This window comes from Candidatus Kapaibacterium thiocyanatum (assembly GCA_001899175.1).
Classification (GTDB): domain Bacteria; phylum Bacteroidota; class Ignavibacteria; order Kapaibacteriales; family Kapaibacteriaceae; genus Kapaibacterium; species Kapaibacterium thiocyanatum.
On record MKVH01000015.1, the window covers coordinates 1 to 57,671 of the forward strand.

At 59.0% G+C, this 57,671-nt stretch carries 44 protein-coding genes, 1 tRNA gene and 2 pseudogenes (1 of these 47 running past the window's edge); 26 read left to right on the forward strand and 21 right to left on the reverse strand.

Annotated features, from left to right (window positions below):
* The 3 genes and pseudogenes from BGO89_05205 to BGO89_05215 all read right to left on the reverse strand — a co-directional run bounded on the left by BGO89_05205 (position 1) and on the right by BGO89_05215 (position 6,149).
* Positions 1 to 3,845, reverse strand: a pseudogene (locus tag BGO89_05205) (hypothetical protein).
* On the reverse strand, positions 3,842 to 4,822 hold the full coding sequence (locus BGO89_05210; GenBank protein OJX58714.1) for a hypothetical protein: 981 nt from the start codon (positions 4,820 to 4,822) through the stop codon (positions 3,842 to 3,844). Before BGO89_05210 ends, BGO89_05205 begins: the two are co-directional and overlap by 4 nt.
* 538 nt (positions 4,823 to 5,360) lie before the next feature.
* Entirely contained in the window at positions 5,361 to 6,149 is a 789-nt protein-coding gene (locus BGO89_05215; protein ID OJX58715.1) for a hypothetical protein, read from the reverse strand.
* A 95-nt stretch (positions 6,150 to 6,244) separates the two neighbouring features.
* Between BGO89_05215 and BGO89_05220 the strand changes: the two genes are divergently transcribed.
* Positions 6,245 to 6,604, forward strand: a complete 360-nt coding sequence (locus BGO89_05220; protein OJX58716.1) for a hypothetical protein — start codon at positions 6,245 to 6,247, stop codon at positions 6,602 to 6,604.
* Here BGO89_05220 and BGO89_05225 read toward each other — a convergent pair whose 3' ends face one another.
* From BGO89_05225 to BGO89_05240, 4 genes are read right to left on the reverse strand one after another with little or no spacing between them, the layout of a single operon-like run.
* Positions 6,605 to 8,794, reverse strand: coding sequence for a hypothetical protein (locus BGO89_05225; GenBank protein OJX58717.1), 2,190 nt, complete (start codon positions 8,792 to 8,794; stop codon positions 6,605 to 6,607). It abuts the gene before it with no gap.
* Positions 8,787 to 10,079 (reverse strand): HTTM domain-containing protein, encoded by a 1,293-nt coding sequence (locus BGO89_05230; GenBank protein OJX58718.1) that lies wholly within the window; start codon positions 10,077 to 10,079, stop codon positions 8,787 to 8,789. The genes BGO89_05225 and BGO89_05230 overlap by 8 nt, the downstream gene beginning before the upstream one ends.
* Before the next feature lie 58 nt (positions 10,080 to 10,137).
* Positions 10,138 to 11,238: a hypothetical protein gene (locus BGO89_05235; protein OJX58719.1), complete on the reverse strand. Its 1,101-nt coding sequence runs from the start codon at positions 11,236 to 11,238 to the stop codon at positions 10,138 to 10,140.
* Complete coding sequence (locus BGO89_05240; protein OJX58720.1) at positions 11,235 to 12,353, reverse strand: hypothetical protein; 1,119 nt, start codon at positions 12,351 to 12,353, stop codon at positions 11,235 to 11,237. The genes BGO89_05235 and BGO89_05240 overlap by 4 nt, the downstream gene beginning before the upstream one ends.
* A gap of 180 nt (positions 12,354 to 12,533) precedes the next feature.
* Here BGO89_05240 and BGO89_05245 point away from each other — a divergent pair, with 180 nt between their 5' ends.
* Both BGO89_05245 and BGO89_05250 read left to right on the forward strand, forming a co-directional pair.
* A complete protein-coding gene (locus tag BGO89_05245; GenBank protein ID OJX58721.1) occupies positions 12,534 to 12,776 on the forward strand; it encodes a hypothetical protein in 243 nt (80 codons plus the stop codon).
* A gap of 186 nt (positions 12,777 to 12,962) precedes the next feature.
* Positions 12,963 to 13,424, forward strand: coding sequence for a hypothetical protein (locus BGO89_05250; protein OJX58722.1), 462 nt, complete (start codon positions 12,963 to 12,965; stop codon positions 13,422 to 13,424).
* A 264-nt stretch (positions 13,425 to 13,688) separates the two neighbouring features.
* On the opposite strand, the gene BGO89_05255 is transcribed toward BGO89_05250, so the two are convergent.
* Positions 13,689 to 15,470, reverse strand: coding sequence for a hypothetical protein (locus BGO89_05255; protein OJX58723.1), 1,782 nt, complete (start codon positions 15,468 to 15,470; stop codon positions 13,689 to 13,691).
* A gap of 106 nt (positions 15,471 to 15,576) precedes the next feature.
* Between BGO89_05255 and BGO89_05260 the strand changes: the two genes are divergently transcribed.
* Positions 15,577 to 16,035: a hypothetical protein gene (locus BGO89_05260; GenBank protein ID OJX58724.1), complete on the forward strand. Its 459-nt coding sequence runs from the start codon at positions 15,577 to 15,579 to the stop codon at positions 16,033 to 16,035.
* 20 nt (positions 16,036 to 16,055) lie between these two features.
* On the opposite strand, the gene BGO89_05265 is transcribed toward BGO89_05260, so the two are convergent.
* A complete protein-coding gene (locus BGO89_05265) occupies positions 16,056 to 17,354 on the reverse strand; it encodes a hypothetical protein (GenBank protein OJX58761.1) in 1,299 nt (432 codons plus the stop codon).
* Between the two features lie 197 nt (positions 17,355 to 17,551).
* Complete coding sequence (locus BGO89_05270; protein OJX58725.1) at positions 17,552 to 18,049, reverse strand: hypothetical protein; 498 nt, start codon at positions 18,047 to 18,049, stop codon at positions 17,552 to 17,554.
* A 45-nt stretch (positions 18,050 to 18,094) separates the two neighbouring features.
* Between BGO89_05270 and BGO89_05275 the strand changes: the two genes are divergently transcribed.
* Positions 18,095 to 19,183 carry a glycine cleavage system protein T gene (locus BGO89_05275; GenBank protein OJX58726.1) on the forward strand — a complete coding sequence of 363 codons (1,089 nt, stop codon included), beginning with the start codon at positions 18,095 to 18,097 and terminating at the stop codon, positions 19,181 to 19,183.
* A gap of 17 nt (positions 19,184 to 19,200) precedes the next feature.
* Here the strand turns inward: BGO89_05275 and BGO89_05280 are convergent, their stop codons facing one another.
* Complete coding sequence (locus tag BGO89_05280) at positions 19,201 to 19,614, reverse strand: hypothetical protein (GenBank protein OJX58762.1); 414 nt, start codon at positions 19,612 to 19,614, stop codon at positions 19,201 to 19,203.
* A gap of 303 nt (positions 19,615 to 19,917) precedes the next feature.
* A complete protein-coding gene (locus BGO89_05285; GenBank protein OJX58727.1) occupies positions 19,918 to 21,009 on the reverse strand; it encodes a hypothetical protein in 1,092 nt (363 codons plus the stop codon).
* 227 nt (positions 21,010 to 21,236) lie between these two features.
* On the opposite strand from BGO89_05285, the gene BGO89_05290 reads away from it, so the two are divergent.
* From BGO89_05290 to BGO89_05325, 8 genes are all read left to right on the forward strand, one after another.
* Positions 21,237 to 22,025, forward strand: a complete 789-nt coding sequence (locus tag BGO89_05290; protein OJX58728.1) for a hypothetical protein — start codon at positions 21,237 to 21,239, stop codon at positions 22,023 to 22,025.
* A gap of 7 nt (positions 22,026 to 22,032) precedes the next feature.
* Positions 22,033 to 22,105 (forward strand) — tRNA-Met (locus tag BGO89_05295).
* A 344-nt stretch (positions 22,106 to 22,449) separates the two neighbouring features.
* Positions 22,450 to 23,145: a hypothetical protein gene (locus BGO89_05300; protein ID OJX58729.1), complete on the forward strand. Its 696-nt coding sequence runs from the start codon at positions 22,450 to 22,452 to the stop codon at positions 23,143 to 23,145.
* A complete protein-coding gene (locus BGO89_05305) occupies positions 23,093 to 24,664 on the forward strand; it encodes a hypothetical protein (GenBank protein ID OJX58730.1) in 1,572 nt (523 codons plus the stop codon). The genes BGO89_05300 and BGO89_05305 overlap by 53 nt, the downstream gene beginning before the upstream one ends.
* Before the next feature lie 91 nt (positions 24,665 to 24,755).
* Positions 24,756 to 26,993 carry a hypothetical protein gene (locus BGO89_05310; GenBank protein ID OJX58731.1) on the forward strand — a complete coding sequence of 746 codons (2,238 nt, stop codon included), beginning with the start codon at positions 24,756 to 24,758 and terminating at the stop codon, positions 26,991 to 26,993.
* A 63-nt stretch (positions 26,994 to 27,056) separates the two neighbouring features.
* Positions 27,057 to 28,298 (forward strand): hypothetical protein, encoded by a 1,242-nt coding sequence (locus BGO89_05315; protein ID OJX58732.1) that lies wholly within the window; start codon positions 27,057 to 27,059, stop codon positions 28,296 to 28,298.
* Between the two features lie 54 nt (positions 28,299 to 28,352).
* The gene (locus BGO89_05320) at positions 28,353 to 29,168 is read left to right on the forward strand and encodes a hypothetical protein (protein OJX58763.1); all 816 of its coding nucleotides are present in this window, start codon (positions 28,353 to 28,355) and stop codon (positions 29,166 to 29,168) included.
* Between the two features lie 17 nt (positions 29,169 to 29,185).
* Positions 29,186 to 29,770, forward strand: coding sequence for a hypothetical protein (locus tag BGO89_05325; GenBank protein OJX58733.1), 585 nt, complete (start codon positions 29,186 to 29,188; stop codon positions 29,768 to 29,770).
* Between the two features lie 570 nt (positions 29,771 to 30,340).
* Here BGO89_05325 and BGO89_05330 read toward each other — a convergent pair.
* Together BGO89_05330 and BGO89_05335 are read right to left on the reverse strand one after the other, a co-directional pair.
* A complete protein-coding gene (locus tag BGO89_05330) occupies positions 30,341 to 34,441 on the reverse strand; it encodes a hypothetical protein (GenBank protein OJX58734.1) in 4,101 nt (1,366 codons plus the stop codon).
* Between the two features lie 335 nt (positions 34,442 to 34,776).
* Positions 34,777 to 37,206, reverse strand: coding sequence for a hypothetical protein (locus tag BGO89_05335; GenBank protein ID OJX58735.1), 2,430 nt, complete (start codon positions 37,204 to 37,206; stop codon positions 34,777 to 34,779).
* A gap of 87 nt (positions 37,207 to 37,293) precedes the next feature.
* Between BGO89_05335 and BGO89_05340 the strand changes: the two genes are divergently transcribed.
* The 8 genes from BGO89_05340 to BGO89_05375 all read left to right on the forward strand — a co-directional run bounded on the left by BGO89_05340 (position 37,294) and on the right by BGO89_05375 (position 45,411).
* Positions 37,294 to 37,674, forward strand: a complete 381-nt coding sequence (locus BGO89_05340) for a hypothetical protein (GenBank protein ID OJX58764.1) — start codon at positions 37,294 to 37,296, stop codon at positions 37,672 to 37,674.
* 42 nt (positions 37,675 to 37,716) lie between these two features.
* Positions 37,717 to 38,523 carry a mechanosensitive ion channel protein MscS gene (locus BGO89_05345; GenBank protein OJX58766.1) on the forward strand — a complete coding sequence of 269 codons (807 nt, stop codon included), beginning with the start codon at positions 37,717 to 37,719 and terminating at the stop codon, positions 38,521 to 38,523.
* A gap of 128 nt (positions 38,524 to 38,651) precedes the next feature.
* Complete coding sequence (locus BGO89_05350; protein OJX58765.1) at positions 38,652 to 39,197, forward strand: peptide-methionine (S)-S-oxide reductase; 546 nt, start codon at positions 38,652 to 38,654, stop codon at positions 39,195 to 39,197.
* A gap of 101 nt (positions 39,198 to 39,298) precedes the next feature.
* Complete coding sequence (locus BGO89_05355; protein OJX58767.1) at positions 39,299 to 40,138, forward strand: hypothetical protein; 840 nt, start codon at positions 39,299 to 39,301, stop codon at positions 40,136 to 40,138.
* A 225-nt stretch (positions 40,139 to 40,363) separates the two neighbouring features.
* Positions 40,364 to 41,581 carry a chromosome segregation protein SMC gene (locus BGO89_05360; protein OJX58736.1) on the forward strand — a complete coding sequence of 406 codons (1,218 nt, stop codon included), beginning with the start codon at positions 40,364 to 40,366 and terminating at the stop codon, positions 41,579 to 41,581.
* A gap of 776 nt (positions 41,582 to 42,357) precedes the next feature.
* Complete coding sequence (locus BGO89_05365; protein OJX58737.1) at positions 42,358 to 42,927, forward strand: hypothetical protein; 570 nt, start codon at positions 42,358 to 42,360, stop codon at positions 42,925 to 42,927.
* Between the two features lie 8 nt (positions 42,928 to 42,935).
* Positions 42,936 to 44,543, forward strand: coding sequence for an RNA polymerase sigma-54 factor (locus BGO89_05370; protein ID OJX58738.1), 1,608 nt, complete (start codon positions 42,936 to 42,938; stop codon positions 44,541 to 44,543).
* 385 nt (positions 44,544 to 44,928) lie between these two features.
* Positions 44,929 to 45,411: a hypothetical protein gene (locus BGO89_05375; protein OJX58739.1), complete on the forward strand. Its 483-nt coding sequence runs from the start codon at positions 44,929 to 44,931 to the stop codon at positions 45,409 to 45,411.
* 14 nt (positions 45,412 to 45,425) lie between these two features.
* Here the strand turns inward: BGO89_05375 and BGO89_05380 are convergent, their stop codons facing one another.
* The 7 genes from BGO89_05380 to BGO89_05410 all read right to left on the reverse strand — a co-directional run bounded on the left by BGO89_05380 (position 45,426) and on the right by BGO89_05410 (position 52,340).
* Positions 45,426 to 46,295, reverse strand: a complete 870-nt coding sequence (locus tag BGO89_05380) for a nicotinate-nucleotide diphosphorylase (carboxylating) (protein OJX58740.1) — start codon at positions 46,293 to 46,295, stop codon at positions 45,426 to 45,428.
* A 56-nt stretch (positions 46,296 to 46,351) separates the two neighbouring features.
* Positions 46,352 to 47,986: an adenine deaminase gene (locus BGO89_05385; GenBank protein OJX58741.1), complete on the reverse strand. Its 1,635-nt coding sequence runs from the start codon at positions 47,984 to 47,986 to the stop codon at positions 46,352 to 46,354.
* Positions 47,983 to 48,867, reverse strand: a complete 885-nt coding sequence (locus BGO89_05390; protein ID OJX58768.1) for a hypothetical protein — start codon at positions 48,865 to 48,867, stop codon at positions 47,983 to 47,985. The genes BGO89_05385 and BGO89_05390 overlap by 4 nt, the downstream gene beginning before the upstream one ends.
* Positions 48,867 to 50,210, reverse strand: coding sequence for a hypothetical protein (locus BGO89_05395; protein OJX58742.1), 1,344 nt, complete (start codon positions 50,208 to 50,210; stop codon positions 48,867 to 48,869). The genes BGO89_05390 and BGO89_05395 overlap by 1 nt, the downstream gene beginning before the upstream one ends.
* Before the next feature lie 19 nt (positions 50,211 to 50,229).
* Positions 50,230 to 51,006 carry a hypothetical protein gene (locus BGO89_05400; GenBank protein ID OJX58769.1) on the reverse strand — a complete coding sequence of 259 codons (777 nt, stop codon included), beginning with the start codon at positions 51,004 to 51,006 and terminating at the stop codon, positions 50,230 to 50,232.
* An 89-nt stretch (positions 51,007 to 51,095) separates the two neighbouring features.
* On the reverse strand, positions 51,096 to 51,371 hold the full coding sequence (locus tag BGO89_05405) for a hypothetical protein (GenBank protein OJX58743.1): 276 nt from the start codon (positions 51,369 to 51,371) through the stop codon (positions 51,096 to 51,098).
* Positions 51,372 to 51,380: 9 nt separating this feature from the next.
* Positions 51,381 to 52,340, reverse strand: coding sequence for a 6-phosphofructokinase (locus tag BGO89_05410; GenBank protein ID OJX58744.1), 960 nt, complete (start codon positions 52,338 to 52,340; stop codon positions 51,381 to 51,383).
* 84 nt (positions 52,341 to 52,424) lie between these two features.
* On the opposite strand from BGO89_05410, the gene BGO89_05415 reads away from it, so the two are divergent.
* From BGO89_05415 to BGO89_05435, 5 genes and pseudogenes are all read left to right on the forward strand, one after another.
* On the forward strand, positions 52,425 to 53,660 hold the full coding sequence (locus tag BGO89_05415; GenBank protein OJX58745.1) for a hypothetical protein: 1,236 nt from the start codon (positions 52,425 to 52,427) through the stop codon (positions 53,658 to 53,660).
* 191 nt (positions 53,661 to 53,851) lie between these two features.
* Positions 53,852 to 54,694, forward strand: coding sequence for a phosphate-binding protein (locus BGO89_05420; GenBank protein ID OJX58746.1), 843 nt, complete (start codon positions 53,852 to 53,854; stop codon positions 54,692 to 54,694).
* A gap of 497 nt (positions 54,695 to 55,191) precedes the next feature.
* Positions 55,192 to 55,965: pseudogene (locus BGO89_05425) on the forward strand (phosphate ABC transporter permease subunit PstC).
* Between the two features lie 24 nt (positions 55,966 to 55,989).
* Positions 55,990 to 56,880 carry a phosphate ABC transporter, permease protein PstA gene (locus BGO89_05430; GenBank protein OJX58770.1) on the forward strand — a complete coding sequence of 297 codons (891 nt, stop codon included), beginning with the start codon at positions 55,990 to 55,992 and terminating at the stop codon, positions 56,878 to 56,880.
* 31 nt (positions 56,881 to 56,911) lie between these two features.
* Positions 56,912 to 57,671, forward strand: the 5' portion of a protein-coding gene (locus BGO89_05435; GenBank protein ID OJX58747.1) for a phosphate ABC transporter ATP-binding protein. Its footprint extends 8 nt past the window's final position; only the first 760 of its 768 coding nucleotides appear in the window; its start codon is at positions 56,912 to 56,914; its stop codon lies off the right edge, out of view.

The following is a 57,671-nucleotide window of genomic DNA, read 5'->3' on the forward strand; positions in this document are numbered from 1 at the left end:
TCGTCGATGGACTTGCTCTTGTAGCAGATACCGTAGAAGCCGGACGGCGAGGCGACGAGGGCGCTGGCCGCGGCCAGCGTATCCCATCCTTTCCACGTCGTGTTGTCCTGGAAGGTGATGGTATTCAACCCGTACTGGTTCTTCGTCACCGAGACGGTATTCGATGCGACGTTGGTCGAACCGACCATGTCGTCGAAGCCATCCATCTGCGTCGTCACGAGCCGCGTGGCCGACCCGCTGAAGGGATTGCCGTCGATGGTCCAGCTCTTGGCCGAGTGATTCGACGGCAGGTATTCGCCGTAGTTCTTGCCGTAGCGTCCGAACAGACTGGCCGTGGACGCGGTATACGATGCCGTACCGACGTGCTGAGACGACTGGTCGAGTTTGGCGAATGACTCGACCTTGAAGTCCGCCGGCTTCACGATCGTGGCCGCCGTGAAGTCCTTCGATGCCTTGTCGGGACGGTTGCCGACGATGGCGTTGATGGTGGATGACTTCCAGAATTCGAGACGCGGAGCCGCGTCCTCTGCATGACAGGCCAGTTCGAGGAACGGAATCTTGCCCGCAGCCGTCGGCGCCACGGTGATCTCGATCTGCATGACGTCGTTCGTGGCCATGGCCTTCATGGCCGTGAGGACGTCTTCGTCCAGCGGGATCTCCCAGATGGCGAACGTGTCGGCAAGGACGGGATCGAAGACGTGGTCACGCGAGAACTCGTAGTCCAGTTGCACCGGCGTCACGAGTCCACCGCCGCTGAACGTCACCTTGCCGAGGAAGGTCCACTCGAGGGACGACAGCCCCGTGACGACGATACGCAGGTGACCGTCGTCGATGTCGGCCGATTCGCGATGGAGATGGTCGCCGCTGTTCGCTACGTAGTTCAGGTAGATGGTGCCGTTCTGCGTCATCGTACGGCCGTCGCCGAGGTTGGCACACAGACGCTGGACGATTGCCGCTTCCTCCATCGTCCGCAACCTGAAGTTGTCGTAGGTCGTCTCGGCTGCCGGGAGTGGATCGGTCACACAGACGTTCTGGGTATAGGTCTTGTCTTCCTTCGTGTGCCCCTTCCAGAGCTTGATGTAGGGCTGGCGGTCCGTCCATCCCGTCGACGGGATGTCGCCCGGTACCCAGGACATCGTGCTCTTCCCTGCGATGTCGACCCTGCCGTAGGACAGGTGACGGTTCGCATCGTACGACGTGGTGAGACGTCCGTCGGCCGTACTGCCGCTGTGCATGGGAAGGCCGACTTCGTCGACCGACAGACCCGATGGATTCATGCGGCGCACGGCAGGCACGACGGCGATGGCGTCGTCGTGCAGATAGTCGAAGTCGTTGACGGCGACGCCCGTCGTCGTCGTACCCGCATTGTCCGTACGGATGCCATTGGGAGCCGAACCGGACGTGTACGAGAGCGTCACCTTCGCCCCTTGGGGGTCGGTGGCGAGACGTGGCAGACGTGCCCTGCTACCGTTGGTGTACGATAGCGACTGCGTTCTGAGCGGCGCCGATGCCTTCAGCCCGGTGACGTCCGACATGCCGTACGTCGTCACGTACAATGGCGAACCACGGAAGGCTTCGACGAGGACGCTGCATGCGCTGCCGGACTGATATGAGACGTCCGTGCCGCCGATGAAGTTGCCGAGCCAGTCCTTGACCGACACGGACGACTCCATACCCCAGATGGGACACAGTCGGTACGTATGGTTGGTGGCCGACGGTGCGATGACCATCGACGGCTGGAAGTTGGAGATGGCCGACGAACCGTTACGCACGCTGTCGAGCGCGCGGCGCGTCATCGCCTCCATGAAGGTCGTATCGGTATAGGAGCACGTCGCCGTGCCGTAGAGCATGTTCGTGGCCAGCGACGTCTCGATGGTGCGGAAGACGTTCGTCGTCGACGTCGGCTCGTAGATGGTGTTCGTCGTCGTGGCGACACCCTTGCCGTAGGCGCTCTTCATGGCCGTGGAAGGATTGCCGTACGTCCCGTGCGTCATGTTGTGATAGTCGGTGAACGTATAGGCGTACGTGTTGTGTTCGGTCTGCAGGTCCGCATTGGAGAGACCGTCCCGCACCCACGTCGTACTCTCCGTCGGATAGAAGAACATGTTGGATCCGCCGACCAGTTGTTCCTCGACCCGCTTCAAAGACGTCTGGACGTCACCCGATACGCTGATGGAATTCCTCAGATAGCGATGCACCTGATCGTCGAGAGCGGGATCGATGGACGCGGGAATGGTCCGCCATGACCAGTAGTTGACGGTCGTGTTCCGCACGGAGTCGGCCGTCGCCATCGTCTTGTCCACGATACGGATCGTCGTCCTGCTGTATCCCGTATCCTGATTCGCGAGCGGATTGTACCACTCGAACGTCGTGCGGCGGAGCTGCTTCGGCGTTCCATGATTCGTGGACAGCGTGATGGCCCATACGACGTTGTTGGCACTGGCCTGCACACCGTGCTTCGACTCCTCGATATGCCAGGTGTCGTATTCCTTCGGCAGGTAGGTTTCTTCCGCGTAAACGATGTCCGAGATGTTCTCCCGCGTCGTGATCTTGTTCGGCCGGAAGCCGTTCCAGTTCGCCCAGGGTGCGATGCGCTCGTACTTCTCGTAGGCGATCTTCGTGACCTCGCCGTTGGGCTGGACGATGGCACGGATCATCATCCGGGCGCCGTTGACCCAATCGGCGACGAGGTTGCTGTAGTAACTGCGGGTACGCGAGCCGTAGTCCGCCCAACGCGTCGTGTTCGCCTCGTCGTCCAGATAGCTCGTCGCTCCGTTGATGTCGTTCGACGGTACCGTGAACTGGTCCGTCATGAGCAGACGATGCGTGTGGCCTTCGGCCTCGATCGTCACGAAGTTGTTCTCGTAGGAGATGCGGTGTCCGTGGAACTCTTCCACGAGAGCACGGCCCGGCGTCAGATCGTGGTCCGTATCCGACGGATAGTGTTTCGAGCGTTTGAAGGTGAGAATGTTGACGTTGTCGCGATTGATCTCTTCGAGATAGAAGACCGTCGGCGTCACACCGACGAGGGACAGGCTCTGCTGACCGTACGGGAGGATGATTTCGCGGAAGACGTATTCGAGCCCATCGCCCGGATAGTAGCGTACGACGCGGGGCCGCACGGCCCATTCGCTCACGTAGTCCGTGTTGCGATCGGCGGTGATGTCCTGTATCCATGTGGGATAGTACGTGTCGTCGTAGTCGACGACGGCGAAGGCATTCGTGTTAACGCCGTTGACGTAGTACCAGCCGACGTAGCGGTCTTCCTCGTCGGCCACGGCATCGTGGGGAATGGCGTTACGCAGTTCGAGCACGGAGCCGTCGGCCTGCAGAAGCTTGATGACGTCCGGCTCACCCAGCTCGGTCAGGGTCTGCATGCGATTGCAGACATCGTAGCCCACCGTCAGCCAGTTACGCGTGGCATCCTCCGGCTCAGGTGTAGAACCCTTCGACTCGGAAGCGAACCTCTGGACGTAGTTGAAGACCTGGACGGCGAAGCCGTTGACGCAGATGGCCCAGCCGCCGTGACGGCGCGATCCCGATGTCCATTGATTGTGCCCCGTCACGAGAGGCGGGTTGTTGATGCCGAAGGTATAGGAGCCGTTCACATAGTAGACCTGCTCGAGATTCGGAAGCCAGGAGAGGCGGACATCGACGGGCGCCGTGTTGACGGTCGTGCTCGTGATGGGATAGCTGTAGGAGAGCGCCCCGGTCATCGAGTTGATGGACGTCTGTGCGGGTGCCGGCGGTACCATACAGATACCGAAGACGACGAGCGACGCGAGGGCGAGAACGATGTGGCGCACGCTGCGACCACAGGCGAGGGTTGTCGGTAGCGGTTTCATCGCTGCACCACGAGAATGGATTCGACAATCGTGCGTCCACCGTCGACGATCTTCACCACATAGCTTCCGGAGGAAAGACTCCGGATATCGATCACGGACATTCCCGTCATCGCTTCATCGCTCAAGCGCCGATGCATCACGAGGCGTCCGGTGTTGTCCATGATCCTCAGCATCGGCGACGACAGATTCTCCGCCTTCAGATGCATCCGGACTTCGTTCGTCGCAGGGTTCGGTGCCAGCGTGAGCGTGGTTTCCGGCGGCTTCGCGAGCGCCGTGTCCATCGTACGGGGCGTGCGCTTCTCGTTGCGCGGGCGGTGGTTGAGCGGCGTCACCGTATAGCCCGTCCCTCTGATCTTCCGCGACTCCGTCGTATCGGCGGCATCCATGTCCGCAAGCCATGCAGCGGCCTGACTGCGCATGTTCGCGCCACGGAAGGCCAACGTGTTCTGCGTCTTCATCTCCGCATCCGGACGGATGACCCAGCGGCGGCGGGCCGTGCCGGCGTCGCCCTGCTTCTTCGACGCATAGACGACGATGTCGCGGATGCCATCCTTGTCCGTGTCGTAGAGGTAGGCATCCATGGACTCCCCGCCATCCAGCGTCACGTCCAGGACGGTCGTATCGGCCACGGCGTCCTTGTTCTCCGCGTCGTAGCCCCAGAGAATGGCCGCGAGGTTCACACCGCGATAGCGCTTTCCATGCTCCGCATCGTAGCGGACGGTCACCGTGACGGTATCAAGGAAACCATCGGCATCGAAGTCTTCGCTGCCGAGGACGGCAGTACGGCGCACGACGTCGTCGTCCTGCGCATATGAAGGCATGACGGCCGAGCACATCGTCAGCGTCATGATGAGAGCGATCCACCCCTGTATGCGAATCATGGAAAGACTCCGGAAGTATCGAGAGTTACGGATCATACCACTACGATTCAGACCATGCCCCGGCAGCATGTATGGCGGCTGCCATCCTTGCGGCATCGGAATTCCGGCACTCCGTTGCCTATTCGACGATCATTCGTCGATCGTACATGGCCGCTGACGGCCAGACTGCACCAGCCCGTAGATGATGGTCCGGAAGCATCCGGCCATCGTTCATGTCCGGCATCCGGCCGGACGACCACATATGCACCGATCGAGTGCGATGTTATCATTGGAGACTATGACAACGCAAACGATACTTCTCCACACTATGACATTCGTCGATCAACGGCGTGTACCGAGCCGGCGATCCGGGGCACGATACTACGGCCTCTGCCTTGCTATACCCGTATCTGATTTCCACGACGACACGGGCGGAAACATCCCGGTGTCGTTCAGCCATTACCCATTTCATGGCCATGCATATACAAGGAGCGTGATGGGGCGAAAACGTCACGGAAGAGTTGACGAATATTCCGCATGCTCCGGGAATCCGTCGTTCCGATGATGCCAACGGGATATATCGTATATGCCCCACGCGCAAGGGATCGTCGCCGTTCCATGGACACACGGCCACTGCGCAACACTCGCCCGTCTTCTACCCCTCGTGCCTGTACACCACCAGCGACGTCCCCTCGATCAGCTTCAACTTCCTGGTGGCGGCGAGTTCGTTCAGATAGATGTAGACGTCCTTCGTGTCGCCGTACGCTCCCCGGTAATCGTGCCAGGCGATGATGCCGCCCGGACGGATCATCCGCATCGCCTTTTCGGTGTCGCTCCTGACGTAGGAATAGGCATGGGAACCGTCGACGAAGATCAAGTCGTACTGCCTGTCGTGTTCGGCGACGTCGAGCTGCTTGCTGTCCATGAAGAGCTGGCGGACCTTGTGCTCCACGTCCGAGCCACTGTAGAGGAAGCTGGTGAACGCCGACTCGGCCAGGGCATTGTCCGATGCCCGCATACTGTCCTTTTCACCGGTCCGATACGTATCCCGGTCGGCCGGAGGCAGTGTGAGCGTCGTTACCGTCGAGTCGTCCGCAGCGTTGGCGGCCATGAGATAGGTGGTACGGCCGGTGCACGTGCCGAATTCGAAGATGCGCGAGGCGCGTTTCGCGAGGACGGCAAGGATCCATGCTTCATAATCGGACGTAGCACCTATCACGCTCATCGAGCCACGGCCGATATAGAGGACGGCGGTGGAACGCGCGAAGCCGTGTTCCGTGAACTCGAAGACGGGGTCGAGCTCCGGCGGTGTGATCGTTCCGATCGAGCCGCCGACCACCTTGTGGGCCAGACGATAGGCTTTACGGCGGTAGTAGATGACATTGCGAACGGCGTAGGCGCACATGATCGCCAGGACGGCGGAGATGATGATCCAGATTGTCATCCGGCAAGAATACGCAATGGACGCCCAGCTCCGTCCGGGATATGCCGGCCCTGTGTATTTTCCGGAATCATCGAACTCACACACGAGGTTCATTCATGCGCATGTCCATCCAGCGCCTGTTCGCCGTCACGGCCATCGTCCTGTGCTCCGCCGCAATGCTGGTGGCGCAGGAACTCGAGAAGTCCTGCAAGGTCGCCGTATCGTTCTCGCGCCGAGGCAACGATGCCGTCACCACGGTTACCGTAACGAATACGACGAAGAAGAAATGCGTCGATCCCGTCGTACGTGTCCGCTTCTACGACAAGGACGGCAAGGAAGTAGCCACGGATGCCAAGGCCTACTTCGCCACCATTCCACCGAAGGGCACGAAGCGGATGGAAGCACGCATCTTCTCCGACATTCCGCCGGAAGCGACGACGGCCAAGGGAGCGCTCGACGCAGCCCTGTTCGAGTGATCAGATCACGACCTGAAGCGTCAGGAACAGGCTTCGCGCCTCGGCGGGGATGATGCCCGGACCGGGATAGGAATCGGCCCTGCGCGTGAAGTACCGTTCGTCGAAGAGATTGTTGCAACTGCCTTCGATCGTGAACCGGTCGAAGGCATACTGCACGGAGAGATCGGCCACACGATATGCCGGAATGGCACCGTTCACCGCCGTCGCCGAATACTCCGCATTGGTAGCATCGGTATAGTGCTTGCCGATGGCCGAATAGAGGAAGGAAGCGCGGAAGCCCTTCCATGACGCCGAGATTCCGCCACGCACCGTATACGGCGGTACCAGTTCCACCTGCTTGTCACGGATCGAGGGATCCTGCGTATCGATGTAGCGTCCGTCGAGTACCGAAGCGTTCACCATGAGGCGCACGTTGGGCACGGCTTCATCGTGCGTGAACGTCGACGTGACGTCCCATTCCAGAACCGTTTCGAGGCCGGCCGTATAGGCATCGGCGATGTTCGTCCTGAAGCGGTATGGGAGGTAGAGCGGTGGCTCGTCGGCCTTGAGGATCTGACCGATCCTGCGATCGTACCGGAGATAGAAGAGCGATGCGTCGAACGTGACGACATCGGCGATCCGCCCGCGTATGCCGATGTCGGCGGTATATCCGCGCTCGTCGACGATGTTGGAATCGACGCGCAGATTGGGATTGCTGATGCGCAGATCGCTGAACGTGATGGAGCGATAGTTCTGCGCCAGATTGCCGTAGAGCTCGAGTCCGACCGGAAGCTGATACGTCGCACCGAGACCGAAGAGCACGAAGGATCGCGAGCGCGTACGCGATTCGTCGATGTTGGTATCGACGATGACGTTGCCGGCGAAGTCCGTCACGCGTTGCTTGTAGTATCCTTCGGCACGTGTCGTGATATGCTCGAACCGTATGCCGGGCACGATGGCGAAGCCGCCACCGAGTCGTATGACGCTTTCGGCGAACAGCGCCGCATTGTCGTTGGGGAATCGATAGTCCGATCCTTCGAGATCGTCCGGACGAAGGAAGCGGAAGTCGGGATCGCTTCCCGCACTGCCGTTGCCCTGACGCTGCCTGGTCGTGCCGTGGAACAGACGCCAGCCAATGACGACGGTCGACTGTTCGTCGAACAGATCGACATCACAGGTAAGCGATGTCTCGTTACCGATGTTGCGGAAGGTTCCGTCGATCATCGTCCTCTCACCACCGAGGTCCACGACATTGATCCGCTCCAGGTTGCCCAGGGCCGTACGACCACTGGCATTGCCGAAGAACTGCGAGCGCAACGCGAGATCATCGTCGATGACGTAGTCGAGCGTGATGGATGCGAGATTCCAGTCCACCCTGAACCAGTTCCTGCTCCGCATCGATTCCTGTGCGTCGAGAAGGAACTGCCTGTCCGTGAGTCCGCCCGGCTGATGCGCCGTATAGGTCATGAAGGTATAGTCGGCCTTGACCCGCAGATTACCGAAGGCATGGCTCGCGGCGGCATAGGCCGTATGCACGTCGTATTCGCTGTTCTGTCTCCAGCCGTCGGCACGCCTGTACTGATACATGCCCACGTAGCGCGTTCCGTCGATCGTTCCACCCACCTGACCGAAGAGATTGGCGAAGCCATAGGAACCACCGGTCATGCGCAGACGCGACTCGATGGGACGATCCAGGGCTCCATCCTTCATGATGAAGTTCACCATGCCGCCGAACTGGGTCCCGTATCGAAGCGACGCCGCTCCACGTACGAGTTCGATGCGCTGCAGCGCTTCCATCGGCGGTGTGTAGTAGCTCTCCGGATAGCCGAGCGGATCGGCCGATATCTCGTATCCGTTCTGACGCGTGGTGAAGTTGGACGTACGGTTGGGCGAAAGACCACGACCGCCGATGCCGAGCTGCAGTCCGCTGCCGTCACTCTCCCAGATGTTGAGCCCCGCCACGCCAGCGAAGACCTGTCGCGGATTGTTGGTCGCCGTATTGGCCATGATGCGGTCCAGCCTGATGACTTCCGTCTTCTTGCCCGCGTAGATGGCCCCGGCCTCGACGTCGGGTGCATGCGAGATGGTGGCGCCCTTCGAGCGGTCGCTGTTGACGTCTACACCCGGAAGATTGACGGTGTCCCGGCGTTGCGCATGCATGGACACGGCCGCAACGATCAGGGTCATGACGATGAGGATGCGATCAGTCATTCGGCAGGACCCATGCATAGTGATGGAAGCCCTCCTGCTCGCGGGACAGATCGACGGTGGAATCGACGAGCAGCCTGCTCGGACGCCCGTTCATCGTCACCCATACTTCGGCTCGGACGACCGGATCGGTGATGCCTCGTGCCGCATAGTGGTCGTGCAGGAAGTGAGCGAACTGCAGAACCATGTCCGGCTGCATCGACATCTGCTTCTCCTGATGCGTATTCAGGAACTCTCCGTTGACGACCTGCCCTTCCCTGCCGGTGACTCTGTCCTTGACGTAGAACGTCGCCGTACCGGCCTTCTCCATCAGCATCACGCGCCATGAGAAACGGTAGCCTTCTTCGGACCAGAACAGATTTCCCGGATACAGGAGATATCGCCACGGCACCAGCAACTGCACGACGAGATGGATCGACAGAAGGACGAGCAGCCATCGGTACGATGTCGGAGCGGGACGACGTGGAGAACCGGATACGGCATCCGCTCCCTTGCGACCGGCCAGCGCTTTCAGAACGTCGATGATCCGTTGATGCGTCGACGGTTCGAAGAAGACGAGCGTCATGCCGATCATGACGACAGGAAAGACGCCGATCTGGAACATCATCCCCGTCACGACATGGAAGACGATGACGGTGAGATAGGCGAACGGACGGGTTCGCCTCCAGTAGAGGAAGAAGGCGATGGTGACGTCGTAGATCATCCCGAACCACGAGAATACCCACGGCATCCACTTCACCGTCATGAGCGGTCCTACGACGGGCAGGGTGTCGTTGGCCGGCATCCATATCCGCAGCGGCAGTGCTTCGATCAGCCAGTCGTGATTGATCTTCGCCACTCCCGCGTGGAAATAGACGATGGCCAGTTGCAGCTTCAGGACGTCGACCATCCACGCCGGGATCTCGTCGAGTCGGATATCGGGCTTCCTGACGACGTCGAGGCTGAAGGAACGATGCGCAGGGAGCAACATCATCAGGAAGGCCGAGATACTTACGAAGTAATAATGATTCAGATAATAGGTTTTGTCTATCAATTCGACATACGTGAACGTCAGGAACAACAGGACGGAAGCGATCCGGTATCGATATCCGAGCATGACGCATATCGCACTGGTCAACATGAGGCCGAAGACGACGTACATGCCCGGTTCACCGAGGGTCGTAACCCACGTGAATCCGGGATACGGGAAGTGCATCACGGGTGCCACGTACTGGTCGTGGATCCATCCGAGCATCATGAACCGGATGCAACTGATCGTCAACAAAAAACCAAAAAGCACTCTCAGCATGACCAAGGGTGCAATTGGTACCGTCCTGTCGAGGTACGTATCGGTATGTATACGGCTTCTAATCGCCGTCTCCACTACTGTAGGTGATGGCGACGCCGAGAACGGACGCCATCTCGCTCTTGAGGAAGCGGGTGAGTTTCTGAAGTTCGGTATGCAGCGTTTCGATGCGCGGGTCGCTCGACGCGCACAACGATGCCAGTGTCGCATCCTGCGGAAGTGCAGTGAGCAGTTCTTCGACCCGGGCGATCTGTGCACGGGTATCCGTCACGAGACGCTCGCCGCCGGTAACGGTCATGAGATAGTCGTCGAAGGCCTTGAACGTAGTACCGCCATTGTCGGAGATACCTCCCCACGTGGCCGTGATGGCGGCGAAATGACGACGCATCAGTGCCACACTGCGGCCGCTGTAGTAGGCTTCCACACGACGGGGATCGGGTCCGCTCTGGCCTACGCGTTTTCCTGCCGGCGTGCCGACCTTGTCGTTCTTCAGCACTTCGAAGCTCATGGCCATCGAGTTCACGAGTTCGCTCACGGAGCTGCCTGCATCCGTACCATTATGCTGTACGAAGGTCGTCACGTAGCTCGTGTTCCATGCATTCGATACCGTGGCGATCTGTTCGTCGATGGTGCGTGCGACGGTACGCAGATATGCCCTGCGGTTGGCGTTCTCCGGTCCGGAGAACCGGGCCACGATGTCGGCGTCGCTGCCGTCGTACAACAGATAGTCGATGGCGAGATAACCGCGGGAGTCACGATCGAAGTTCTGCATCGACGTATCGCCGGCGGTCACGAAGCGTTCGATCTTCGTCGGGCTGGCGGGGAACGTCCCTGCATTCATCGTGAGATCGCCGTAGAGTCCTTCGGCAGGACCGAAGTCGAACAGGACGATACGCTCCCACGCGTCCGTCGCCGTTACCCACGCCTGCCGTGCGTCGTTCAACGTCTGCGGTCGTGGATCGGCCGTGAATCCGTCGATGGCAAGGAACATGGCATGGGCAGTTGCGGATGCTTCGGCGTAGGATGGTACGATCCAGTGTTCGGCCATATCGCGAAGCATGGCCGAGCGATCGAAGGTATCGTCAGGCGCCGTTCCCCCGGACGTTCCGCAGGACCACAGCGCCATCGAGGCGAATACGATGAGTGCGAGACGTTTCATCATTGACGGTTCTGTACGGCGACCCAGTTCTGCTTGAAGTCCTGGAGATCGGCATCGGTGAAACCATAGATGACCTTGATCTCGCTGATCACGCGCGCGAGATCGGGCAGCGCCGTTACGGGTTGCGTGACGAGTTCGTAGGAGCGTGCCGGACCGTCGACGGGTGCGCGCATGAGGATCAGCAGCTCGTCGATCTTGGTATCGGAGATGATCTTCATCGAAGGGGAAACGCCGCGCCATCCATGCATGAAGCCTACGCATTCGCCATAGGCATGCAGTGCGGAGGCACGTCCCTTGTCGTCGAGGTTCGTCGCGGACAGCGTGGAGATCGTGCTGTAGAGGTAGTTGACGATCGTAGCCATCTGCGTGCGTTCCCACGTGTCGCGGATCGTACCGAGCGCTTCGTTGAGTTCCGCGTTGTAGTTGCTTCCTGCGGCCGCGGCGGCACGTGCCTTGAGGAAGTTCTTCTTCATGGTGCTGTAGAAGCCATTGCCGTCGTTCTTGTCGCGGCGTGCGGCATACGCTGCGCAGAAGACGTCGGGATTGCTGGCAGCCTTGTCCGTGTTCGGGAAGGATGGATGTGCACCGAAGGCGGCGATCATGCGATCGATCTTCGCCGGCGTGACGTCACCGCTCATCTGTGCGACGGCCTGATTGTAGAGCAACGCGGCGAACAGCCCCTTCTCGACCTGCTGCTCGCATTCGAGACCGTACTTGTCGAACAGGTAGCCGTTGAAGACGCCACCCTCGCCGTTCTCGGCGACGGGACGCGAAGGATCGTACGTGCCACCGCTAGCAGACGCGAGCGTAGCCAGCGATTGACCGACACGACCGGCATAGTAGGACGTCGTCAGCGACGCCAGTGGAGCGTACTTCGCTTCCAGCTCCGATTGGCTGACCCTCGTGCCCGACGTACGACCCGTCTTCATGAGAGAAACGAGGCTCGCGAGCTGGGTACGAATCTGATATTCGGCGGCGGCATTCGTACGATATGACGTGCTGTCGTACACGGCAGGAATGGAAAGCGGATCCTTCGGATTCGAGGAGGAATCGGAGCATCCTGCAAGGACGGCGGCCGAGACGGCGACGAGGGCCATGGTACGGAACATGTTCATCATGTTGCTCTGTCTGTCGGGGAAGTAGGACTGATTTGGTCCGAAATTACTGCTTATCTGGACTTGATCCAAATAAAGAGTGGATCATCACGAGGAATGATGTATCGGGAGCCGATCATCGATGGCTCGACCAATGTGATGAATCGGAACGGAGGTTTGGTGAACATGTGATACGGACGACGCATGAATAGCACCATGTTTGCCATACACGAATCTGGGAGACATCACATGAATCCGAACACCGGAAATCTGCACCCGATAGAGGTGATGAGAATACTCGAGGACGTCGTTAACGTCCAGAGGATCACCGGACCCGACTGGGATGAGAATCTCGACTATGTCGACGGCGAGGAGCGGGTACCGGTCAAACCGTCGTATGTCTCCAACGCTGCTACAATGCCGGTCGTTGCCACCTATAGGCTATGACGCATCCCTGCATTGAATGAAATCCTCGACGAGATACGCATCGTTGCTCCGACACCATTCGACATCATCCGGCAGAACTACATCGGAAGGTTGTATCGGCAGACGGGGCGCAATGTACTCGTCTACTACTCGGGTTGGTTGCAGTAGGAAAGACTTCCGGACTTGCACAGCATCAACGACAACGATATGGTCGGAATCATGAATGCTGTCCACGGCATGGATCGCGGCGCTGGCCTGGACATTATCCTTCATACACCTGGCGGCAGGATAGCAGCAGCGGAAACGATCGTCAACGATCTGAAACTGCTGTTCGGGAACGATATCAGGACTATCGTCCCACAACTGGCCATGTCGGCGGGCACACTCATTGCCCTCAGTTGCAGGAGCATCGTGATGGGAAAGCAAAGCAGCATCGGTCCCATAGATCCGCAGTTGTATCATATTCCGGCGCAACTGATCAAGAAAGAATTCGATGAGGCTGCTGCGGAAATACTGCAAACCCCGAACAAGGCGGCATACTGGCAAGTACGGCTAGGCAAGTTTCCACCGACCGCATACTATCAGGCAACTCTGGCTATGGATCGTGCCAGAACAATGGCCCGGGACTGGCTACTCGGCAACATGCTCAAGTCTGGATATCGATGCTGACCATAAGGCTGCACGCATTGTCAACGAGCTTTCCGATCACGAAAATCATAAAGCGCATGACTGTCATATTACATCACGGCGGGCCAGCGATCTTGGCATCGTGATCGAGACGCTCGAAGATGACCAGTACCTGCAGGATACCATCCTGAGTATACACCATGCAATCAGCATCATGTTTCCAATACGAACGCATATCGGCTGATCGACACACAGCATGCCAGAACGAACATCCTCTATATGTGAACCAGCGATCGGATCTAATCCCTAGAATCCTATCACATCCCCCAGTCCGTCCCTCAGCGGAAACCATAGCGTCTGCATGATGGCGGCATCGCGCGGAAGCGTGTAGTCGATGACACCCGTCTTGTATCTGTCGCCGGGAACGTTGTCGTTCCTGATGACGAGCCAGTTGGCCAGCCACGAGGCAACCTTGTCGAACAGGCCGGTCGACTTCTTCGTTTTCTTGTCCACCATCTGCAGCTTGAGGTCGTGGTACTCGACGTCGACGGTGCCACGGCTGGCACGGCCACGCACGGAGAATCTGAATCTGGCTTCGCCCGTACGGCCCGATTGCAGACCGATGTTCTCGGCGATGGTCAGGAAACCCGCGAGTACCGTCGCATCCATGCCATGCATGCCACCCACGGCATCGAGCTCGTGCCTGTCCACGTTCATGGGCATGGTACACGTGAGCCACATCCGCGCACGGTTCATGAACTGACCCGATGCGTCGACGACGACGGGTTGCCGGCGTTGCCTCGCCGGATCGTTGCTGATACCCGATATCGTGGCGCGTGTGCCCGACCAGAACAGCGTGGCATACCTGAATGAATTCGGATGCTTCTCCGAATACGTGATGGAAGCATGTTTGAGCTGGATGGTATCGATGTTCATGCTGAACGGAACCGAGCGCATGAGCTGGTAGGGCATGAGCGGGGGCTTCGCCCGACGAGACGGTGGCGGAACCTTGTTGCTCAGGATGTCGAGATCGAGTCGCCCGACGGCGATCTTCCGCACGTGCAACTGTTCACCACGGGACAATGCGGGGATGTCGATCTCGGTGAATTTCAGGTGCGATCCCGCGACCTCGAACCGGTCCGTACGAACATTGCGGGCGGCGAAGAAGTCCGCATCGCTCTTGCCCGGACGCAACCGGAAGGAGTCGATGGCGATGCTCCGCCCGGGATAGGAGAACCGCACGCCATCCGCATAGTACCTGTTGCCGACGGGTGAGTCGTAACTGACGGTATCGACGACGAAGGACGTATCCTGTTCGCCGATATCGAAGCGCATGCCCTGGGCCCTGATGAAGCGCCCGTCCGCATAGACGCGCTGGATGGAATCCACTTCCAGCATGAAGTGTCCGATGGGTCTGCCCCCCACCGTCCCCATACTGATGTCCTCCACGTCGAGCGATATCCCCATGAACGATCCGTCGTAGGACGCAAGCGAATCGCGTCCCCTGTTGTAGAACGTCGCATCGGAGATGCGGATACCTGCGATGTTGAGCGGACGCACCTTCAGCGGCAGGTGACGTATCATCAGGACCTGAAGAACGGAGTCTACGTTGGGAAGGGACGGCAGACGGAACCGGGTCGTGTCGTCGTCATGCGTGCTGGTCCGCTTCCCGATTTCGAGAGTCCTGTTGATGTACGTCACGACCGGACTGTCGATCGTGATCGTACCGAGCGAAAGACCATCGCCGAACAGCACGTCCCACCAGGCCACACCCGTGCATGTGACGCTCGGAATGACGATATGCATCATCCGTCCCGTGACCGTATCACCATCGAGATCGAGGATGGTGATGCTGTCGATCTCCAGATGCTGGGTGAAGAATCCGTACCTGAGTGCACCGATCCCGACGCTGATAGTGGAATCGAGGTCCTGCATGTCGTGCTCGACCCTGTCCTTGAGATAGGCGGCCACGGATCGTTCGATGGTATCCTGGACCTTGTCGTTGAGCAGGAGATAGGCAATGCCGAATCCCATCGCAACGAGGATTGCGATGACGGCGACGACGTTGCCGATACGACGCAGATTCATGGCACAATTTGGGAAAACGACGACGGGAATCCATATCCTGACAAAACCAGGTCACATTACCGATCGGCAACGGCACGAACGTCCATCACCAACGTTCGGAGACACGATGCTCTCGCAGCAGACCTACGGTATTCATCTGATCTTCATTCCGACGGCCCAGAGCGGCCCGTTGTCGGCCACAATGCAGGAATCACTGGAACGCCTCGCACGCGAAACGGCTGTGGCCAACGACTGCACCATCAAGGCCCTGCACGTCTGCCGGGATCACATGCACGTCCTCATCCTCAGCACCGAGCCATCCACGATGGAAGATTTCTTCCCGGTGTTCTTCGAAGTATCGCAGAATACGATCCGCAATCATGCACGATCGTACAAGCGCTTCGCATGGTCGGAAGGCGTTCACGTCACACTCATGCCCGCATGGCACATCGAGATGATGGCCTCCTTCGTACGGGATCAGGATCGGTATCACGAACACAGGACGCTGGAACAGGAACTGGTGGAGATCTTCCAGCCGACGCAGATTCCATCGAAAGGAACGGCGGAGGATGAAGCCGCCGGATGAGACGGACTCCACGCCTGTCGCTATGCCTTCACCTCGCTCACCTTGCCCTGGACCACTTCCTCCATGGCATCGGCGAAACGTTCGATTTCGTCCGGTGTCGTATACACGTTCGGCGCCACGCGCAGACCCTTGAATTCGTCGTGAACGATGGCCACCGTGAAGATGCGCCGCTTGTCGAGAAGCCATCCGGACAGCTTGACCGGATCGGTGCCTTCGATATGAACCAGGCGAAGGCCGCATTGATTCCTGTCGTCGTCGATATCCGTAAGGAACCGAGCGGCCTCGTGACGCTTCAGGCGATCCGTCCACAGGCGATGCAGATATCGGAACCGCGTAGCCTTGCGCTCCAGTCCAAGCGCACGATTGAAGGCCAGGGCCTCACCGAGAGCGTTATGGACTGCCGCCGAATGTGTACCGATCTCCTCGAACTTCCTGATGTTCCCGTCCGATTCCTTCGGCGCGGCCATGAGTGGCCATACGTCCGGGATACGTTCCTTCTTCACGTAGAGCATCCCCGTACCGATCGGTCCCGTCAACCATTTGTGAAGGGACGTACCGAAGAAGTCACATTCGAGGTCCTGTTGCCGGAACGGGAAATGCGCGAACGAATGGGCACCGTCGACGATGCACCAGATTCCGCGCTCGCGTGCAAGACGGCATATCTCACGGACGGGCATGATCTGGCCAGTGAGAAAGACGACGTGCGAAACGTGAATGACCTTCGTCTTCGGCGTCAATGCGGCTTCGATGGCAGCGACGATCGTCCGCACATCACGGACGGGAACGTCGAAGCGGACCTTACGAACGACGATGCCGTCACGCCGTGCCCGCTGATCCCATGTCGTCAGCATCCGGGGATAGTCCTGCGTCGTCGTCACCACCTCGTCGCCGCTCCTCAGGGGAAGGCCGAGTTGCAACGTCTCCAGCGACTCGCTCGCATTGCGCGTGATGGCGATCTCTTCCGTATCGACACCGAACATGGACGCCAGGCCTTCGCGCACCGTCTCGACCTGCGGCTCCTGGCGGCGCCACAGCTCATAGGCAGGCATCTGATTGGCCTGCTCGGTGAGTCTGCGCAACGTGTCCTGTACCGTCCGTGGCGACGGAGACACGCCGCCGTTGTTGAGATTGACGATCGTCCGATCCACGGCGAAGGCCTGCTGGACCGTCGTCCAGAAGTCCTCGTCGGACGCAGCCGCGCCAGGCGGTATGGGCGAAGCGGCCAGGGTCGACGCCACGGAGCGCATGGCCGGTGTGGCCATGACGGCCATAGGACCGAGAGCGATCAATGTCTGGAGCAGGTCACGACGTGATGGCATGCGGAGTCCTTTCTGCATTCTTCCCTCGTACCGACGGCGAGTCGATGACAAACGTATGCAGTCCTTCGCACGGATGGACACGGCTCACCGGTAGCATATCCGGTATGCCGGAGGCGATCCTTCACCGGGTGAACCGGGACATGTCGTCCCGCGGATTCACGTGCCGGCGATGCTCTCGTCGGCGACATGTATGTCCATCATGCAACGACACGACGCCGCAGTCCCGCACTGGCGATCAATGCTGCGAGAGACCCGGAAATCATGGGCAGGACGGCACTCACGATGAAGAAGTTCGGAATGGAATAGATCAGCAGCGACGCCGTCAACTGGGCGGCCAGGTACTGCTTCGTGACGTTGGGTGCGGCCTTGGCGACCATCATCGCATAGTCGATCATGATCGAGAAGTACATGGGTTCGATGACCAGGACGAAGAGTGCCCACACGGCCACCGCACCTATGGTGCCGAGCAGGGTCGCCAGCACACCGGTGCGGACCGCCCGCCAATAACCGAACGGCCCCTCGGCAAGCTTCCTCGCATGGGCCATGGCCCCCACGGCACCGATAGGAGGAACGACCAACCACAGGACCGTCGTCGAGTACGAATATCCTCCATCCAGCATTCCGAGCCCCAGTTCGGCAAGAAGCCAAAGTAGATCCGCCACCGCCACGATCAGGCCCCACAGCACAGGTATCATGCTATCTCCGCATATTTGCACGCTATTCTAACACTTGGACACGACATGAAAACAACCGTTTTTCATCCAATCCACGTCGCGGCCGGCGCAAAGATGGTTTCCTTCGCCGGATTCGAAATGCCCATCCAGTATCCGAAGGGCATCCTGCACGAGCATAACGTCGTTCGTACTGGTGTGGGTGTCTTCGACGTATCCCATATGGGCGAGTTCGAAGTTCGCGGCGCCGATGCGCTGGCCATGATCCAGAAGATCACCGTCAACGACGCATCCAAGCTCGCACCCGGCAAGGCCCAGTATTCGGCCATGTGCTATGGCGACGGTGGCATCGTCGACGATCTCCTCGTCTATCATCGCGGCGATCATTACATGCTCGTCGTCAACGGTGCGAACGTCGAGAAGGACTGGAACTGGATCGTGGAGAACGCAGCGGAGTTTTCCGATGTCAAGCTCACCAACGAGAGTGACAACGTCCATCTTCTCGCCGTGCAAGGACCGAAGGCGATTGCCACCCTGAAGAAACTGACGGACGCCGATCTCGAGAACGTGGCCTATTATTCGTTCATCGACGGCACCCTGGCTGGCGTACCGATGATCATCTCCCGCACGGGCTATACTGGCGAACCGGGCTTCGAGCTCTACTTCCGTGGCGACTTCACGGCAGCCAGGAGCGTCGTCGATGCACTGTTCACGGCCGGTGAGGAATACGGTATCGAGTGGATCGGTCTCGGCGCGCGCGATACACTGCGCCTCGAGAAGGGCTACTGTCTCTACGGTAACGACATCGACAATACGACGAATCCCATCGAAGCAGGTCTCGGATGGATCACGAAGCTCGCGAAGGGGTCGTTCAACGGCAGCGGCGTCATCACGGCCACGAAGGAAGCCGGTCCTGCCCGCAAGCTCGTCGGCTTCGTCATGAAGTCCGAGAAGCTCATCCCCCGTCAGAACTATGAAATCGTATCCAATGGCGACGTGGTCGGAAAGGTCACGAGCGGGAACGTATCACCCGGCCTGAACACGGGCATCGGCCTCGGCTATGTCCGCGTCGATCTCGCAGCTCCCGGAACCGCCATCGAGATCAAGGCGCGCGGAACGACGTTCCCCGCAGAAGTCGCCAAGATTCCCTTCCTCTAAGCCAGAACGCAACCGCACTACGGTTCATCGATCGTTCCCGTCTCGGCGTCGTCTTCGACGACGTCGAGACGAACCGTCGTGGTACCGTGACGGATCATATCGAGATCCTTCGCGGCCTGTTTCGAAACGTCGATCAGACGCTCGTGCTTCCACGGCCCTCGATCGTTCACACGCACGACGACACGCTTTCCGTTACGAAGATTCGTGACGCGGACCTTCGTCCCGAACGGCAACCACCTGTGGGCACAGGTATAGTCGTCCATGTCGTAGTCCTCTCCACTCGACGTACGACGTCCGTGGAATTTCTCCGCATAGTACGAGGCCTGCCCTGTCTCGGCGTCACGCGTCATGCCGATCTTCGACAGGGTATCCGAAACCGTCTGCCCTGCCGCGATCTTTCCCGAACCGAGTTTCAATTGCGCCGTACGCAACGCGGCCTGCCGGCGAAGGTCGTCGACGATGGCGCTGTCGGGCGTGGCATCTCCGCCATTCATCCTGGCCGAAGCCTTGCGAAGACTGTCGCTCTTCATCCGTGCGATCATCGCCTCGACGCGAAGGCTGTCACTGCGCCTCCACAGGACGTCCCACACCTGCTTGAGACTGTCGGCCTGCCGCGTACGCTGCGATGGATCCTGGGCCGCGGCATACGTAGTAGCCACGACGATGGCCACAGCGTAGAGGGGTATACATCTGCATCCGGTCATGATGGAAGACATGCGGTTCCGTTCATAGGATCATAGGTGACGGGTGATCTGCCTGCGGCGCATCAGGTCGACGAGATCCCGCACCTGTTCGGCTTCGCCCCGTGGACATATCATGATGGAGCCTTCGGTTTCGACGACGATCAGATTGTCGACACCGACCAATCCGATCATGCGTCCCGTCGATCCGCTCACGAGGCAATTGGCCGTATTCACCGTCACCACGTTGCCTTCGATGACGTTGTTCTTGCCGTCCTTCATGAGCAGACGGTATAGCTCGTCCCACGAACCGACGTCACTCCATCCAAAGCTGCCTTCGACGACGACGACATTGTCGGCCTTCTCCATCACGCCGATGTCGAAGGAGATGGATCGTATCTGGCGATAGGTATTCTCGAGGACGTCAGGGTAGGTATCCTTGCCGATATGTCGTTCCAGTTGATGGAAGAGGGGGGCATGGTCGGGCATGTAGCGATCCACGGATTGCCGGAGAGCATGGATCGTACTCACGAAGATGCCGCTGTTCCATACGAAGTCCCCCGCATCGATGAAACGCTGTGCCGTAGCGGCATCGGGCTTCTCGGCGAAGGTATAGGCATGCTTGATATGACCCTGCAGCATCGGGTCCTCGGTCGCGACGTCCTCGCCCAGCTGGATATAGCCGAATCCCGTTTCCGGTCGTGTCGGCATCACGCCGATGGTCACGATGGAGGGATTCGACGCGGCGGCCACGTAGGCCCGATCCAGCGTCGCCTGGAAGTCCCGTACGTTGTAGATCATATGATCCGACGGGAAGGCGAACAGCACGACGTCGTCTCCGAAGCGTTCACGGAGCACCGTGGCCGAGAGGGCCAGAGCAGGCGCCGTATTCCGTCCGAACGGCTCGCGGATCACGTTGTCCGGCGGTATCACCGGCAACTGTTCCAGCACGTGCGGGGCCAGGTCGTCCGTCGTCACGACGAAGATGCGCTCCGGAGGCAGGAAGGGCATCAGCCGCATCACCGTATTCTGGATCATCGTACCGTCTCCGATGACGTGCACGAACTGCTTCGGTTTCTTCTCCGTACTCCGGGGCCACAGGCGTGCCCCAAGACCACCGGCCATGACGACAGCGATTGCATTCATTGAAGCTCTTCACGTGATGGACCAAGCACCGTCGAAGGCCGACCCGCAGGTCCGGCCACCCATTGCTGTCCCGAAAATTAGGACTTATGACATAAAGCAGACGATGAAGCCCCCGCAATCCTGTTTCCCGGGCACCTGTGTAACGGTGAAACAAACTCGCCGAACGACGTCTAAAAGCCATCCTTCAATCCGTATCTTTGCACCCTCATCAACTCGGAGTCCATCACATGAAGCGTCTTCTGCTTATTCTCCTTGCCGGAATCGTGGTAGGAACACCAGTATTGGCACAGGACGACAAGCTCGACGATCTGTCGTTCGAGGAAATGCCGCTCAAGGACGAGGCCATCCCCTATTTCGCAGTCGGTGTTGGCCCTGTCGTCACCTTCGGCTTTCCCGATCTCGCGGACGTCAACCGTGTGGGAGCGCAACTGGCGACGGGTTCGCAGACGGGCACCAGCGGCCTGTCCGACCTCAAGTCTCCGATGGTACTGGCCGGTGCGGAAATCTTCACGGCGATCGGCATCGTTCCGAATCTCCGCGTAGGATTCTCGTGGATCACAGGTAGCTCACAGGCAACGACCGACGTCACCGTCGGCGGCACGCCGGCGACCCGCACGCTCGAATACGGTCTTGGCCTGCGCACCATCCATATCGACTATGCATGGGTGCCGTTCAAGTCGTTCTCCGTCCTTCCCGGCGTAGGTCTGGGCTGGGGCACGCAGTCGATCAACTACTTCCAGGGCTTCAAGGGCTCGCGCGACCTCGGCAACTTCAACACGCCTCCGGACGTCTTCGCCCAGCTCGAACGCAGCATTCTCTACGTGGCTCCGCGTCTCAACGTGGAATACGCCCTCGCCCCCTTCCTCCTCGTACGTGCACAGGCCGGATATTCCATCCAGGCTTCGGGCAGTGACTGGAAGGGCAACCGCACGACGGTCATCACCGGCGTACCGGATGGCATCAAGGCACAGAACTTCTCGGCACAGATCGGACTCTTCGTGGGTCTGTTCAACTAGGACGCCCGGGCTCGTAGCTCAATGGTTAGAGCAGCGGACTCATAATCCGTTGGTTGCTGGTTCAAGTCCGGCCGGGCCCACATCACCGGATACATCGGGAAGCCGACCCATGCGGAACGGCTTCCCGTTCTTTCTTTCATGTACAGGTTTCGCAATCCGGGCTGGACGACCGGGTGCAATCCGTACCTACACCGGGTTGCACAGACGCTTGACGGCATGCCTGCGGGCACTTCGTTCGATTCGAACACGACCAGCGGCGTTGTTCTCCGGAGTCATTGACAGGCATCGCGTATGCTTTCATCGATAAGGTTTTGCTAAGGTAGTCCCTAGCTGCTCCTTCGCGAGATTGCTCGTGACAATACTACCATGATACCCCTCTTGCATAGCCGGCGTAGACGAGCCGGACGATAGATCATATCGGAGTATGGAGATCATCATGAAGCGAATTCACGTCCTGCTCATCGTCCTCATTCTGATGTCGGTATTCGGAATTCAGCGAATAAAGGCCCAGCCACTTCTACTGAGCCGGAATAGCGCCTATTCGGATTTCTATCGTGGACGGGATCAGACCATTACCTATACGCAAACACAGCTTGCGGTACGATATCATGGCAACGATGAGTGGCAGGTTCGCGACATGCCATATGATACCGCAAAGCCGATCTATGATGGAACTTATGTCTGCCATGCAGCAGCGGATACCATCCTGGTCGCACAGTATATACAGTACAATCCTCCAGGTGCATCGCTACGTATCGCCGTATTCAGATCGACGGACGGCGGCAGGACATGGACGGAGTTCTTCCGCCATCCAGCCGCAGGTGACAGCAACAATTGCGTACGATACATATCCGGATTTGTCGTCGTCTTCTATGAGGACGAACAGAATGTACTGCATGCGCTATCGGTCGACTCGAATGCCACCGTTCGTTCGCACCATGAGTTCGGAGCGGTACGTCTTGTCATCCCTCGATGGCTCCTACGCTCTCTGTACGTTCTACCAAAGCAGTGGAGGATACAGGATAGTCGTCGATACCAACGGCATCATCACGGCCATTCCCTTGCAGATGATGGACGTCGCATGGACGGAGGACGGTCCGGTCCCCTATTGGCGAGGTAACAATACGCTGACCTTCGACTATCCGTCGGGCCCTGTTACGATAGGCTTCGAGTTTCCGTTCAATCCCGAAGGTACTATCGCATTCTTCGACGGCAAGGTCTATTCGAGAGGCAGCATACCCTCACCGATCTACAAGGAAGCAGGGCTCCCTTGCGTATTCACGTGGGATACCAGCGGTACGATGCCAAGGGTACGATCGTTCGTCAGCGGTTGGCAGAACCCGACGATTCATAACGACACCATGACGTGGGGCAACTGGATAGGTATACAGTATGTCGTCAAAGGCATGAGCAACACCGTCCCCAGGAACTACGATCTCGGCTGGCTGGAACCACAAGTCTGCACCTGGATAGACAGCACCTTGTGCTATTATTCGGGGAAGGTCCTGTTCACTACCGAGCTGGCCTACGATCTCCAGTTCCTGTCCTTCACCGTATCCGATTCCATACGCAGGGCTCTGTCGATTCTCCCGTTCCGGCCGGGTACGCCGATCTTCGGTGTGGATGCGACAAGCGGCGGGAACGAACGCAACATACTGATCGGCCAGAACTACAAGAAGAACGTCATGGAGGTATTCGACATACGGCCATCGAAATCACCATCGCTCCTCTATGAAGGAGGCGAACTTATCCAATTCTGGTATCAGGCCAACGATACCGTCTGGTGCAATCGATACGGTGGTCTCTTCGTGTCGGTCAAGGGCCAGGCTTGGCGCCAGTTCGGAACGCTCGGTTCATTGTCGGGAGGTAATGTCTATTCGATGGCCCGATACATGGACAATCTGTACATGATAGCGGAAGGCCCGGGCTTCGGCAAAGACTCATCCGTGCTCCTGCGGTATTCCTTTCATCCCGATTCATCGAATCGCATGGACCGAATCATCGCGTGGAAGAACCCTTCATATGGAGCGTTCGCAGAGCTTGTCGCGATGGATTCGAGTCTGACGATTACCGGATTGCATGACAGCATCGCCCTCGCTACGACATACGATGGTCTCCACATCGATCATCCGAGGTTCCCGGGGCAGATAACGCAGCAGGGTAGAACCAGAGTGGTCATCCATCCTTTGACTCTCGGTTCCTACGAGATCGCCACAACGTCGGGGAGATCCCTGATCCCGGTCGATACGATATCCTTCCACCCCTATCGTACCATACTGGGTGCTTACCTCATGAACGGCAGTATAGCCATCGTCACCAACGAAGGTACATGGCTGTTCCCCTCCGCGCCGATGGGGACCATTACCAATGTAGCGGAATCGGAGAGCCCAGGAACTACCATGGGAAGACTTCGCCGTCACGATGCCATCGCCATCCGGCTGCCGTACGAGGTATCCGCCGTCTCCTCTCCATTCTTCCGGAACGTCGCCATCTATGACATCAATGGGCAGCTCGTATCGTCCGAAAACATCCCACCGGGCAACACCGGGTTCACCGTCGACGATCTCCCCAGGGGATCGTACTTCATTCACATATCCCAGCCGGACGGATTCGAAATCAGACACTATCTCGTCGAATGACGGGACCGATCCCCTATCCCGTCTCTCGCCCGATACATCTGCGATCGGATCTCTATTACTCCCATATCGACACAACCGACGGAGCACATATATGTCCATCATCCTGAATACGACGATGCTCATCGCACTCGTCATCGGTTCCATCGTCTTCGATACCGGTATACACGCCCAGCCCGCTCCACTCTGCGACAACAATCTACATCCTTCCATCTACTACGGACAGGATCGCATCGTAGCTACGACGAAGACCCAGTTGGCAGTGCTGCGTCATAGCGCGACGACATGGGAGTATCGTGACGCACCCTATCCTGTACGGTACTGGCGTCACTATGAATTCGGAGTCTACTATGCCAATAACGATACCGTGCTCGCATGGATGATCTATCTACCGAACGCCGGAGATCCGCGGAACATCCTGCAACTAGTGCGTTCCGTAGATGAAGGGCGAACGTGGACTCCATTCTACCGATCGGAATCCATCGACTACCATATAGGATTTGTTTCAGGCTATACGGTTCTACTCAAGTCCAGAGTACAGGATACATGCGCGGCCATGACCATCGACGACACGGGTACGATGCGATCCTGTCTACAGATTACCACTCCCTTCATCCACGGATATACGGCGGCACCCGATCACACATATCTCCTGTGCATGCACCACTATGACAACGTCGAAAACTACGACTACGGTAGCAGCATGATCACGGTGGATCGCGACGGCATACTGTCAAAGACCCTGCTCCACGGTTTCATCGATCCTGCCTGGACAGCCGAGGGACCAGTTGCCTATCGACGTGTGGAGGATCGTCTGATTCTGTACTACAGGAGCCGGCAGGACACTATCGCCGTTCCCACATGGTTCTCGACTCCCAATGGGTTTGCGCTCTTCGACAGTACGCTTTGGGCACAAGACGATCCGGGATGGAATCTGGAATCGAACACACCGATATTCACCGTCCAACGATGGAGGATCGGCGCCAAGCAACAGGATGTCAAAAGGTATCCGAGCTGCTGGGATCTGCCGTCCGTACGCAACGATAGATTAGTGTGGTGTGATTTCGACGGCCTCCGATACGTGACGAAGGACAGCGATCGCATCGACGTCGTACCGTATCCTGCCGGTTTCATCGCGCCTATATCGGTATCCTGGGCAGACGGATCGTTGTGCTACTATCTCGATCGTGGTCAACGGACGTCCGATGCTCCCAATACCTATCGACTGTTGGCCGTCGATCCAGACGATACGCTTCGCAGGAATCTTCATATTCTACCGTACCGCCTCCGTACCTCCTGCCTCGGATCGAGAACGGGACGCAATGGTACGGAGAGCTGTTCCCTGATCGACTATGACGATACGGCGCAGACGATACGGGTCTATGATCTCGCTCCCGGGAATGGAGCGACCCTGCGCTACGAGTATGAAGACAGCGCTGCTATCCAGTACTGGTATGAAGTCGCCGATACGACATGGTATTATCAGAACGGAGAGCTGTTCATGATGACTCCGGATCGCGAACGCCGGTCCTTGTGCACTCTACATACTGTCATCCGTGGCCCTATCGTATCCACGGCCTACTATCGTGGCGACCTCTTCCTTCTCGGGCGATCCGGCTACTATCCCTACGATTCTTCCTTCGTCCTGAAATGCTCATTCCGTACGAACACTACCGTTCATCTCACACGAATGTTCGCATGGGATTCTCCATCTTCAACCTCGGAGCGGCTTGTCGTCATGGATTCATGCCTCACGATTTCCGGTCTGCCGGACAGCGTCGACATCGGCACGACGATTGACGGTATCCGGTTCGATCGCCCGCCACTCTCTGACGTCATTACCCGCCAGGGACCGACGACCTGCCTCGTGCGACGTCTCGAAGAACGTGGGCGATATGAGATCAGCACCACGTCAGGTCGATCGCTGACCCCCGTCGATACGATATCCTTTCATCCCTATCGCACCATACTGGGCGCATATCTCATGAACGGTAGTATCGCCATTGTCACCAACGAAGGTACGTGGCTGTTCCCGTCTGTACCGATGGGAGTCATTACCGACGTAGCCGAATCGAACGGCCCGGGCCCTGCCGCCGGTGGACGGCGGCGTCACGATGCCATCGCCATCCGGCTGCCCCATGAGATACCCGTCGAATCCTCCTCGTCTCATAGACAAGCCAAGATATACGATATTCGTGGCCGTCTTGTTTCGACGCCGACCATTCCCCCGAACGCCGGCACGATCTCCATCCGGAATCTGGATACCGGTACATACGTCGTGATCATCCCTGATTTCGACGGTTCCGTCGTACGGACTGTCATGGTGGAATGACCGGCACGTACCATTTCCCCCACGGCCTCATGCCCTATTGAGCGAAAACCCTATCTTCCGCCCATGACGACGTCAACCATCACCTGTACGAACTGCGGCACGGTACTCCATATCGAGGACGTGCTCTCGCACGATATCGAAGAGCGTTTCCGCAAGGACTTCGAAGCGAAGGCCCTTGCCCTGGACGAGCAGGCACGGAACCGTCAGCGCGACCTCGAAGAGCGCGAACGCAGGCTTCAGCAGCAACAGCAGGAATCCGAAGCCATCATCGGCAAGCGGGTCGATGCAGAACGCGAGAAGCTTCGCCTCGAAGCCGTGGCCACCGCACGCAAGGAACAGGAAACGACCCTGCAGGCACTGAACCTCGAGATCGATCAGGCACGCACCGAGAATCAGCGTCTGAAGCTGCAGGAAGTGGAGATGCTCCGCATGCAGCAGCAGATGAAGAGGCAGCAGGACGAGATGGAGTTGACGATCCAGAAGCGTGTGATGCAGCAGCAACAGGAGTCGGAAGAGCGCATCCGCCGGAACGAGCACGAACGCTTCGAGCTCGAGAAACGGGAATGGCAGAAGCGCTTCGACGATCAGACGCGCCTCATCGAGGAGATGAAGCGCAAGGCCGAACAGGGCTCCATGCAGCTTCAGGGCGAGGTACAGGAACTCGCCATCGAGGAATATCTCCGTCAGAATTTCCCCTACGACACCATCGAAGAGATCAAGAAGGGCAGCTACGGGGCGGACTGCGTCCAGATCGTCTCCTCGCTCCGCGGCGAGGAATGCGGACGCATCTACTACGAGTCCAAACGCACGAAGACCTTCGATGCCAAGTGGATCGACAAGTTCAAGACCGACATGCGGGCCAAGGGAGCGGCACTGGGCATTCTGGTGACCGAGGCCATGCCACGCGACATGGACCGATTCGGCAACGTCAACGGCGTATGGGTCTGTTCCTTCGGCGAATTCAAGGCCCTGTGCTACGTCCTTCGAGACATGATCGTCCGCATCCACGAAGCATCCTCGGCACAGGACAATCGTGGCGACAAGATGGCCATGCTCTACGACTATCTTACGGGCAACGAATTCCGCATGCAGATCGAAGGTATCGTCGAAGGCTTCACGCAGATGCAGGACGACCTGGAATCGGAGCGCCGTGCCATGGAACGCTTGTGGAAACAGCGCGAAAAGCAGATCCAGAAGGTCCTTCTCAACACCACCCACCTCTATGCCTCCATCCGCGGTATCGCAGGAAATGCGATCGGCACGATACGTCAACTCGAACTTCCAGGGTCGAGCGACGTACAATAGCAACCACGATGTCGTCGTTGTTGTCGTAGGAGACCATACATGATGAACGAACACATGCGGACGAGACGCCCCTTCCTTCGCCTTCTGGCCACGGCCCTGCTGACTCCATTCCTCATCGCCGGTGTAGGGGCGGGAGACGATTCGTCGGCGATGCGCTACGTCCCAAACGATGCCTTCGGCTTCGGCGAATACCTAGAGTACAACGTCGGCTACAAGTTCATCAGTGCCGGCAAGGCCTCGTTCACCGTTGGCAAGGAGCCGGTAACCGTCAACGGACGCAAATGCTACGACATCCGGTTCGACGTGGCCTCCCTCAAGAGCCTGGAGTTCCTGTACAAGGTCCGTGACCGCTACCGTACGATCGTCGACATCGACGGCGTCTTCCCCTGGAAGTTCGAGCAGCATATCCGCGAAGGAGGCTTCTCCAAGGACTTCACGGCGAGCTTCGATCAGGTAACCCACAGCGCAGTCACGACGGAAGGCACGTTCCCGATTCCACCCTTCGTGCACGACATCGTGAGCGCCTTCTACTACATCCGCACCTTCGATCTCAAGAAGTACAAGGCGGGCGACGTGATCTATCTGCAGAACTTCTTCGACCGTGAGACGCACGACCTCCAGGTCAAGGTCCTCGGCCGACAGAAGGTCACGGTGGAAGCCGGCGCCTTCAACTGCGTCGTCATCGAGCCCATCATCAAGAGCGGCGGCCTCTTCAAAAGCGAGGGCCGTATCCTGATATGGCTTTCGGACGATGACCGCAAGATTCCGGTCAAGGTCAGTACGAAGATCCTCATCGGCAGCATCGACGCCGAACTGACGAGTTACAAGGGGCTGCGTGGACCACTCACGGGCCGAACAGGAGATGAATGATGCGAACAGGATTCGTGATGTCGACCCTCGCTGCTGCAATATGCACCGTGCCCGCCTTCTCGGGGACGCCGTCGACGATTGACCGCTTCGAACAGCGATACCACGGCATGAAGGCCATCCGCTGTACGTTCCAGGACGCCTACGGTACCTCGGGTACGCTGCAGGCCGTGAAAGGCGGCAAGTACAGGGTTACACTACCCGACAGAACCATCGTCTGCGACGGCCGCACGGTATGGAACGTGACGCCTTCGCAGAAGAACGTCATCATCAACACCTACAGGCACGACGCAGAAGATCTTTCACTCGAGCGCATCTTCTTCGGGGTGATGACGGTATACCGTCCGGCTCTCGTCCGCGACTTCAAGAACAGGCAGACGGCCGTCATCAAACTCCTTCCTCCGGCCGACAATGCGAGGATCGCCGGCGTACGTTCGCTCGACATCGAGCTGGATGCATCCATGCACGTACGTTCCGTGAATGTGACCGACGATATGTCGACGACGAAGTGGACGATCACGGCGCTCACGCTGGATCCGGCCATGAACGCATCGAGCTTCACCTACAGCGTTCCACCGGGATGGGAAGCGATAGACCTGAGGTAGAAGTTCGAATCCTGTATCGCGTCCGGCGTACTGCCGACAGGAAGTGACGGTTCACGATGCCGGAATATTCACATCCCGTTTCCGTATCGCGTCGGGACGATCCCGGAATCGTCTCCGGAGCATATCCGGTATAGCACACCAACACCATGACCACCCTCTGGGGAATAGTCGTACCCTGGTTCCTCTCACGGGTCCGTCGGCCCCCCTCATCGACGTCTCGAGGGCCGTCAGTAGCAACGTTCGCGGGCTTCCTTGCGTATCTCCGCGTCCGCTGTCATGTAGCGACACTCATCACATGCCATGTCGAATGGCACGCATCGGGTATCGGGCGTGGATCCCGACGTAAGCCGTCGGGCGAAAGCATCCTCCAGTACGCCATCGCCAGGGTGTCTTCGTCTTCACACCGGCACCCGTGATCGTCGCGAGGCGACTCATCGGATAGAGGACTTCCCTGTTGTCGTCATCTGATTCCCACTGGTGGTCTGTCTCTTCAACCTGCCTGGCTTGTTTCCCGAAAACAAAAAGGCCCGCCATTCCTGGCGGGCCTTTTCGCTTTATATGCTGTCCGGCTTACTTGACGATCACAACTTGTTGCGATGCGTTGAAGCGCTGTGCCGAAATCGTGTAGAGGTAGAGGCCCGGAACGAGGTTCAGTTGCGTGGCGTTGAATTCGATGCGGTGCTGACCGGCATCGACCATGCCATTGACGAACTGAGCGAGTTCGCGACCGAGAACATCCGTCAGCACGATACGAACATGTTGCGTGGAGGGCAGCGTGTAGCTGAAGGACGTCTCACCCATCGTCGGGTTCGGCGAAGCCATGCCGAGAACGTAACCGTCCTGAGCGACTTCACCTGCGACACCTACCGTTACGCTACCTTGAGCCTTGTCGGACGTTACCGAGCCGCAACCGTTCGTCACGACGACGTGGTAGGAACCCGTATCGGCACCGACTGCAGCGGCGACCGTGTACGTAGCACCCGTTGCGCCAGGGATGGCGACGTCGTCATGATACCATTGATACTTGAGTGTATCCGAACCCGTGACGACGACCGTGAAGGAGAGTTCAGCACCTTCGATGACGGCCTGGGACGTGGGTTGCGTGGTGATGGCAGGAGCCGTGTGGACGGTGACGTCGACGGCATCGCTCGTTACCGTACCGCAGGCATTCGTCACGATGACCGTGTAGGAACCAGCGTTGTCCGTCGTAGCGGCTGCCACGGTATACGTAGCGGTCGTTGCGCCAGGAATGGCCGTCGTGCCCTTCATCCATTGATAGGCGACGTTCGTACCGGTAGCTGTCGTGCTGATGTTGATCGGAGCGCCTTCGCAGACCGTGACGGGCGTGGGCTGTGCCGTGATGGCAGGAGCCGAACCGACGGTGATGGCGATGGCGTTGGAGATCACTTCCGTACCCGTAGCGAGGAACGTGGCGACGCACGTATACTCACCATCGTTGGCGGCGTTGGCATCCGTGATCGTGAGCGTCTTCGACGTAGCGCCGAAGATGGCGACGTTGTTGCGATACCATTGGTAACCGAGTTGAGCATCCGGCATGACGACGCATTCGAGGACGATGTTACCACCGACGCAAGGCGTGGGCGTTGCCGTCGAAGCGAAGACCGTCGGAACGAAGAGGCGAGCGACCTTCGACGTCGTCGTACCGCAGTAGCCGGTGACTTCGACGACGTAGGTGTCCATCGTATCGGCATCCTTGACGTCACGGATCGTCAGCATGGACGAGCGCGTTCCCGAGATGCGGGAATCGTCGTTGATGACCGTATCCTGATACGCGACTGCCGTCGGATTCCAGAAGCGCTTCTTCCACTGATACGTGGGGACGAAGTTGGCCGGCGAACCGATGGCTTCAGCAGCGACTTCGAGCGTGACGCGGCCGCCGAGAACGACGGGCTGCGACTTGGGCTGAACCGTGATCTGCGTTTCGCGAACGACGATCAGACCAGCTTCTTCCGAAACTGCCGATACCGTCGTCGTACCGTCGGAAGCCTTCACGACGACCGTGTAGACACCGCTGGCATTGTAACCGACGTTATTGAAGGCAAGGATTGCCGACGTCTTGCCGACGAGATCGATGCCGTCCTTCTGCCATTGATACGTTACCGTCGCACCCGGCGTCACGTCAGCGATAGCGATGAGCGTGAAGGATTCGCCAGGGCAGGCGTAGCGGCTTTCGGGCTGTTGAACGAAGCGGATGGAGGGCGAAACTTCATCGGCGCCCATATAGGGCTTGTGACGAACGTCGCCATCGATATCCGTCGGAACTGCGGGGAGAATCGTATTCGAGCCCCAGAGTTCGCCCTGGATCTGCAGAAGGTGAAGATCGGCGCCACCGATGAAGTTCACGGCGACAGAAACCGAGTTGTTCTCACGCGTCGTTGCGGTGCGCCACGAAGCGAGAGGATTCGGACCTGCATTGCGTACGACGGCGGCGTTATCGAAGAAGCCGATGTTCGCGCCGGTCGTCATGAGGTCGTTGAAGTCGGCAACGTTCAGCGGATGATTCGTAGCCGTGAACGGCGTAGCCGAGTTGTTGGCGACAACGACGGCAGGACCTGCACCGGTACCCATGCCGAAGTTGTGGAAGATGTTGTTCAGCGAACGGATACCGGCATTCGGATACGTTACGCGGTCGGCAGCCACGTAGAGAGGCGTCGAGACGACTTGCGACACCGTGAGGTTCACGGAGTTGTGATACACGTTGGCGCGATAGTCGTTGTTACCGGCGAAGTAGATACCGAAGGCGCGGCCGTCACCCGTGATGGCGACCATGTTGTTCACGACGTTGACCAGCGAGGTGTTCGTCGGATCGTTGAGGATACCGAGGCCGACCTGGCCGGAGATGACTGCCATCGAGATGATGTTGGCACGGATCGTACCGCCGCTGCCGACGTTGGCGATGGCGATCTGCTGACCCGTGGTACCACCCGTCGACATCGTGATCTTGTTATTCTCGATGAGAAGACCGGAGCCGTAGGACTGGATACCGATGGCATTGACGTCCGTCAGCGTGTTACCGCGGAAGACGAGACCGTTGCCGATCGGCGAGTTGTCTACATAGGCACCGTTGACGTGCTCGAACGTACAGCCTTCGACCAGCAGGTTCGACATCACGCCGAAGTTGCTGATGGCATAACCGTTCAGGCCGATGTTGGAAGCGACACCCTGGAACGTCACGTTGCGGAAGGTCACGTTGTCGACCGAACCGTAGACGTGTGCCGTCCATTGTGCACCCGAAGCGTCGTCGACATCGAACTTGATGCCGTCGAACGTCAGGTTGTCCGCATCGACGAGACCGACGATGTAGCCTTCTTCGAGTTCCGTGTAGTTCGAACCGTAGTTCTGGACGGTGTGCGTGAAGACGACGTCGCTGGCAGGATTCTGCTTGCGGAACGTGATCTTGTTGGCACCCGTGGCGCCGTTGATCGCTTCGAAGGGAAGCTGCTCGGCATAGGTACCGGGCCATACGTTGACCGTCACGTTACCGTTGATACCGGCGACGTTGAGGTGACGGATGACGTCGCGAGCCGTACCGAACGTGCCGGCGCTGCCGGTCTGGGCGAGGTTGAGCGTACCTGCGACACGGGGTGCGAGATATGCCGAGACTTCGTCGTTGGAAGGATTGGCATCTGCGACACCGTTCGGCGCGAGCGTAGCGGCCGTGATGGTGTTGAACGACAGTGCACCGAGGTTGACGTTACCGATCGTGATCGTCGCTTCACCGTTCGGCGCGAGAGCCGGTTGCGGATAGTAACGGACCGGCGTCTGCGTCACACCGTTCACACGCCAGTTGATCACGACACTGTCGAGATTGTTGGCGCCGAAGTTCTTGACGCGGATCTGGACTTGTTGCGACGTGTTGGCATTGAACTTGGCCGACGGATTCACGACGGCGATGACCGCGGCGTCGTTGTTCAGGTTGGCGATGTTCGGACCGACACGGCGGACCCACGAGTAGGTCGTCCCCGAAGCGGGTGCCCAGTTCTTCTCGAAGAACGACGGTACGGCCGTAGAGGACCAGTGTGGCGTCGTCGGCGTGTTGCGATCGTAGTCGACCGACAGACAGTTGACATCACTGTCGTCCAGACCGCGAAGGCCGATTTCGGCACCGACGTAGTTGACCACGTTCATGGAACCGTACACGATATCGACCTGGTTGCTGCCTTCCGACAGGCGAACCTGGAAGTTCAGGCGATCCTGCGAGGCACCACCCGAAATCCAGCGTGCGACGTTGCGCCACTGAACCGTGAGTACACGGTTGGGAGCTGTGCCCGTCTGAACGTACGAAACGCTCGACACACCGTTCACCAGGATGAGGTCGTTGGAGAACGGAGCGATGGCACCCGTATATCCGGCACCATCGGACAGAGCGTTATACCCTGTGTAACCGGCATCGAATGTCAGACTACCGTTGGTACCAACGAAGACCGACGTGTAATCCGCATTGGCGAAACGGAATGAGAACCCGATCGGAATCGATGTCGATACATCGTCCGCCGTGCCCGTATGAACGGTGGTTCCGCCCGTAATTTCCGTATACGTACCCTGTGATTTCTGGTACGAATAGTTGGTCGTCGAGGCTGATGCTGAGGTTACCCCCACAATCAGCGCCGCAACGAGCAACGATACACATCCTGTAACGTTGCGAAGCATAGCTCCTCCACTGTTGAATTGATGAATTTGCCTTGTCTTTTTTATCATGTTTGGGTCTTTGTCGGTGATCGTTCCGTACAGTTCGCACACACTACGCGCACCTCGGCACGAAACCGGAGTAAAGCGCAAAGATAGCAGGAGTTTCCATGTTATCAAATCCTGAACTGGCTCGACCTCACAGGAACTCCCTATGTTCCAGGGCGATAGCCTGACGATGTGTAAAGAATATTTCACACCTCGACGGTGCATTCGCTCCATTATTCACAATGCTGTCTTTAGCAAAAGGCGCACCAACTTTTTCCACATCGACGTCGAACCTGTACGAGTCGATGGAATCAGCGGATCAACGGATCGACGATCGCCCGCTGCCATGGCTTCATCGCGAGGCCACCGGCCGTGGTACGGACCAGGCTCTTCCATCGCGGCTGTTCGGTCAGGGCGGCGAGTACTCCGTTGGCGACGGACGCGAGACGACCATTGGTGCTCCACAACGCATCGATCATGTTGGCGGCACTCGACGGCGTGAGCATTCCCGTGCGCTTGACGGCCTGCATGGCATTCTGCCGCGTCATGAATTCCCATGACGGTCCGCAGAGGTCGGCCAGTTCATCGTAGGCTGCCATGTCGCCGTCGGAAGCCGGCACTTCGAGTCGGGCGATGCGTACACGCTCGTGCATACCGCGCTCGCCCTTGATCGCATCGAGGAAGATCGCCTTCTCCGCAGGGAATGATGCGCAGAGACGCTGACAGGCCTGCTGGACGATGGCATAGGACGAGTCGTGCAGGAGCGCGGCGGCGGCGTCCTTGAGCACGGCAGGTACGATGCCGTAGGCACCGAGAGCGGCGGTACGGACGTTCACGTCCTTGTCCGCGTATCCCATGGCGACGATCTTCCACGCGCCGGGAAGTCCCATGGCCGCGGCCTGCTGTATGGCTTCCGTCTTCATGGCATGGTACGTTTCGTTCTTCATCACGTCGGCGAGCAGGTCGAGACGTTCTGCCTCCTTCGACGTATCGCCGCGCATCGCCTCGAGCGCATCGTATCTGTCGATCATCAGCGGCGCGCGCTTGAGCTGGGCGATCTTCTCTTCCCACTTCCTGTGGAAGGTGACCTTCTTCATCACCTGGCTTCCGGGATCGAAGAGCACGAAGTCGATATCCTTGCCCTTCGTGTTCGGTACGTCGATCGTCGTACGCTGCCCATCCACCCAGGCTCTCTCGGAATCCTTCGAACCGTTGGTGTAGTGGACTTCCACGACGATGGGCATCCTGAAGTATCCGGTGAGTTCGTCGACGGGATGGATCTGTTCGACGTCGACGGACGTGACGTTCCCGCCGTCACGCGCACGCTCCGAATATGAGACCTTGTAGTGCGGTTCGCCACCGCGATAGAGCCATTGATCGAAGAACCAGTCCGGCGTTATGCCGAGCGTGTCCTGGAAGGACAGATAGAGATCGTTGGTCTCGACGTTGCCGTAGGCATGACGTCGCAGATAATGGGTGATGACGCGGCGGACCTCGTCTTCGCCGAAGACGTATCGCATCATGTCGATCACTCCCGCACCCTTCGGATAGATACGTGCCGTGCCCGCATTCGGATGGACGATCGGGAAGCGATCCTTCTCGGATGCCGTGAGGGCACTGCGATGCAAGCCCCGCCTGCTCCACTGGTAGGCATCCTCACCCTGCGTCTCGCGCGTGAACAGATGCGGATAGAACGTGGCGAAGCTCTCCTGCAGCCAGATCGACTTCGGACTGCGTCCGGTGATGAGATCGCCGAACCATTGGTGCGTGAGCTCGTGTACGTTCACACCGACGTATGACCGGTCGAGGAATCCACGTGCATCGACATGGAAGAAGTCTCCGAAGACAGTAGCCGTCGTATTCTCCATGGCACCGAAGACGTAGTCGGCCACGGGAACCTGGCTGTACGATTCCCACGGATACGGAATGCCCGTTTCACGTTCGAGGAAGTCCATCGCCTCGACGCTCATACGATAGGTAGGTTCGATGCGGTCCGGATAATCGGGATAGGAATAGAGATAGAGCGGTACGCCGCTCGCGGCACGACGTTCCGTAATGTCGTACATGCCGACCGCGATCATGAGCAGGTAGTTCGCATGTGGCCTCGTCATCCTGTAATGCCATGTCTTCGTTCCATCGCCGTTCACCACGGCGTCCACTCTCGTACCGTTGCTGAGAACCGCATAGGCCGAGTCGAACGTGACGATCGTTTCCGTGATCATCTTGTCGTTCATGTCGTCGTACATCGGAATCCAGTGACGGTTGTCCGTGGCCTGGCCCTGCGTCCATATCTGGCGGCGCATGCGCCGCGTGGTGTCGTTCCAGCCGATGAAGTAGAGTCCCTTGCGCGGCGCGGCCTGATAGGTGAAGGACACACTGTCCTCGGCATCCCAGCGCAGCGGAGGCTCAGGATAGACGACGACCGTGGTGTCCGTGGAGCGAAAGCGTACCGGCCTGCTTCCGAGCGTCGCCTGGAAGATCTCGATACCGACGGCATCGAAGACGATGGAATCCACTCTCCTCCACAGCGTACGGAAAACGTGCGTCACCCTGCCCTTGACGATTCCGGCCGGTGCGTCGAACTTCACGTCGACCGTCATGCGCTGGATGTCGACCGGGTGTTCCCGTGGTTCCGATCCGGGCTGGACGAGATGGGTGGTGGTATGGATGAAGGGCGATTGTGCCAGGACGTGAAGACCGCCGTAGACGAGGACGAGGAGCACGAGAAGCGTACGATACATACCGTTCCACAGGTGATGGGGCACGATGAGGACATGAACGGCAAAGATAGAAACATCGAAGGCTGGCCTGACATCGTATATTCGGCGATGCTCGTCTCACTGATCATGGTCATGGTCGGCGGTGCCGTAGGAAGCGCCCTGCGCTTCCTCGTCGGACTCATGATACCGACGTCTCCCGGTCACGTTCCCGTGGCCACGCTGATCATCAATCTCGCGGGGAGTGCCGTTCTCGGCGCCATCTCCATGCTGTCCGCCCGCTACGATCTCGTCTCGAAGGATATGGCCCTTCTGCTCGGCACCGGCCTGTGCGGAGGCTTCACCACCTTCTCCACGTTCTCCGTCGAACTGATGATGCTCGTCGACGTCGACCGATACGTCGTCGCAGCCCTCTATCTTGTCGCGAGTACCGTCGGCGGCATCACGGCCGCCTTCGCCGGGGCTGCCATAGCCCGTATGGCTGCTTCCTGAGCAGTAACGCATTTCCTAACCATCGTTATGAATGGGGATACCATGGACTTCGTGAAGATCTGGGAACAGGTTCAGCCTATCATCATCCAGTATTCTCTTCGTGTGATCGGCGCCATCGTCGTATGGGTCGTGGGCCGATGGGTCATCTCCCTCATCGTCAGACTGCTGCGACGCGCTCTGATGGCACGCGAGGTGGACCCGACGTTGCAGAAGTATCTCGGCTCCATCGTCAGCGTCGGCCTCAACGTCCTTCTGGCCATCGCCATCCTCGCCCAGTTCGGTATCGAGACCACGTCCTTCGCGGCACTGATCGCAGCCGCGGGCCTGGCCATCGGTACGGCATGGGGCGGACTGCTCGCCAACTTCGCCGCAGGAGCCTTCCTCCTCGTCCTTCGCCCGTTCCGCGTCGGCGACGTCATCGGTGCGGCAGGCACGGTCGGCGTAGTGGAAGAGATCGGACTGTTCGCCACGACGCTCATGACGCCCGACGGCATACGGACCTTCATCGGAAACAACAAGCTGTTCGGCGACAACATCCAGAACTATACGGATACACCATATCGCCGTATGGAACGGACGATGCAATTGGCCAACGGGGTGGACGTCGATGATGCCATCGAACGCCTCGGCAAGGCCGTCGCCGCCATCCCGGGCGTTCTCGCACAACCCGCACCACTCATCGGCGTCAGCGACTATACGCTCTCGGGCCCCGTGCTGTCGATCCGCCCATACTGCAAGCCCGCAGACGCACTGGCCGTACAGGCCTCGATCAACGAGGTCGTACGCCGCGTCTCGAAGGAAGCCGGATATCCCGCACCCGAAGTAGCCTACGTCGTCCGCCAGGCCTGACCATGATGCTCGTCCGACTCATCGCCTCCCTGCTTCCGATGCTCGTCATCACGACGGCATGTGCCCAGCGGCACGAGGAAAACGTCGTACCGCCCCCTTCACGTTCATCCAACACATCGTCAACGACAATGTCAACGCAAACGCTCGATACGGCCACCCTGGGTGGCGGTTGCTTCTGGTGTATCGAAGCTGTCTACCAGCGCCTCGACGGCGTCACCTCCGTCGTCAGCGGCTACAGCGGCGGCTCGGTACCGAATCCCACGTACAGGATCGTCGGTCAGGGCAACAGCGGCCATGCCGAAGTATGCCAGATCACCTTCGACTGTTCGAAGGTATCGTTCTCGGACGTCCTGCACGTCTTCTTCTCCGCACACGATCCCACGACGCTCAACCGCCAGGGCAACGATGTCGGAACGCAGTACCGGAGCGTGATCTTCTACCACGACGACGAGCAGAAGAAGATCGCCGAGGACTATATCGCCCAGCTCGAGGCCGCGAAGACGTGGCCCGATCCGATCGTCACGGAGATCAGTCCCTTCACGGTCTTCTACAAGGCCGAGGACTATCACCAGAACTACTTCAACCAGAACGGTTCACAGCCGTACTGCGCCTTCGTCGTCCGCCCCAAGGTCGAGAAGTTCATGAAGCAGTTCAAGGACAGGGTCAGGCAGTAGATCCGGATCGGAACAGAACGGCCGGTGCCGCAGTGAGAACGTTCGACCATCCACCGTGTATGGACCATATCGGTGATTCATCCTCCAACCGGGACTATCGTATGCGTATTCTCGCTATCGCCCTCATGCTGATCGGCGGCATGATGTCGCTCCATGCCCAGACGGGATGCTGCGCGACCTCGTCCGTAGCTTCCTTCGCCGCCTTCGCCGAAGATCCGACGTTCCGGGATATGCATCCCGACCCTCTTCCCTATTCGCACCAGAGCGACGGCAAGATGGTTTCGGTACCCGTACCCGGCAGCACAACGGCGACCGCCTATCGTGTGGAATCGCACGAGCCGTCCACCCAGTACGTGCTGGTCTTCCACGAATGGTGGGGGCTCAACGGCTACATCAAGAACGAGGCGGACAGGATCGCGGCGTCGCTCAATCACAGAGCGACGGTGATTGCCGTGGATCTCTACGACGGCAAGGTCGCCACCACACGCGACCAGGCAGCACAGTACATGCAGGCCGGCTCGGAAGAACGCTCACGTGCCATCATCGATGCCGTCATCGCTTCCTGCGGTCCTACCGCACGGATCGCCACCATCGGATGGTGCTTCGGCGGAGGCTGGTCCATGCAGGCCAGTCTCGCAGCGGGTGACAAGGCCGCGGCATGCGTCATCTATTACGGCATGCCGGAGTTCGACGTCGAGAAACTGCGCAAGCTTCAGGCTCCGGTGCTGGGCATCTTCGCTGCCAGGGATAAATCCATCACCCCCGACGTCGTCCAGCGATTCGAGAAGGCGATGTCGCTGGCAGGGCGCTCACTGACCACGAAAACGTACGACGCCGATCATGCCTTCGCCAATCCGAGCAATCCGAAGCACAAGGTCGACGATACGAAGGATGCCTACGAGCTGACGATCGACTTCCTCAGGAAGAACCTTCTATTGTAGTGCCATTGCTTTCATGGGAACTTCCCTTCACTCACGATGCGATCTTATTCGTCGATCTTTGCACTCTGCTAGCGGATACCTACCATAGTGGCTCGCTCATGGTCCATTGATTCAGGTATATTCGCGTCGGCTCCATTCATACCGGCAATGACTGGAACCGCCGACTCTGGCCATGATACCGCAGACATGACGACAGCCGAAGACTGATTCCACTGGAGAAAAACCATGATCCGCACGATACGCGTAGACGGGTTCAAATCTATTTCCTCGATGAACATAGAACTGGGACGCGTAAACTGTTTTATCGGAGCGAATGGTGTCGGCAAGAGTAATATTCTTGAAGCGATCGGTGTACTCGGTGCGGCAGCGAACGGGGTCGTCGATGATGAAGCATTGCTCCGCCGTGGTGTTCGCCCCGGCTTGCCGAAATTGTATAAGACATCATTCAAATCGGTCAGGACGCCGGCCCATATTGGGCTCACCGCTGAAGGCGAGCGGCATGAACTGTACCGGGTTTCACTCTTGAATCCATTGAAGGCACCTGAACCCAAGTGGTCGTTCAAAACTGAATTACTCTCGGTTGGTGCGGATGAAATCATATCGAAGGGCGTACGCAACCGAAAGAATCTAAACCCTGAAGCCGGGCTTGCAGCGCTACGCCTCGTGGATCTCGACCCGGACAACGCTGCAGCACAACTCATGTCGAGACTGCAGAACTATGCCATCTACTCGCCGAATACTCCAACGTTACGTGGCATGGTTTCCGACCCGCAATCTCGCATACCTGTAGGTCTATCGGGCGGACAACTCGCAGAAGGTTTCGCCGATCTTCGGCACGCACTGTCGGCAGCACGGGACAAGAATGGCACGGAATGGGAGGAGCGTTTTTCGGATCTCCTGGATCTGATGGACTGGGTAGGAAATATCGAGGCAACCAGTCAGGGCGCATCGTTATTATCACCGTCCGTTGCTCGGACTAGAGAGATGCTCAAGTTCACGGATCGTTTTATGCAGCAGAGCAGGAACGAACTGACGGCATACGATGCCAGTGAGGGCGCGCTGTATGTGCTGTTTTGTGCACTCCTATGCCTATCGCCCAAGGCACCTTTGTTTTTCTCTATCGACAACATCGACCAGGCATTGAATCCACGCCTGGCCATGCGTTTGACACAGAAACTATCAGGTTGGCTCCGGCCCCTGAATCCGTCGGTATCCAATGGTCCAATGAAACAACTCCTGTTCACGACGCATAATCCCGCTGTACTCGATGGGTTGAACCTTGGAGACCCTGAAATCCGGCTCTTCGCGGTTGAGCGCAACAGCAATGGTCACACGTCCGTGCAGCGAATCCAGATGACGTCAGAACTAGCTGAGAGGAACAAGGAATTCCCACTTTCACGTCTGTGGCTCATGGGGCATCTTGGAGCTGTACCCAATGTCTGAGCTTCGAATAGCCCTCGTTGCCGAAGGGCCGACGGATCACATCATCATAGAAGCTGCATTGAAGGCGATCGTCGACTGTCCCTTCATACTCACTCCGCTTCAGCCCGAACCGACCTATCTCGATGGAGGAGGAGGGACGTCTGGCTGGTGCGGTGTTGTCAAATGGTGTCATGCAATTGGCCAGAACCATCACGGTCCTCTCGATTCACATCCATTGCTTTCTCCAATGCCTTTTGACCTCATCATTCTGCAGATCGACGCCGATGTCGCCGACAAGACCTACGATGATTGTTCACTCTCCGTTTCCGCTGGATGGAAATCGTTGCCCTGCCCTATGCCTTGCCCGCCATCTGTCGGCACATGCGATGAATTGCGACAAGTCGTAACGAGCTGGCTTGGCCCGGTAACTCCTGGCCCTAAGACAATCATATGCATTCCATCAAAAGCAACCGACACCTGGTTACTGGTAGCCATTCTCGGTAACCCCGAAGCCGATATCGAATGCGTACCGAAACCGGATGAAAAGCTAGGACAATTACCCAAGGCCCAAAGGATTAAGAAGACAAAGCGGAACTATTTCGCTAATGCCGATACGATTACAAAGCGTTGGTGTACCATTACCTCACACTGCTCGCAGGCCCTTACTTTTCAACTGAATGTTCAGCAGATTGTCGGGCGTCATTGTCCCCCTATTTCATAGAGAAAGACTGAACGATACCAATTCCATTCTTTCGTTTGGTTTCCATTAGCAAAATCCGTGCTATTTTTTGCACGGCATGATTCTCCTCGACCATCTCCTCATCGACGAAGCCATCCTCCATTCGTCGTTCGCTTGTGATCTCAAGCAGTGCAAGGGCGCGTGCTGCACGCTTCCCGGTGGCGCCGGTGCGCCGGTCGCCGATGGCGAAGTCGACGATATGTATGCGGTGATCGACCAGGCCCTTCCCTACCTTTCCGAGCGCTCGCGCGCCATCCTGAAGGAAAGGGGTCCCATCGAAGGGCATGCAGGGTCGTACGCGACCGTATGCATCGATGACAAGGACTGCGTCTTCGTCTATCACGAGGACGGCGTGGCCAAGTGCGCCATCGAACGCGCATGGCTGAACAAGGAAACGTCCTTCCGCAAACCGCTCTCGTGCCACCTCTTTCCCATCCGCGTCGCCAACTTCGGCGGCCCCTATCTGCACTACGAGCAGTTCGACGAATGCCAGCCTGGCCGCGACCTCGGTGAACGCATCGGTCTGCCCCTCATCGTCGCCCTCAAGGACGCTCTCGTCCGCGCATACGGCGAAGAGCTCTACGAACGGCTGCTGACGATGGCTCGTGACGAAGAGGACACAGCATGAAACTTGGTATGAACCTCACTGCATCACTGCAGCAGACCCTCACGCCGCAGCAGATACAGTACCTCAAGCTCCTTCAACTGCCGACATTGCAACTGGAACAGCACGTCCGCGCCGAGATGGAGAACAATCCCATGCTCGAGGAAGCGCTGGCCGACGAAGCCGGCGAACGATCGCCCGATTCCCCATCCGAGCCCGAACTGGACCCCGGTACCGCACCCATGATGTCGGAACCCGCACCCATCATCGACTCGACGAACGAATCCACCGATCAGGTGTCGGCCGAAGACTACGATCCGAAGGACGCCTTCGAGTTCTACAAGCTGATCTGGGGCGAGGACCCGTCGGCCGGACGTTCGTCCGACGGACGTACGGGTGACGAGGAAGACGATGGTGAGGGATTCCAGTTCCGCAACGAAACGTCGTTCGAAGAAGACCTCATCGAACAGCTCCGCTTCCTGCCGATCAGCATCGAGGAACGACTGCTCGGAGAGTACATCGTCGGCAACGTGGACACCGACGGCTATCTCCGTCGCGATCTCTCCGAGATGGTCGACGAAGTGAATGCCTCGATCGCCGAACACAACCTCGCCCTGCAGGCACCCGCCCTGCTCGGGACGATGATGTCGGACATGGACAGTGCGATCATCGATGGCGTCGACCATACGCTGCAGCCTCTGTCGGCCCGCCAGTCCGAGTCGATGCTCAAGCGCATCCAGTCGCTCGACCCTCCGGGTGTGGCATCGCGCACCATCCAGGAATGCCTGCTGGCCCAGCTCCGCGCCGTACCGCGTCCGAACGCAGCACAAAAACTTGCCATCGCCGTGCTCGCCACCACGTACGATGCCTTCGCGATGAAGCACTATCACGTCATCGAGCGTCAGCTCGGTGTAACGGAAGACTACCTTCGCGAGGCTCTCGAAGTCATTCGTAAACTCAATCCGAAGCCAGGCGCCGGTACGTTCGGTCCGGAGATGAATACGGTCGTTCCCGATTTCATCATCGAGCGCGACGAGGAGAACGACGACTTCTTCGTGACGGTCAACGACTCGCGTCTTCCTACCCTGCGCGTCAGCGCAGCATACGAACGCCTGAAGAAGGAAGCGCGCTACAAGCAGTTCAACAAGGAAACGCGGGAATGGCTCAGAAAGAAGTATGAGGACGCGAAGTTCCTCATACAGGCCATCCGCCAGCGCAAAAGCACGATGTTGCGCGTGATGACGGCCATCGTCGGTCTGCAGAAGGATTTCTTCCGTCTCGGACCGCACGCCCTCAGACCGCTCATCTATCGTGACGTGGCCGAAGTGGCGGGCATGGACATCTCCACGATTTGCCGCATCGTGAACAGCAAGTACGTGCTCACGGAATTCGGCACGTTCGATCTCAAGTACTTCTTCAGCGAAAGCCTCACCACGGATGATGGAGAGGAAGTCTCGACGCGCATCATCAAGCAGAAGATCAAGGACCTGATCGATGCCGAGGCGAAGGGCAAGCCGCTGAGCGACGACAAGCTGGCGAAGGATCTCAAGAAGCTCGGTTACAACGTCGCACGGCGCACGGTTGCGAAGTACAGGGAACAGTTGCGCATACCCGTGGCGCGACTGCGCAGGGAGCTGTAGCACCGACCGGTACCGCATTCCGCCTTCGTCACATCATGTCCACCGCAACGAAATTTTCACCGTGCGGGAGACTATGACAGTAGATGGCATAGTGAGCGCCGTAGCATCGCAGTCCATACGCGAAGTGCTACAATCCCGCTCACGAAAGAGGGCTTCATCGTTCTGCAACGGATACGCAGGGAATCGCAGGACGAGGCCTGGTCACATTTCCATTGCCGTCATCACGTGTTACTGCAACGAAATTTCCATCGTGCAGGAGACTATGACAGTATATGGCATAGTGAGCGACGTAGCATCGCGGTTCATACGCGAAGTGCTACCGTCCCTGCTCATGAAAACAGCTCACCGTCCTACACTATATCGCATCCAGAGTATCCTAGCCCGATTGGTCAATGGCGATCGCGTCACGGCCGGTATCATGGCTGATGTTCTGGAAGTGAGCAGGCGTACGGTTGCGAGAGATATCGACTATCTGATCAACGTTCTCCATGTTCCGATAGCATATGACCGCAGGCGCAACACCTACATCCTGGACGGTCAGGTACCCATCCTGTTCTCGTTGAATCCCGTCGTTCTGGAATCGACGACTCCTGCATCGGAGGAGATCGAGGTGACGATCGCCATCGATGACGATCTCGCCCGCTACTTCAGCGTCATCGCCGTGCATCCCACGCAGCGCGTGAGCACGCACCCCAACGGCGAGCATACGATGCAGATGCGTATCCGTGTGGACGATACGACCGTCTACTGGATTCTCGGCTTCGGAGACAGGATGCGTGTCATCAAGCCGGAATATCTGCGCGATCGCGTGCTGGAAATGGCGCAGAGCATCCTTACGGAACAATCGGAGCAAGGCGGGCAGGCATGACCTCCCGCCGCCGATCAACCCTGCTTCGGAACGAAGAGCTTCATGGAGATATCCAGGGCGACGGCACTGTGCGTGATGGCACCGATACTGATGAAATCGACGCCAGCCTCCGCATATGCCCGGATGTTGTCATAGGTGATGCCGCCGCTGGCCTCCGTTTCCATACGGCCGTTCACGATGCGCACTCCCTCGCGTACGAGCTGGGGCGTGAAGTTGTCGAACATGATACGATGGACACCGGGGCATGAAATGACCTCTTCCACGTCATGCAGCGTCCTCGCCTCCACTTCGATCCTGACCGGTGCGCGCCCTTCGAGTTCGCCGAGGCAGCGTTCCACGGCCTCGCGTATGCCTCCGGCTGCGGTGATGTGATTGTCCTTGATCATCACCATGTCGAACAGACCGATGCGATGATTCATCGCGCCCCCCACGGACGTGGCATACTTGTCGAGCAGCCTCCATCCCGGAATGGTCTTGCGCGTATCGAGCACGCGAGCATGTGTCCCGGCGATGGCCTGGACATATTCCCACGACTTCGTTGCCACACCGCTCATGCGCTGGATGAAGTTCAGCGCCGTACGCTCTCCTGCGAGCAGGGCGAAGGCCGGTCCTTCCACCGTGGCGAGCACCGTACCCGACGGAACGTGATCACCTTCCCGCACCTTCATGTCGATCGACACATCGGGCGAGAATTCGCGGAAGATCAGCGGAACGAGGGGCAGTCCGCAGATGATGCCATCCTGCTTCATCAGGAATCTCGCCGACGCCGTGTTGTCACGAGGGATGATGGTTTCCGTCGTGATATCTCCCGGACCGACATCTTCCTGGATGGCGATCTGGATAAGACGGAGTATGGAGGCATCGTGCAGGAGATTCAGCAGCATGGAGCGTACCTGGCGTTCGGCATTGGTGGTAGGGTCGGGGCGTCACTGCAAAAATACTATCCGTCCAGCCTCACATCGACGAATGCGAATGCGGAACCGTCGAAGAGGCCCCTGTCGCTGAGCTTCAGAGCCGGTATGACGAGCAGCGCCATGAAGGACAACGTCATGAACGGAGCACGCAGCCCCGTGCCGAGTTCCCTCTTCACCCGCCCGTCCAGGGCGGCATAGGCGGCAGCCACCTCGTACCCGTCGGCAGCGCTCATGAGGCCTGCGACGGGCAGCGGCAGGACGTCCGTACGACCGTCGGCATGGACGCTGACGCCGCCGCGTGCGTCGATCACGGCATTGACGGCCGCGGCGATATCGGCATCGTCGACACCGACGGCGACGACGTTGTGCGAATCGTGGGCCACGCTGCTGGCCAACGCCCCGTGCGTCAGGCCGATGTTCCGGATGAAGGCCACGGCGGGTTTCGCGTCGGTATAGCGATTGACGACGACGATCTTCAGCACGTCCGTGGAAGGATCGGAGCGCAGCGCACCGTCCTCGAGAATGGCCGAGGCATGGACTTCGTTCGTGACGAGTTGTCCGTCCAGGGCTTCGATCACACGCACACGGTCCGTCGTGGCGGGCAGCCGCAAGGCACCGGCGTCGATCCGGCCCGCACCGAACTTGTTGATCGTGCCTTCCTCCACACGCAGAATGCGCGTGGAGCCGTTCGAGGCGACGCATGTACCACGGATCCACGTTTCGAGAATCGTCAGCTTCGTCACGTCGTCGACGACGATGAAATCGGCCGGATCCCCTTCGCGCAACAGGCCGACGGGAAGACCGTAGTGCTCGACGGGATTGACGCTCGCCGCGCGCAGGACGTCGTAGAGTTCATATCCGAGCGCCAGGGAGCGCCGAACGAGCTCGTCGATATGTCCTTCCACGAGGGAATCGGGATGCTTGTCGTCGCTGCAGAACATGCAGCGCTCGGGATATCGGCCGAGGAGCGGATGCAGGGCGTCGTAGTTCCTGGCGGCAGACCCTTCACGGATGATGATCTTCATTCCCGCTGCCACCTTGTCCAGCGCTTCGTCGAGCGTGAAGCACTCGTGGTCGGTCGATATTCCATGCGATGCATAGCGGCGAGCATCGTCACCGCGCAGGCCCGGAGCATGACCGTCGATGACGCGTCCATGCTCCCGTGCGACGCGCAGTTTCTCCATCACGACGGGATCCTCGTGAAGGACGCCGGGGAAGTTCATCATCTCGCTGAGATAGCGTACACGTTCGTCCGCGAACAACGTCCGGATATCGTCGGCCGTGATCTCCGCTCCTGCCGTCTCGAAGGACGTGGCCGGAACGCAGGACGGTGCACCGAAGGCGATGGTGAAGGGCACGCGCGAAGCGTTGTCGAGCATATAGCGGACGCCTTCGATGCCGTTGACGTTGCCGATCTCGTGCGGATCGCTCACCGTGGCCACGGTGCCGTGCACGACGGCAAGACGGGCGAACTCGGACGGTATGAGCATCGACGATTCGATATGGACGTGGGCATCGACGAAGCCCGGCAGGATCGAACGCGACGTATCGGCCGCAGGGTCTTCGACGATGGAGACGATACGTCCGTCATCGACCGTGATTCTTCCGGCGAACGAACGCCGTGCATGGACGTCGTGGATCAGGCCTTCGAATGCGATCATGGACGATTCCCTTTCGATCCGTTCGATGGTGCGTTCAGACGGTCGAAGAGCGTCTTCACCCGTTCGACCTCGTCCGGCGAATTCATCGCGAAGAAGTAGAAGTATTCCTTCTCTCCCATGTTCATGTAGGTCTGCATCACTCCCTGGCTCTTGTGCTCGGAGATGAGCCAGTTCACGGGAATGCGGTAGTCGAGCTTGCCGTTGTATCCGAACTTCTGGAGCTTGTCGAATTCGAATACAGGTACGCCCGGGTCGACCTTCGTGACGGGATAGCCTGTGAACTCCGTGTAGGGCTTCGCAGCGTCCTTCCGTCCGCCACCCATTCCGAGGATGACGGGCCGACGCGACCGGATACGCAGGTCGGACAGCGTCTGCAGGGCGATGATTCCCGCGGCCTTGTGGTGACCATGCGTTTCGTCGGTCGGCAGCATCGTGAAGATGAAGTCGTATCCACCTTCGATCATGATCTCCGTCAGACGATGCTTGACCCACTCCACGTCCCATACCTGCTTCAGCACCGTATCGGCATCGAGCGTATAGTGGTTGTCCGTCTGATCGAAGAAGAAATAGTTCCTGATACCGATCCACTTCCCGCCCGCCATCAATTCGCGTTTGCGGATGGATGGCAGCTCCCTGCGGCCGACCTCTTCGTTGGTGAGATCGAACCCGTAGACGGCGCCAGCCAGCGAGGCGTACTTGTAGCCGGCTTCGCCATTGGTGATCACGGCGAGGTCCACCGTACCGCCGAGTTCCTTCGAGATCTTGTAGACGGTCGCGGCGCAGCCCGATTCGTCGTCGGGATGGGCGGTCACGATCAGCACTCTCTGTGCGAACGATGGCACGGAGCACAGGACGAACAGCGAACACAGGAGCGAACGCATCATGCAGGTGTCCTTCGATGAAGGAAGAAGTAGTAGACGACGCAGCCGATCATCGGCGTCACGACTCCGGCGATCTGGGCGAGCGGATATGGCGAACCACCGACGACGACGGGCTTCGCCGAGAAGAAGATGGCCAGCCATCCTGCGATGACCAGCAGAACGGGTACGGGATAGAGCCACATGCGCCACGGCATCGCCGCAGCACCGACGCGTTTCCGCAGGACCATGAGTCCGACGGCCTGTGCGATGAACTGCGTGAACACACGCATGGTGATGATGGATTTGATGGCATCGTCCAGCGTGAGCGTCAGCGAGAAAAGGATACCCATACCGCCCAGCACGAGGAGCGAGACGTGCGGGAACTCCATCGTCGGATGCTCCCGCGCGAAGATGCGAAAGAAGAGTCCGTCCTTCGCCGCGGCATACGGTATGCGCGTATAACCGAGCATCACGCTGAAGAGCGACGACAGGGCGACGACGAGGACGAGACATGTGGCGATGTTGGCGACGACCGGACCGTAGATCCGTTCGAAGAACGTGCTCACGATGAAGGGCGATGCAGCGACGTCGGCCACCGGCATGACGGCATAGATGGCTGCCTGCATGCAGAGATAGAGGATGGCGATACCGGCGACGGACACGAACATGCTGCGCGGAATCGTGCGTTCGGGATTGCGCACTTCGCCACCGAGATGACAGACGTTGTAGTATCCCAGATAGGAATAGACCGTTCCGATCGTCGCGGCTCCGAGCAAGGGCAACTGCAGATCGGGCCACTCCCCCGTCGGTGTGCTGAAGAACTGCGTCACCACATCGGTCGACGCATGCGTCGCTCCACTCACGACGATACCGAGCAGGGTAAGGATGACAGCGCCCCACAGTACGACGGAGATACGTCCCACCGCACCGATGCGTCGATAGAGAAGAACAACCATCGCCACGACAAGGGCAGCGCCTGCAAGGCGCGAGCCGAGCGGATCGAGATGGACGACGAAGCCGAGATACTTCGAGAATCCCAGAGCTGCCGACGTCACGACGAGAGGTGCCTGGAAGATCGTCTGCCAGACGAACAGGAAGGCCATGAGGCGGCCCCATGACTGCGCACCGTACGACTCCTTCAGGAAGGCATAGGAGCCCCCGGCCAGAGGCATCTTCGCACCGAGCTCGCTCCAGATCGCCGCATCGACGAAGGCCAGGACCATTCCCACGACCCATGCCAGCAGCGCATACGGACCGAAGCCCATGGTAGCGGCTACGGCTGCCGTCGTGATGAACGGTCCGATACCGACCATGTCGATCATGTTGATCGCCGTCGCCTGGACAAACGTCAACTCTCGCTTCATGATGGGATCTCCGCGATGCTTATTTCCGTGTCGCGTCGGCCGACCACAGCAGCTTCTCGCGCAGGAGATCGTAGTAGGTACTGTCCGCGCGCTTGACGAGCTTGACGAGATGATCGCTCTTGGTGATCGTCACCACGTCTCCCTTCGTCACCGTCGTGATGATCTGTCCGTCGGCCACGAGATTGGCTTCCATACCGTCGAACGGCAGCTCGAAGCGGATCTCGCTCGTGTCCTGGACGATGAGCGGCCTCAGTGTGAGGGTATGAGGAGAGACCGGAGTCAGGCAGAAGGCCCGTGCCGATGGAGCGATGATAGGCCCGCCCGCGGACAGCGAATAGGCCGTCGACCCCGTCGGCGTCGTGACGATGACGCCATCGGCACGATAGTCGGCGACGTGATGTTCGTTGACGAAGGCACGTATCGAGATCATCTTCGATGACGATGCCTTCTCGACGAGGATTTCATTGAGTGCATGGACGTCCTTGCCGTTCACCCTCGTCTGCAGCGTCGTCCGGTCGACGATCCGGTAGTTGCCCTTGATGACGTCCATGATGGCTTCATCGAGCGCCGATACCGGAAATTCCGCCAGGAAGCCCAGCTTGCCGACGTTCACGCCCATGATCGGCACGTCCGAACCAATGAGCAGCCGGGCAGCGGCCAGCAGCGTACCATCGCCTCCGAACGAGATCACCATGTCCGAGAACTTCTCGAATTCGAGCGGCGACACGATTTCACATCGCGACGTCGTTTCGGGAGGAAAGACGGCGGCGAGGGACTCGTCGATGTATACTTCCACTCCTTCGTCGAGAAGGCGGTTGGCCGTATGGAGTGCCCACGCGACGGCGTCCGGACGCAGCGTGAAGGCGAGGAGGGCGAAACGACGCATCAGGCTGTTCCCGATGGGGACGGAAGCACGTTGCTCTTCGATTCTTCGAGGAAGTTGAGCTTGAGGGTGCTCACCGTATGATCGAGGAACTTCTTCTCGTCATCGGTAAGGTTGCCCGACGTCTTTTCGGCCAGGATATCGAGGATGTCGATCACGTACTTGGCATGATCGAGGTTCTTCGTGATCTGGTTCGTGGCAGGGTTCAACATCTTTCCGAGGGCGACCATGCCCTCGAGCTGGAACATCTGCACGACGGTAAGAAATGAAGGTTGCATGCTGTTGACCTATACGAGCAATGTTGCGAGATCGATAAGATATGAAGGTACGGGTTTACGGGTCACCCACGTCCGCTCGAGCGGAACGTGTGATACCTGACCGTTCATTTCGCCGATCATCACGTCCGTGACGCCGTCGAGCAATGCGTCCACCGCCGCGGCGCCGAGGCGGGCGGCCAGAACGCGGTCACGCACGGTAGGCGCACCACCACGCTGGACGTGTCCGAGGATGGAGACCTTGGACGAGATTTCGTAGCGTTCCTCGATCTTCTTCGAGAGTTGCATGGCGCCACCCGACTCGTCGCCTTCGCCGACGATGACGACCGTCCGCTTGTCGAGTCCCTGGGCCATGATGCGTTGATAGAGCACCTCGATGTCCGTCAGCGTCTCCGGCACGGCGATGAATTCCGCGCCGCAGGCCACGCCCACGTCCATGGCGATGAAGCCTGCATGACGTCCCATCACTTCGACGAAGAACAGCCGGCCATGGCTGTCCGCTGTGTCGCGGATCTTGTCGATGGCTTGGGCTGCCGTATTGATAGCCGTATCGTAGCCGATCGTGAAGTCCGTTCCCGACAGGTCGTTATCGATGGTACCCGGGGTGCCCACGATGGGAATGCCGTGTTCGGCATAGAGGGAATGGGCGCCATGGAACGTACCGTCGCCACCGCAGGCCACGACTCCGTCGATGCCGTGCTTCGCGAGCTGTTCGGCAGCCTTCGTACGGCCTTCCGGTTCGTGGAATTCGGGACAACGGCTGGTCTTCAGTACGGTGCCACCCCGATCCAGGATATTGGCGGTACGGATACGGTCCAGCACTTCCATATGTCCGGCGATCATACCTGCATAACCGCCGATGATTCCGATGACTTCCAGCCCTCGCTTCTGTGCCGTCCGCTCGACGGCACGAACATGGGCGTTCATGCCGGGGGCGTCGCCCCCGCTGGTGAACACTGCAATGCGTTTCATGGCCGCGAAAATAGGACGAAAGCCCCGTCCGTGAGTAGTTTCGCGCCGCATCGTGGAAGTTCATCACAACCTCGCCCATCACCAATGGCCACACTCTTCCTGCGCTCGGTAACGGCGCTCGGTACGCTGTCGCTCGTGGCAGCCGCCATTCTGCTCATGCCCCGGACCGCATCCGCACAGGCGACGACGTCGTCTCACTCCAGTTTCGACTTCAACACCGACGGCATTTCCTTCGCCACGGCCGACAGCTCGAGCAAGGTCATGATGCGGTTCCGCATGCAGAACACGGCCACGGTCACGACGAAGAGTGTCGACGACCTTTCCTTCGCCTCGACGGACTGGGCCGTCCGGCGCCTCCGCATCCGCTTCGGCGGCCACCTGGTGGACCCGCGCCTGACCTTCAACCTCCAACTGTCCTTCGCCCGGGGCGACCTCGACTATACGGATACGCAATTCCCGAACATCGTGCGCGACGCCATGATCTTCTGGAATTTCTCCCCTAGACTCCAGGTCTCCTTCGGCCAGACGAAGCTGCCCGGCAACCGCCAGCGCGTGATCTCGTCCGCGGATATCCAGTTCCCTGACCGCTCCATCGTGAATTCGGCATTCACACTCGACCGTGACTTCGGCTTCCAGGGCTTCTGGCGCCCTGTCGACGGCGACGTCATCGTCAACCTCCGCGGGGCCATCAGCAGCGGCGATGGACGTAACCAGCCGGCCATCCCCGGTGGCGGACTGGCCTATACCGGACGTGCGGAGATCCTGCCCTTCGGCTCCTTCCTCAAGGGCGGCGACTACTTCGAAGGCGATCTCCTCCGCGAGCCTGCGCCCAAGGTCAGCGTCGGTCTGTCCTTCCAGCACAACGAAAACCAGACGCGGACGCGAGGCTCACTCGGTGCCAAGCTCTACGAACAGCGTACTGCCCAAACCCTCTATGCCGACGCACTCCTGAAGTATTCCGGCCTAGCCGTCTATTGTGAATACGCCCGCCGTCGTTCCGACGATCCCCTGACGCGTTCCAGCGACGGCAAGGTCGCCGCCGTCTTCGTCGGGCATGGCATGCTGGCCCAGGTCACCTACTGCTTCCCCTTCATGTTCGAAGTCGGGACGCGTTTCGCCCGCGTCGTACCGGATGACGACCTCAAGATGCTGCCGGAAGGATTCACGGACCAGACGACCTCCCTCAACCTCGGCTACTACCTCAACAAGCACCGCGTGAAGATGCAGATCGAGCTCGGCCGGGGAGACCGCGAAGTCCTCGCGACCGACGTGAAGTCGGCCTTCTACTTCGGCCGCTTCAACATGGAACTGGGGATCTGAGCACGGTGCGGCGCAAGCCGCCCCATTCGTATGGTGTTGGTATTACGAATGTTACGCACCATATTGCCCGCCCGTATCATGACGTGGCGGACAGTATTATCAAAAGGTAACAGAGTGGTTCCACCGGTCGACCGTGGTGGAAGCACTGTGTAAATTGCGCCCCGATTTTGATTCATCGTGCGGATAGCTCCATGTTCGACGCCCTTCGCCGGTTCGCTCCGGTCGTTCTTCTGATGATCCTGCCGACCTTCGTCGCAGCATCCGCGCCCGAGCGCATCACCATCAAGGGCTCCGATACGATGGTCATCCTCGTCCAGCGCTGGACGGAACTCTATCCGAACAAGAAGGGCCTCGAATTCCAGGTCACCGGAGGTGGCTCGGGCACCGGCATCGCCGCCCTCATCAACGGCACCACGGACATCTGCTCGTCCTCCCGCCCCATCAAGCCAGCCGAAGTACGTCAGCTCAAGGAGAAGTATCAGTACCGCGGCATGGAAGTGCGCGTCGCGCGGGATGGCCTGGCCGTCTACGTCCACAAGAACAATTCCGTGAAGCAGCTCACGATCGAACAGATCCGCCTGATCTTCACCGGCCAGGTACGTAACTGGAAGGACGTGGGCGGAGCCGACAAGCCCATCATCCTCTACAGCCGCGAGAACAACTCCGGCACGTACGAGTTCTTCAAGGAGCACGTCCTGCTCAAGCAGGACTTCGCGGCCGAAGCCCAGCACATGGCCGGTACGGCCGCCCTCATCAACGCCGTGTCGAAGGACCCCAACGCCATCGGCTTCGGTGGCGCCGCCTATGCCGCCAACGTACGTCCCCTGGGCGTCGCGAAGGAAAAGGGCTCGGCCTACGTCACGCCCACCGAGGCGTCCATCCTGTCCGGTGAATATCCTATCTCCCGCTTCCTCTACTTCTACCTCAACGAGCGTCCGAAGGGTACGGAGAAGGCGTTCATCGACTGGGTCATCAGCCCGGCAGGACAGAAGGTCGTGAAGGACGTTGGCTACTATCCTATCAAGAAGTTCTGATGAATCCATTCCGGTCGACACACAAGCATCCCGGTGAACGGATCGCGGAGTGGTCCATCCGCATCATCGCTTCCTTCTCGATCCTCGTCATCTTCCTGATCTTCATCTTCGTGTTCCGCGAAGCGGCCACCCTTTTCACCGCGAAGCACGAAGCACCGGTGAACACCGCCGTCACGGACGCCGACACGGACCTGAAGCCGGAGCTCTACAATCCGGACGTCATGACGGCCGAAGAGCGTGCCAACCTCGACGAACCGGAGATCTACAATCCGCTCGACGGTGAGGAAGGTGCACCGGTCACGGCCAGGCCCGCGCCGCAGATCGCAGCCGCCGTCGACGAGGATTCCCCGGAAGTCTACAACCCCGATGCCGTGATGGCGGAACCCACGCCCCATCGGGCCAAACCGTCGGTCGCGGCCGAACCGCCCGCCTCCCATGACGTCGCCACGACGTCCCGACCCACGCCGACGAAGCCCGCAGCCGAACCTGCAGCTGGACCGGAACCGAAGAGTCTCTGGCAGAAGCTCATGGACGCGGCCTGGCAACCCGTGGGTGGCGACCAGCCGAAGTTCGGCATCCTACCGCTCCTCATCGGTACGGCCAAGACGACGTTCATCGCCATCCTGATCGGCGCACCTCTCGGCATCCTCGCCGCCATCTACTCGGCCTTCTTCGCGAAGCGCCGCGTGCGCGAAATCATCAAGCCCACCATCGAACTGCTCGCCGGCTTCCCGTCCGTCGTCATCGGCTTCTTCTGCATGTTCACCGTCGCCAGCTTCGTGCAGGACGTTCTCGGTACGGACATGCGGCTCAACGCCCTCGTCGGTGGTATCGGCCTTTCTCTGGCCGTGATTCCCATCGTCTTCACCATCGCCGAGGACTCGCTCTCCGCCGTTCCGCAATCGCTGCGTGCCGCATCGCTGGCCCTCGGTTCCACGGAATGGCAGACGGCCTATCGCGTGATGCTTCCGGCCGCGGCGCCCGGCGTCTTCGCAGCGGTGCTGCTCGGCATCGGGCGTGCCTTCGGTGAGACGATGATCGCCATCATGGCCACCGGCAACGCTCCCGCATCGTCGTGGAGCATCGTCCAGGGAGCCCGCACCGTGGCCGCCACCATCGGCTCCGAAATGGGTGAAGTCGTATGGGGATCCGAACACTACGGTATCCTCTTCCTGCTCGGCGTGATGCTCTTCATCTTCAGCTTCGGTCTCAACGCCATCACCGAGCTCTACGTCAAGCAGCGATTCATCAAACGGTTCCAGGGGAAGTAAGACGCGATGAATCTCTCCGGACACATGCCCCTGCCGAAGCGCATCCTCGGTGCCTTCTCCATCCTCGTCGCCCTCACGGCCGTGGTGGCCATCATCGGCATCATCCTCGGCATGCTGGGCATCTTCGTCGTGGAAGGCGCACCGCACATCAGTTGGTCCTTCCTCTCCGAATTCCCACGCAACAACAACACCGAAGGTGGTATCTGGCCTGCACTGGCAGGCACAACGCTCCTCGTGCTGCTCATGACGATCCTGGGCGTACCCATCGGCACGGCCACGGCCATCTACCTGACCGAATACGCCAAGCAGACGTCGTTCTTCGCCCGCAGCGTACGCTTCGCCGTCAACACGCTCGCCGGCGTACCGTCCATCGTCTTCGGCCTCTTCGGCGTCGGCTTCTTCGTCCAGTTCATCGGCAAGGGGCTCGACGGCATGACGGGATCGTCGGCCTTCGGCGACGGCTCCCTGCTGTGGTCGGCTGCCACGCTCGCAGTCCTCACGCTGCCCGTCGTCATCGTCTCCGTGGAGGAAGCGCTCAAGGCCGTTCCCCGCGAACTGCGCGAGGCTAGCCTCGCCCTGGGCGCCACACGCTGGCAGACCATCACGCGCGTCGTGCTGCCCAACTCCGTCACGGGTATCCTCACGGGTTCCATCCTGGCCGTCGGACGCGGTGCGGGCGAAGTCGCCGCCATCCTCTTCGTGGGTGTGACGTATTCATCGGAAGTGCTGCCGTCGTCGGTCACGGACAAGTTCATGCACCTTGGATACCACTTGTTCGTCCTCAGTACGCAGTCGCCCAACGTCGACCTCACGATGCCCCTGCAGTATGCCACCACGCTGGTGCTGCTCGGACTCACGTTCCTTCTGAACTTCACCGCCATCTTCATCAGGTCACGGCTGCGCCGCGCTTCCTGAGCACCGCGCAACCGGATACAACGAGAACATCATGGCCAAGGATCTTCTTACAAAGGCTCGAACGCAGGACTTCTCGGTTCACTATGGACCGAAGCAGGCCCTCTTCGACATCAACATCGAAATGTACGACCACCGCGTGACGGCCTTCATCGGCCCGTCCGGCTGCGGCAAGTCCACCTTCCTGCGTTCGATCAACCGCATGAACGACCTCATCGACGGTGTCCGCATCGGCGGCAGGATGGAAGTCGATGGCACGGACGTCTATGCGAAGGACGTCGACGTCGTCACGTTGCGGCGGCGTATCGGCATGGTGTTCCAGAAGTCGATTCCGTTCCCCAAGTCCATCTACGAGAACATCACCTACGGCCTCACGCTCACGGAGAAGAAGAGCAAGAGCGAGATGGACGGAGTCGTGGAGTCGTGCCTGCGCAAGGCGGCGCTGTGGGAGGAAGTGAAGGATCGCCTGCATAACACGGCCCTCGGTCTTTCGGGCGGACAGCAGCAGCGTCTGTGCATCGCACGCGCCATCGCCGTCAACCCGGAAATCCTGCTGATGGACGAACCCTGTTCGGCACTCGATCCCATCTCCACCGGCAAGGTCGAAGAACTCATCACCGAACTCAAGAACACCTATACCATCGTCCTCGTCACCCACAACATGCAGCAGGCTGCACGGGTCAGTGACTACACAGGATTTTTCCTCATGGGACGTCTCATCGAGTTCGATCGTACGCGTACCATCTTCACGAGTCCGTCGAAGAAAGAAACCGAAGACTACATTACCGGCCGTT

Bases quoted from the DNA above. Each gene is read 5' to 3' on its own strand.
- BGO89_05365 (OJX58737.1), top strand. From the start codon at position 42,358: ATGATTCTCCTCGACCATCTCCTCATCGACGAAGCCATCCTCCATTCG.
- BGO89_05370 (OJX58738.1), top strand. From the start codon at position 42,936: ATGAACCTCACTGCATCACTGCAGCAGACCCTCACGCCGCAGCAGATA.
- BGO89_05245 (OJX58721.1), top strand. From the start codon at position 12,534: ATGAATAGCACCATGTTTGCCATACACGAATCTGGGAGACATCACATG.
- BGO89_05430 (OJX58770.1), top strand. From the start codon at position 55,990: ATGCCCCTGCCGAAGCGCATCCTCGGTGCCTTCTCCATCCTCGTCGCC.
- BGO89_05215 (OJX58715.1), bottom strand. From the start codon at position 6,149: ATGACAATCTGGATCATCATCTCCGCCGTCCTGGCGATCATGTGCGCC.
- BGO89_05300 (OJX58729.1), top strand. From the start codon at position 22,450: ATGGAGATCATCATGAAGCGAATTCACGTCCTGCTCATCGTCCTCATT.
- BGO89_05305 (OJX58730.1), top strand. From the start codon at position 23,093: ATGATGGACGTCGCATGGACGGAGGACGGTCCGGTCCCCTATTGGCGA.
- BGO89_05345 (OJX58766.1), top strand. From the start codon at position 37,717: ATGGACTTCGTGAAGATCTGGGAACAGGTTCAGCCTATCATCATCCAG.
- BGO89_05330 (OJX58734.1), bottom strand. From the start codon at position 34,441: ATGCTTCGCAACGTTACAGGATGTGTATCGTTGCTCGTTGCGGCGCTG.
- BGO89_05230 (OJX58718.1), bottom strand. From the start codon at position 10,079: ATGCTGAGAGTGCTTTTTGGTTTTTTGTTGACGATCAGTTGCATCCGG.
- BGO89_05395 (OJX58742.1), bottom strand. From the start codon at position 50,210: ATGAAGCGAGAGTTGACGTTTGTCCAGGCGACGGCGATCAACATGATC.
- BGO89_05275 (OJX58726.1), top strand. From the start codon at position 18,095: ATGAAAACAACCGTTTTTCATCCAATCCACGTCGCGGCCGGCGCAAAG.
- BGO89_05310 (OJX58731.1), top strand. From the start codon at position 24,756: ATGTCCATCATCCTGAATACGACGATGCTCATCGCACTCGTCATCGGT.
- BGO89_05290 (OJX58728.1), top strand. From the start codon at position 21,237: ATGAAGCGTCTTCTGCTTATTCTCCTTGCCGGAATCGTGGTAGGAACA.
- BGO89_05255 (OJX58723.1), bottom strand. From the start codon at position 15,470: ATGAATCTGCGTCGTATCGGCAACGTCGTCGCCGTCATCGCAATCCTC.
- BGO89_05220 (OJX58716.1), top strand. From the start codon at position 6,245: ATGCGCATGTCCATCCAGCGCCTGTTCGCCGTCACGGCCATCGTCCTG.
- BGO89_05250 (OJX58722.1), top strand. From the start codon at position 12,963: ATGGTCGGAATCATGAATGCTGTCCACGGCATGGATCGCGGCGCTGGC.
- BGO89_05315 (OJX58732.1), top strand. From the start codon at position 27,057: ATGACGACGTCAACCATCACCTGTACGAACTGCGGCACGGTACTCCAT.
- BGO89_05225 (OJX58717.1), bottom strand. From the start codon at position 8,794: ATGACTGATCGCATCCTCATCGTCATGACCCTGATCGTTGCGGCCGTG.
- BGO89_05415 (OJX58745.1), top strand. From the start codon at position 52,425: ATGGCCACACTCTTCCTGCGCTCGGTAACGGCGCTCGGTACGCTGTCG.
- BGO89_05335 (OJX58735.1), bottom strand. From the start codon at position 37,206: ATGTATCGTACGCTTCTCGTGCTCCTCGTCCTCGTCTACGGCGGTCTT.
- BGO89_05270 (OJX58725.1), bottom strand. From the start codon at position 18,049: ATGATACCTGTGCTGTGGGGCCTGATCGTGGCGGTGGCGGATCTACTT.
- BGO89_05420 (OJX58746.1), top strand. From the start codon at position 53,852: ATGTTCGACGCCCTTCGCCGGTTCGCTCCGGTCGTTCTTCTGATGATC.
- BGO89_05385 (OJX58741.1), bottom strand. From the start codon at position 47,986: ATGATCGCATTCGAAGGCCTGATCCACGACGTCCATGCACGGCGTTCG.
- BGO89_05320 (OJX58763.1), top strand. From the start codon at position 28,353: ATGCGGACGAGACGCCCCTTCCTTCGCCTTCTGGCCACGGCCCTGCTG.
- BGO89_05405 (OJX58743.1), bottom strand. From the start codon at position 51,371: ATGCAACCTTCATTTCTTACCGTCGTGCAGATGTTCCAGCTCGAGGGC.
- BGO89_05355 (OJX58767.1), top strand. From the start codon at position 39,299: ATGCGTATTCTCGCTATCGCCCTCATGCTGATCGGCGGCATGATGTCG.
- BGO89_05340 (OJX58764.1), top strand. From the start codon at position 37,294: ATGCTCGTCTCACTGATCATGGTCATGGTCGGCGGTGCCGTAGGAAGC.
- BGO89_05240 (OJX58720.1), bottom strand. From the start codon at position 12,353: ATGATGAACATGTTCCGTACCATGGCCCTCGTCGCCGTCTCGGCCGCC.
- BGO89_05265 (OJX58761.1), bottom strand. From the start codon at position 17,354: ATGCCATCACGTCGTGACCTGCTCCAGACATTGATCGCTCTCGGTCCT.
- BGO89_05390 (OJX58768.1), bottom strand. From the start codon at position 48,867: ATGCGTTCGCTCCTGTGTTCGCTGTTCGTCCTGTGCTCCGTGCCATCG.
- BGO89_05380 (OJX58740.1), bottom strand. From the start codon at position 46,295: ATGCTGCTGAATCTCCTGCACGATGCCTCCATACTCCGTCTTATCCAG.
- BGO89_05325 (OJX58733.1), top strand. From the start codon at position 29,186: ATGTCGACCCTCGCTGCTGCAATATGCACCGTGCCCGCCTTCTCGGGG.
- BGO89_05285 (OJX58727.1), bottom strand. From the start codon at position 21,009: ATGAATGCAATCGCTGTCGTCATGGCCGGTGGTCTTGGGGCACGCCTG.
- BGO89_05260 (OJX58724.1), top strand. From the start codon at position 15,577: ATGCTCTCGCAGCAGACCTACGGTATTCATCTGATCTTCATTCCGACG.
- BGO89_05410 (OJX58744.1), bottom strand. From the start codon at position 52,340: ATGAAACGCATTGCAGTGTTCACCAGCGGGGGCGACGCCCCCGGCATG.
- BGO89_05235 (OJX58719.1), bottom strand. From the start codon at position 11,238: ATGATGAAACGTCTCGCACTCATCGTATTCGCCTCGATGGCGCTGTGG.
- BGO89_05350 (OJX58765.1), top strand. From the start codon at position 38,652: ATGTCAACGCAAACGCTCGATACGGCCACCCTGGGTGGCGGTTGCTTC.
- BGO89_05360 (OJX58736.1), top strand. From the start codon at position 40,364: ATGATCCGCACGATACGCGTAGACGGGTTCAAATCTATTTCCTCGATG.
- BGO89_05210 (OJX58714.1), bottom strand. From the start codon at position 4,822: ATGCCGCAAGGATGGCAGCCGCCATACATGCTGCCGGGGCATGGTCTG.